This window comes from Flavobacterium sp. ALD4 (assembly GCF_002836475.1).
GTDB lineage: Bacteria > Bacteroidota > Bacteroidia > Flavobacteriales > Flavobacteriaceae > Flavobacterium.
Genome location: NZ_PJBJ01000030.1, coordinates 634,385 through 692,055 on the forward strand (window position 1 = coordinate 634,385; position 57,671 = coordinate 692,055).

Genomic DNA, 57,671 nt, shown 5'->3' on the forward strand with positions numbered 1-57,671 from the left:
CGGTTCTCGATAGGACTCCCGATAACGGTTACAGACAATTTATAACTATGTCCGTGAACATTTTTACATTTGCCATCATACCCATACAGTGCATGACCAGTTTCGAAACTAAATTTTTTTGTAATTCTGATATTGCTCATTTCCGTTTTAATTTTGGTTGCAAATTTAGTGAAAAATTAACCGTTTTTGTGTCTTTTTTTCAGAGAAGCATACATCCAATAAGCAAATCCGATTAAAACAACAAACGGAACAAAGGAACAATAGTCACTCCTATCTAGCAACTGCTGTCGGTCGCATTTTTTAATTTTTCCGCAATATCTACTTGTTGTACAAGAGCATTACTTCTTATTCTCTATTATTTTTTAAATTGATTCAGAGCGTTTTTGGTGAAATCAGACAACACTAATTCTCCTGAAATAGCAGCTCTCTCCAGCAGTAATGTATCCCAGCCTTCTGTTCCTTCCCAAATTATCTTCTTCATTTGCACTAAGGCTTCCGGATTGTAAGAGGCTAACTTTTCAGTAAAATGGGCGATGTGAATATCTAATTCTACCTGGTTTTCCACTACTTTGGCGTAAAGTCCTTTATCATGTGCCCAGTCTGTATTTTTCCATTCGGTGGCTGCGAGCGTCATATCTGTCATTGCTGTTTTACCTATTTTTCGGCTTACCGCAGGTTCAATCACAAATGGACCAATCCCAATCGCAAGTTCCGAAAGTTTTATGGCGCTTTCAATGGTCGCAAAAGCATAATCGCAGGCCGCAGCAATTCCTACGCCACCTCCTACTGCTTTTCCGTGGATGCGCCCCACTATTATCTTAGAACACTTGCGCATGGCGTTTATTAAATTTGCAAATCCGGAGAAAAACTCCGTTCCTTCCTCCAGATCAGATACCGCTAAAAGTTCATCAAAAGACGCCCCAGCACAAAAAGCTCCTGTTCCTTCACTTCGTAAAATAATTACAGAAACAGCGGCATTTGCACTCAATTGGCTCAACTCTTCGGTTAATCCGTCTAACAGTTTCCTTGGAAAAGAATTACTTGCCGGATGACTGAATTGCACCGTAGCAACTGTGTTATTGATTGTCGTGGTTAATGAACCCATTGATTTTTTTTGTTCCATTTTAGCTGTTTTTATGTAAAGTTAAAAATATTCAGCTGAAACCACTCTTTTTAAAAATAATTGAAAGTTGTTTTTTATAAACGTGAATTGAAACCTTTATTATATTATATTTGCGGCTAGATTTGGGGGATTAGCTCATTTGGCTAGAGTACTTGCCTGGCAGGCAAGGGGTGACCGGTTCGAATCCGGTATTCTCCACAAAACAAAAACTCAAGTCAAACGGCTTGAGTTTTTTTTGTCCTAATTTTATTTGACCTGAGTGTTCATTAATTTTATACAAAGTCAATTTCCTTTTTAAAGCAGTAAAGAATATTCGATATCCAAGGCTATTGAAGCAAAAGGCAGCTGCTTTTTATAACATGATTAGTTACTTTAAAACTCTTAATAGACTACCTCCATAATTTCAAAAATCCGATCTTCGTTTGCCAATATTAGTACTGGTCTCTCTCCCACTTTTTTGTTTATCAATATTCTAGCAATTGGAGAAATGAATGAGATCTTCCCTTTTGAAATATCAGCCTCATCTACGCCTACTATTTGATATTGTTGAAGCTTTGTTTTACCCCCAATTTTTAGAGTTACCAAAGCACCAAATCGTATTTCATCATTTGGCTGTGTATTAAGATCGACTATTTTAGCAGTAGAGATTCGGTTATTCAACAATTGTAATTTTGCATTTATATGATTCAATGCAATTCGCCTTTCATTTTCATCCGCAATTTCCATATTCTCTTTTTCGTTAATCAATTCTTGCTTTTCGTTCAAAAGTTCGTCGATACCAGTTTGAGTAACATAGTTTACTATACCTTTCGGTAAGTCTGCCCTTGGTGGTACAATAGGAATTTCTTCCTGATCATCTTCTTTTACAAATCCTCTACTCATGGTTTACTTTCTTTTAATAGCCAATTTATTGATTTTTTATTGATTGGCGGTGTTTTAGATCAACAGGACCAACACGATTAAAAACGTATCTAACGATTTACTAAGATACGTAATCCAGCTATCCCTTAGTCTAAATCTACTTCGCCTTTTGGAATGTAATCTAAAAACACTAAGGCTTAAAATACTTTTTTAATGATAAAATACGATTAAAATCTTTAGTTAAGACTATTGATTAAAACAACAAAACCCCGGCATCACCGGGGTTTTGTAAACTGTATTTAAGTTTCAATTAAAAGAATCCAACTGGCTCTTTATCGTAAGAGATTAGCATGTTTTTTACAACACGATAATGATCTAATGCCATTTTATGGTTTTCACGACCAAAACCTGAATCTTTAACACCACCAAAAGGAGCGTGAGCAGGATACGTATTGTATTGGTTTACCCAAACTCTACCCGCTTGAATAGCACGTGGCACTTGGAATAATTCGTGAGCATCACGAGACCAAACACCTGCACCTAATCCGTAAGGCGTGTCGTTTGCGATAGCAATAGCTTCTTCAGTAGAACTAAATGTTGTTAAAGCTACAACCGGTCCAAAGATTTCTTCCTGGAACACGCGCATCTTGTTATTTCCTTTCAATACTGTTGGTTGGACATAGTATCCTCCAGAAAGATCACCCTCATGATTACCAGCTTCTCCACCAGCTAATACAACCGCACCTTCTTCTTTACCAATATTGATATAGTTAAGGATTTTATCGCATTGTTCCTTAGAAACTTGAGAACCAATCATTGTTTCTGGATCAAGTGGGTTTCCTGCTTTGATTAATTTTAAACGAGCCTGCATTCTTTCAATGAAAAGATCAGCGATATCTTCATGTACCAAAATACGTGATGGAGTTGTACAAATTTCTCCTTGATTAAGCGCGAACATTAACGCACCTTCTACAGCTTTGCTGAAGAATTTGTCATCTTGAGCTGCTACAGATGGGAAGAAAATGTTTGGCGATTTTCCACCTAATTCCATAGTTACAGGAATGATGTTTTCTGCTGCGTTGTGGTACACTTTACGACCTGTTTCTGTTGAACCAGTGAACGAAAGTTTAGCAATACGTTTTGAAGTAGCTAAAGCTTGTCCAGCTTCTGAACCAAAACCAGTTACAATATTTAATACTCCTGCAGGTAAAATATCACCTATCAGTTCCATCAACATAATAACACTTGTTGGAGTCTGTTCTGCTGGTTTAACAACTGCAGTACAACCTGTTGCTAAAGCTGGAGCAATTTTCCAAGCTAGCATTAACATTGGGAAGTTCCAAGGAATGATTTCTCCAACCACTCCAATAGGCTCGTGTAAAACGATGCTTAAGGTGTTTTTGTCATGCTCAGATATGCTTCCTTCATCTGCACGGATAACACCCGCAAAATAACGGAAGTGATCGATACAATAAGGGATATCTGCTGCTCTTGATTCACGGATTGGCTTACCGTTATCAATAGTTTCTAAAGTTGCTAAGTACTCTAAGTTGTCTTCCATTACTTGCGCAATTTTTAACAACATATTACTGCGTTCTGTCACTGAAGTTGTGCTCCAAGAGGGAAAAGCTTCGTGTGCTGCGTCTAGAGCAAGATCAATATCTTCTTGAGTTGAACGAGCAGCTTGAGTAAAAACTTTACCATCGACTGGTGAAGGATTGTCAAAATATTGCCCTTTAACTGGAGCAACAAATTTACCGCCAATAAAATTGTCGTATCTATCTTTAAAAACGGGTTTAGTTACATTTGCCATATCTTATTTATTTTTTTTTAAATTATATAAGTGTAATTACTTTTTCAAAAACGCTTTGTTTTAATTACACTGCAAAGATATGGCGAGAGTTCAATTATCAAGTTATTGATATGGGTCAAAAACTTATGAAAAAAGACCAGTGTTTGTTTGTTAAAAATAAAAACTGTATAAAAAAACACATAACTAACTTATAATTAGATGTTTGTTTTTATTTTTGTGTTTTAAATAATTTCTTTTGGACTTTTTCCGAATTTATTTTTAAAGGCTATACTGAAATTGGAAAGATTGTTATAGCCCATGTCTAAATAAATATCTGAGGGCTTCAGTTGACCTTCCTGCAGAATATCTTTTGCTCTTTGCAAGCGCTTGTCTTGCAGCCATTTACCTGGCGCCTCATTGTATTCTACTACAAAATGACGTTTAAAAGTAGATAAACTCATGTTGCATAAGAAGGCAATTTCTTCCAGTTTTAAGTTAGAATGGACATTGCTTTCGACGACATTTTTAAACGGCGAAACTTCTTTGGAGATTAAAGAATACAAATAGAACTCAAATTTTTGTTCGTATTTATATAGAAGGTACAGCATAATTTCTTCAAATTTTACCAAAAGCAACCTCTCGGAATAATCAGATGAGGCGGTATTTAAAACCGATAGTGAATTTAAGAAGGTTATAATATAATCGTCATTTTCAATCACGAAATAAGGAATCTCGTCTTTATGAGGGAGACTATTTTTGGTATGCTTTTGTAGAAATTCAGTAAGTTTTTTTTCAGAAAAAAAGAAGAGTTTACAATAATAAATAGCTTCGGTGTCTAGTAATTCTGTCCAAAGCCAATTTCCTTTTTTAAGAAGTAAAGATTGTTTGCTATTCACGGCTATTGAAGTATCTGCAAAATGCACCTGTTTTTTACCCACCTGCAAAAAACTAAACATATTCATACTTAAATTGACCTTGCTTTTTACAACATCATTGGTCATTTTAAAATCATATACTAGCAGACCTTCATTAACTTCCTTGTCTTTACTATAAATTTCCGGTATGTTTTCTATTGGCATTTCACGCTTCTTAAGAGGATTATTATACTAAACTCGCTTGACTTCTATGTTGCAAAATTAACTGAAATATATCCCGTTTACAGTATCACGACGTTATTTCAATAAATAGGAAACCAATATGGACCCATAAAAATACCCCGTATTGATATTATTGTGCAATTCTTTACTTCTGTACACAAAGGCGTAGGATAAATTAAGATTACTTTTTCGGTATTTGAAACCGGCCTCTCCATTAAAACGAACAGGAATTAAATCAAAAGTCACAAGGCTATTACTGTTAAAAAGACTTCCTTCTATTGTGGCGTCATACACTTGGTACTTTATACTTGGGGCAATATAAAAATAAAACTCGCTTTCTGATTTCCAAAGCTCTCTGGTAACCGACGCTCCATATAAATTAGAATCATAAACTGGAACTAATTTTTTGAATCCAATCCGCGTTATAAAACCAACGGATACGTCCGTGAAAATCGTCCCTAAATTAGCCTCTGATTGAAAATGAAAATCCATTTTATCATTATTTAGTGCCGGAAGTAGTTTATTTGAATATAAAAAATGACTTTGTATCGCTACTGCCTCTGTAACTTGGGTCTCCCAACCGTAGACTGATTTATACCTGAGGAATTTATGTAATCTTTTTTGTGTTTCTTCAGCAAAGGAATTAGACCCCAAAAAACCCAGTTCAACACCAACCTTAAAGACTGATTCATTTTGAAGAAAAAAGCTTTTCTCTACCGCCCCAAAAAGATAACCTGCAAAAGGACGGTCAATTACCGCTATAGCTCCCTTATTTATGAATTGCGGATTATAGATATATTGGCCAATTCTAAACTCGACAATTTTTTTATTTACTTTCTCGTTGTCATTTTTTGCTAAAAATCGGTAAAAAATTTTCAGACCATTTGTATAATACTTGTCGTTCTTAGAGGAAGTATACAGATCATTATCTGTTATCAGTCCTATTTCTTTTGTCCTACTTTGTCCTAAAAAAAAAGTAGTTGTCATAAACAGAAGTATAATATAGGTCTTTTTTACCACATTTTAATATTTAATTTTTCCAACGGTTCGCATCACCCGCATAATTTTTCTTTTCCTATTATTGATATACGACGACGAACTGGTTGCAGTGAATCTTCTGGGATTGGGCAAAATTGCAGCTATTCCAGCAGCTTGAATGGGCGTAAGATCCTTAGCACCTTTTCTATACCAATGTTCTGCCGCTGCTTGAGCGCCATACACGCCATTCCCCATTTCGATACTGTTCAGGTACACTTCCATGATGCGCTCCTTGCCCCAGACGAATTCTATAAGAACCGTGAAATAGGCTTCTAACCCTTTCCGGAAGTAACTGCGTCCCTGCCATAGAAATACATTTTTGGCCGTTTGTTGCGATATGGTACTTCCCCCTTTTATTTTTCGCCCTCTTTCATTGCTCTTGTATGCTTTTTGCATTGCTTTGAAATCAAATCCGTTATGAATAAGAAAGCTTCCGTCTTCACTGGCGATAACAGCTTTCTGTAAATTGACAGAAATATTCTCGATAGGCTCCCAATCGTGACCGAATGAGTTTTCTTCTCCGTCACCGCTATTTTCAATACCCCGTATCACCATCAAAGGAGTAAACGGAACGGGAACAAATTTATACAGCACTACAAAAAACAAGGAGACCCCAAAGAACCATAATACCATTTTAAACAAAAACCGACTTAGTGTACTCATAAAACTTTTCGATTCTTTTTTTACCGATTTCTTGATCGGTTTCTTTTGCGTTATTTTTGTCGCCATTATACTAAATCTGCTAATTCTGTTCCTATTAAACTTCCAATTGCTACTCCCATTCCGCCAAGCCTTACGCCACAATAAACATTTTCAGACAATTGCGAAACGATAGGGTTCTTGCTGTTACCAATACCCATGATTCCGCTCCAGCGATGAGCAATCTCATATTTTTGATTGGGCAATATTACTTCTTTTAATAATTGCTCCAATTTATTTTGCACAATTTCTGTTTGTGCAAACTCCGTTGTGTTTTCGGCATCAAAATCTAAATTCCTACCACCACCTAATAATATTCGGTCTCCAATATTTCTAAAATAATAATAGCCTCGATCCAGATGAAAAGTCCCCTTGACATCAAGATTTTCGATTGGTTCTGTGATTAATACCTGTGCTCTGGCCGGTTTTACTGCGCTCCCGGTCAATCCATTTGCAAAACCATTGGTGGCAAACAATACTTTCTTTGACCTGAAACTAAAATCATTCAATACAACTTCAACATCTGCTCCTTTATCTACAAAAGAAGTTACTGTCTGCTGATTTAAAATCAATATATTACTGGACACCGCTTGTTTCAGCAACTCCTGCATCATATTTCCAGTGTCAATTTGAGCTTCAAACGGATTGAAAACTAAATGTTCCCGAATCCCATTAAAACCAAAACGATCTATTTCTTTGACAAACACATCCGATCGAAAAAGAGGTTTTAGAATCTCATTTATGAACGGTAATTTATTCATACATTCTGTATAGCAGCTTTCATCTTCCTTTAAAAACAATTCATAACCTCCATAAGGCTTGAAATCTATGGCTTCATCTCCAAGGCGTTTCCGCAACATCCGCAGCCCTTCCCATCGTTTTGTAACCAGTTGAAAAACTTCCTCCTCTGAATGGGATTTTAAGTCATCAATAATTTCAGAAATACTTCCAAAGCATGCAAAACCAGCATTCTTAGTGCTCGCCCCATGTGGCAACATTCCTTTTTCCAGCACCAGTATTTTACTTTCCGGATGTTTTTCGCGCAAGCGCAAAGCAGCATGTAGCCCTACAATTCCGCTACCCACTACCGTAAAATCCACCTTTGTAAACCAATTTTTTAATTCCCAATAACTTAGCTGCATCTGCAAAATTTTTATAAAAATAATATTTTTAGTCTAGTAAACAGGTATGAAACACCCTTTTTTAATATAATGATTATTGAAAAGAGTTAACATAATCCTCTGATTTTTTTTAGAATATTGTCGTAATTTAGAAGCCTAAATAATCCCGTACTTTTTATGAAAAAAATCCTTCTTACAACCCTAACAATGATAAGTTTAACCGCAATGGCCCAAAACGTAATGTCACCAGAAACCCTATGGAAACTTGGACGCGTGAGTGCCTTAGGTCTTTCTAAGGATGCTAAAAACGTAGTTTACAAAGTAACTACACCTTCTATTGAAGAAAACAAATCCGATTCAAAATTCTATGTTATTCCTGTAAACGGCGGAATTCCAACCGAAGTTAAGGAAACAAAGGATTTGCTAAAAGACAAAAACATTTCGCCTGACGGAAAGTACCTTGTCTATAATGAAGAGGTAAAGATCAACAATGTTCTTGGAAAAGATTTCTATCCTGACTTGGAAAAATCTGAAGTCCAAATTTACGATGGTTTAGACTACCGCCATTGGGACACTTGGAACGAAGGTAAATTCAACCATGTTCTTTACAAAGAAAATACAGAAGGGTCTGTGGGAACTGACATCATGGGCAACGAAAAGTTTGACAGTCCACAAAAGCCTTTCGGTGGAGATGAAGATTACATATGGTCTCCAGACAGTAAAAAAATTCTTTATGTAAGTAAAAAAAAGACGGGTACTCAGTATGCTATTTCTACAAATACCAATATTTATGAATATAGCTTAGAGACTGGATTGACAACAAACAGAACGGAAGACAATCCTGGTTATGATGTAGCTCCCCAATTTTCTCCGTCTGGAAACTTGACTTGGTTGCAAATGAAACGCGAAGGCTACGAAGCCGATAAAAATGACATCATTGTTGATTTTAAAGGTATAGAAATGAATCTTACCGCTAATTGGGACGGTACAGTTGATAGCTTTCTTTGGAGCAAAGATGGTAAAAAAGTCTATTTTACTGCTGCAATTGATGGAACAAAACAACTATTTGAAGTGAATTTTCCTGGTATGACTAGAATTGCAATAAATGTGCAACAGATCACAAAAGGAGATTTTGATGTAAATGACCTCGTTGGATTTGCGGGCAACAGTATTATTGTTACCAGAGGAGATATGAACCATGCTTCGGAGATTTTTTCTTTCGATCTAAAGAAAAACACTTGGAAACAAATCACCAATGTAAATACAGCTACCTACGACTCATTGGCGTTAAGCAAGACCGAAAGAAGATATGTAACCACAACTGACGGTAAGAAAATGTTAGTATGGGTAATTTTACCCCCAAATTTTGATGCTACAAAAAAATACCCAACACTATTATATTGCCAAGGAGGGCCACAAAGTGCCCTTACACAATTCTATTCTTTCCGTTGGAATTTTCAGCTAATGGCTGCAAATGGCTATATTGTTGTGGCACCAAATCGTCGCGGAATGCCAGGACATGGAGTGGAATGGAATGAGCAGATCAGTAAAGACTGGGGCGGACAGGTAATGGACGATTACCTTTCGGCTATAGATGACGTATCTAAAGAAAGTTATGTTGACAAAACTCGTTTAGGTTGCGTTGGCGCGAGTTATGGTGGATATTCGGCATTCTATTTGGCCGGAATACACAACAATCGTTTTAAAACTTTCATTGCTCATGATGGCGTTTTCAACACGCAAAGCATGTTTGGAACAACAGAAGAAGTTTTCTTCAGCAACTGGGATTTTGGTGGCCCGTATTGGGAAAAAGACAATGCTACAGCTCAAAAAACCTATACTACATTCAACCCTATTAATTTAGTGGAAAAATGGAACACGCCAATCCTGATCATCCAAGGAGGAAAAGATTTTAGAGTTCCAATAGGACAAGGTCAAGAAGCTTTTCAAGCCGCACAACTGCGTGGAATAAAAAGTAGATTTTTATATTTCCCAGAAGAAAATCATTGGGTTTTAAAACCACAAAATGCCCAAGTTTGGCAAAAAGAATTCTTCAAATGGCTGAAAGAAACCTTATAGATTTACAAGCGGACATAAAAAAACCTCACTTTTCAGTGAGGTTTTTTGCTTTTATATATGCTTTTTATTCTGGAGCGATCATCTTGAACGTATCCATAAAAGCAGTAGTATAATCCCCTGCAATATAACGAGGATCATCCATTAATTGTCTGTGAAAAGGTATTGTAGTTTTAATTCCTTCAATTACAAATTCATCCAAAGCTCTTCTCATTTTGCTAATTGCTTCCTCGCGAGATTGGGCAGTAGTGATCAGTTTTGCAATCATAGAATCATAATTTGGCGGAATCGTATACCCTGAATAAACATGAGTATCTAATCGAACTCCGTGTCCTCCTGGCATATGAAGTGTCGTTATTTTTCCTGGAGACGGTCTAAAATCATTATAAGGGTCTTCAGCATTAATACGACATTCGATAGCGTGCAACTGAGGTAAATAGTTTTTACCTGAAATAGGCACTCCTGCAGCTACTAAAATTTGTTCGCGGATCAAGTCATAATCAATAACCTGCTCCGTAATAGGATGTTCCACCTGAATACGAGTATTCATTTCCATGAAATAGAAATTACGGTGCTTATCTACCAGAAACTCTACCGTTCCAGCACCTTCATATTTTATGTATTCAGCTGCTTTCACTGCTGCTTCACCCATTTTCAAACGCAATTCGTCAGTCATAAATGGAGAAGGAGTCTCTTCAGTCAATTTTTGATGACGTCTTTGTACTGAACAGTCTCTTTCAGAAAGGTGACATGCTTTTCCGTATGAATCACCAATAACTTGGATTTCGATATGACGAGGCTCTTCGATTAGTTTTTCAAGATACATTCCGTCATTCCCAAAAGCAGCGGCAGATTCCTGACGGGCACTGTCCCACGCTTTAAGTAAATCCTCTTCTTTCCAAACGGCACGCATTCCCTTTCCACCACCACCAGCAGTAGCTTTGAGCATTACTGGGTAACCAAAAGATTGCGCTAACTCCTGCGCTTGTTCGAATGACTCCAGAATCCCTACTGAACCAGGAACAACAGGTACTCCTGCTTCAATCATCGTGGCTTTTGCAGATGCTTTATCGCCCATTCTGTCAATCATTTCTGGAGAAGCTCCAATAAATTTAATTCCGTGTTCCTGACATATTTTTGAAAATTTTGAATTTTCAGAAAGAAACCCGTATCCCGGATGTATTGCATCTGCATTTGTAATTTCTGCAGCAGCAATAATATTTGACATTTTCAAATAGGATAAGTTGCTTGGAGGCGGTCCTATGCAAACAGCTTCATCAGCAAACCTTACGTGCAAACTTTCTACATCAGCAGTAGAGTAAACGGCCACAGTCTTAATGCCCATTTCTTTACAAGTTCTAATTACACGAAGTGCAATTTCTCCTCTATTTGCAATTAATATTTTTTTAAACATCTATTTTAAATTTAAAATTCAAATAACAAATTCGAAATTCCAAATCTCATCAGTTGAAATTTGGAATTTAGAATATCGTAATTTAAAATGTTATGATGGATCTACTAAGAATAAAGGTTGGTCAAATTCTACCGGTGACATATCGTCAACCAATATTTTCACAATTTTACCAGAAACTTCAGATTCAATTTCGTTAAACAATTTCATTGCTTCAATTACACAAAGAACATCTCCTTTTCCAATGGTAGTTCCTACCTCTACAAACATAGGCTTGTCTGGAGATGGTTTTCTATAAAAAGTTCCAATAATTGGAGATTTTATAGTTATGTATTTATTTTCTTCCACGACAGGTGCCTCTACAGCAGCTGCAACTGGCGCAGCATTTTGAACAGGCATTGTTTGTTGAAGTTGATTGTGAGCAGGCATTTGTTGCACATACGTAGTCTCTGATGCAGTTCCTTCTATAGTTGTTCTAATGGTGATTTTAATATCATCCATTTCCAATTTAACTTCTGCAACTCCCGAATTTGCTACAAATTTGATTAAGTTCTGAATTTCTTTTAAATCCATAGTTATTTGTTTTTAGTTTAAATTTATTTTTTGTCGTATGCCCATTTTAGATATACAGACCCCCACGTGAAACCTCCTCCAAAAGCAGCCAAAATAATTGTGTCCCCTTTTTTAAATAGGTGTTCAAAATCATAAAGCACTAGAGGCAATGTTGCAGAGGTAGTATTTCCATACTTTTCTATATTCATTAAAACCTTAGAATCTTCTAAATTCATTCTGCTGGCGGTAGCATCAATTATACGCTTATTCGCCTGATGAGGAACTAACCAATCAACATCTGCATTAGTTAAATTATTCCTTTTCATAATTAGCTCACTAGCGTCAGCCATATTTGTCACTGCATATTTAAAAACAGTTTTTCCGTCTTGAACAATATTATGTCGGTTCTCTTCCACTGTCTTAAAAGAAGTGGGATGAAGAGATCCTCCAGCGTCAATCTTTAAAAAATCACGGCCTACACCGTCACTTCTTAAATACTCATCCTGTAATCCTAATCCTTCATCGTTAGGTTCGAATAATACGGCACCTGCACCGTCTCCAAAAATTATACAAGTAGATCGGTCCGTATAATCTACAATAGAAGACATTTTATCAGCTCCTATGAGTAGCACTTTTTTATATTTTCCAGATTGAATGTAGGCTGAGGCAACAGACATTCCATATAAAAAACTGGAACAAGCTGCCTGCAAATCAAAAGAGAAAGCATTTGTAGCTCCTATTTCTGTAGCCACGTAAACTCCAGTCGAAGCAACCGGCATGTCAGGCGTGGCCGTTGCCATTATTATCAAATCAATATCTAAAGGATTAATATCTCCTTTAGCTAATAAATTCTGTGCTGCTTTTATAGCTAAGTACGACGTTCCTTTGTCTGCGTCTTTAAGAATCCTTCTTTCTTTAATTCCTGTTCGAGAAGTGATCCACTCGTCATTTGTATCGACCATTGTTTCTAGAACTTTGTTTGAAAGTACAAAGTCCGGAACATAGGCTCCAACAGCGGTTATTGCGGCTGTGATTGTATTCATGGTATTTGAATATTTTTTTTCAAATAATGACATTTGAAAAAACGATTAAAAGAATTGAAAATTACAAAAAAATATCTAAACCTCTTGTTTTAGAACTTCTTATTTAATTAAAATCATAAACAACAAAAAAACTCTCACGATGTGAGAGTTCCAAATATCATTTAAAAAAAAATGCATTAAGCAACAGCTACAGACTTATCTACAACAACTTGCCCTCTATAATACATTTTCCCTTCATGCCAATAGGCTCTGTGATATAAATGCGCTTCACCCGTAATTGGGCAAGTAGCGATTTGTGCTACAGTAGCTTTATAATGTGTTCTTCTCTTATCTCTTCTTGTTTTGGAGATTTTTCTCTTAGGATGTGCCATTTTACTATATTATTTATCCGTTAATAGTTGCTTTAATTTGTCCCAACGCGGGTCAATATTCTCTTCTTTATCTTGTATTTTTTCTTCTTCAATTTTTTCTTCAACCTCTTCCTTATGCTCTTCCAGTATTAGTTCCTTTAGTCGCTCAAGAGCTTCCGTTTTTAAACTTCCGTCTTGCACACCTGGATGAACTCGTCTTAAAGGCACAGAAAGCGCAATCATTTCATATATATACTGAGCAACATCTATTTCAAATTCTCCAAATGGCAGAACTAGTAATTCCTCATTCTCATTATTATATACGTCACCAAAACGAACTATCAATTTCATTTCCCCTTGTACCGGCAAATCAAAATCTTCACTCGTTAAATCACAAGGTACATTAACCGTCCCTTCGTGCTTGAAAATCAATTCCAGAATCGTGCTTTTCTTCTCTAAAACTACATTTACTTTGATGTCTGAATTTTCAAATTCATCATAATCAAAGGCTTCAAAGAACGCATTACTTATTTGATATTCAAAATGATGTTTTCCTAGCTTTAATCCCACAAACGGAATCAAATATTGTTTAGTCTTATTCATTTCAACAAAATTTTGCCCCAAACTTCGGGAGTGCAAAGATATAAAATTATTACAAATCTAATAACGTTATTTATCTTTTTTTATTTAGTGTTGTTTTTCCCTAACCTTTAAAGGTTTTTGACTGATTTCTATATATTGAATTCGGGAACGATAAATATCTAAAGCGAGATAAACCGCTTCCTTAAAAGAGTTATAATCCGCAATCCCTTTTCCTGCAATATCATAAGCGGTGCCGTGATCTGGAGACGTCCTGATCTTATTCAAACCTGCCGTATAATTCACCCCGTTACCAAAAGACAGTGTTTTAAAAGGCACTAAACCTTGATCATGATATGCAGCGATTACCGCATCATATTTTTCATATTGCCCACTTCCAAAAAACCCATCTGCCGCAAAAGGACCAAACACCAACGTTCCTTTTTCGAATATTTTTTTTAATGTTGGCTTTAATATCACATCATCTTCTTTACCTATCACACCACCATCGCCGCAATGCGGGTTTATGCCTAAAACAGCAATCCTAGGCTTATTGATGCTGAAATCCTGAATCAATGCCTTCCTTATCGTTTCAATTTTTTCTTTAATCAATTCTTCTGTAAGTCTAGAGGCTATTTCACTTACCGGGACATGGTCTGTCAACAAACCTACTCTTAAATTACCCTGCACCATCAACATTAACGCATTCCCTTCCAGCTCCTGGCTTAAATAATCCGTATGCCCTGGGAACTTAAATTCATCTGATTGAATGTTGTATTTATTTATCGGCGCCGTCACTAAAACGTCTACCAATCCTTCTTTTAAAGCATCTGTAGCCGCAATAAATGATTTTACCGCATACTGCCCCACTTTATCATCGTTAACTCCAAGATTCAAATCGACCCCTTCTCTCCAAAGATTCAGAACGTTAATCTTTCCGGGCAGAATCTGGTCCAGTTTATCAATTCCGTGCAGAGCAACCGTAGAATCTAAATTCTTTTTTATAAATGACATTATTTTCACATTGGCAAAAATAACAGGCGTACAAAGCTCTAGCATCCGTGAATCCTCGAAAGTTTTCAGCACCACTTCGCTTCCAATACCGTTTAAATCTCCTATTGAAATTCCAACTATTATATTTTCTGCTTTTTTCATCATTACCTCTAGTTATTTATTACTAATTTTGAAGTGCAAATTTAGTAAAATAAAACAAGAAATGTTTACAGGAATCATAGAAACCCTTGGTACCATCCAAGAAATACAAAAAGAGAAAGACAACGTTCACATCACAGTGGAATCGTCAATAACCGCCGAACTCCAAATCGACCAAAGTGTCGCTCACAACGGAGTTTGCCTGACCGTGGTCGCCATAAAAGACAGCTCCTATACGATAACAGCTATCAACGAAACAATCAAAAAAACGAATCTGGGAAATTGGCAGGTCGGCGATAGTGTCAATCTTGAAAGAGCGATGAAACTAGGCGATCGACTCGACGGTCATATGGTACAGGGCCATGTCGACCAAGTTGGAACCTGCATTGTCGCAAAAGAAACTGGAGGAAGCTGGCTTTATACTTTTGAGTATGACGAAGCACTGAGCAACATCACCATCGAAAAAGGCTCAATTACCGTAAACGGCGTAAGCCTCACGGTCGTGGATTCGAAAAAAAATCAATTTAGCGTAGCTATTATCCCATACACTTACGAACACACTAATTTCAACACCTTTAAAGTAGGCACAAAAATAAATCTTGAATTTGATGTAATAGGTAAGTACGTGTCTCGATTATACGCAAACAAATAAAACCGTCAAGCCTTATAAAAACAAAAAACCCAATTTAGATTGGGCTTTTTGTTTTTAAGTTATTCCTGTGAATGATATAAATCCCGCCTAAAAGCGCAATTACCACTAGTATCATAATACTTTCATCAATTGGAACAGGACAAGGAAGACATTCCCCAGGAAGGATAGGAGGACCGGGGTTTCCACTATCACCACCGTCAGTAGACCTGCCACACTCACATTCCCCAGTACCACCATCTCCGGGGTCCTGTGAGAAAACTGCCACCCAGCACAACACCAGTAAAAGCGTTAATAAAAATCTTTTCGATACAATTTTCATAATTTTCAAAAATAGGGAATCAATTTTTATAAAAAAAAATCTAAACTATTTATTAAGATTCATTTAGTTCAACATCAAACTTAACATCATATTTTGTAAAAAACAAAACTTTTACTAAAGTTATGAATTTTGGACCAGTTTCACCTTTAATATGATTAAAAAAACCCTTAAAATCTATAATTTTAAGGGTTATACCGTGGTCCCACCTGGGCTCGAACCAGGGACCACCTGATTATGAGTCAGGTGCTCTAACCAGCTGAGCTATAGGACCGGTTAGGAGTTTGCAATATTACTACTATTTTTCGTTTACTCCAAATATTTTTACCTCAGATTTTCAGTTAACGGCTATTTTACAGTTCCTGCAATCGAAAACGACTGATTATTAGATTTGTAAACTTTTCAACTTGGCAAAATTATTTTATTTCCTGACACAACTCAATTAAAACACCATTAGTACTGTTAGGATGCAAGAAGGCCACCAACTTATTATCAGCTCCTTTTTTAGGGGTTTCGTTCAACACAACAAAGCCCTCTTTTTTCAATCGGACAATTTCTTCCTCTATATTTTCTACATCAAAGGCAATATGATGAATGCCTTCTCCTTTTTTTTCCAAAAATTTCGCAATAGGACTCTCTGGATTTGTCGCCGCTAAAAGTTCAATCTTATTTGGCCCGTTTTTAAAAAAAGAAGTCGTCACACCTTCACTTTCGACTTCCTCAAATTTATAAGCTGGAGCGCCAAAAAGCTTTTCGAACAATAAATTTGAAACTTCTAAATCCTTAACAGCTATTCCTATGTGTTCTATTTTTCTCATTGTATAAATATTCTACGGATTATTACTTACAAAATCAAACGCTCAAGCATAAATGATCTACAGTTGTAAAATTAAAGTGTATGTAAAATTAAACATTAAAAACTAAAAAGCATGAAAGGAGGAGCAAAAGTAAGCCGAATTGCAAACCCGTAATAAATTTATAAAAAATTTCAATTCCATTAATTATAATTGTTATTTTGTAACTTCTAATCCTAATTTGATATGTTGAAAAACAATTTAAAATATATTCCCCTTCTATTGCTAATAGCTATAGTAAGTTGCGCAAAAAGAGGAACTATTACAGGTGGCTTGAAAGATAGTATCGCACCTATATTAAAAGTGAGCTTCCCTGAAAATTACAGCACGAACTTTAAAGGAAATGAGATTAAATTAGTCTTTGACGAAAACATCAAACTCAAAAATCTAAACAAGCAATTAGTTATTTCACCCCCCATGAAGTACGAACCAATAATATCTCCTACCTCTGCAACTAAAACGCTGTCGATAAAAATAAAAGACACCTTACTGCCCAACACAACCTATAGCTTCAACTTCGGCCAAAGCATAGCAGACAATAATGAAGGAAATCCTTTTAATCAATTCAAATATGTCTTTTCAACTGGTGACTATATTGATTCACTGGCTTTGGGCGGAAAAATAAAAGATGCGTACAACAAAGAAGCGGAACCATTCGTTTCCGTTATGCTTTACGAGGCCAATGACTACTTTAACGATTCCATTGTTTATAAAGAAAACCCACGGTATATTACAAATACGCTTGACAGTCTGAAAACTTTCAAATTAGAAAATTTAAAAGCAGGTAAATATCTATTAGTAGCTATGAAAGATAAAAACAGCAACAATAAATTCAATCCTAAAGAAGACAAAATTGCATTCATCAAAGGCTTTATCACGGTTCCTAACGACACTATATATGAATTGAGCCTATTCAAGGAAACATCGACTTTTAAAGCGGATAAACCTGTCCAGGCATCCGGGAACCGTCTTCTGATGGGCTATGAAGGAAATATGAAATTGGCAAACTCGAGACCGAAGGTAACTTTGAAAAACGATACCGAAACCGTATCTACTATTATAACCCAATTCCCCAAAAAAGATTCGCTTCAAATATGGTACAAGCCCATGAAGGCAGATTCCCTGGCCTTGAAAGTGATGAAAAACAAATATGTAGATGATTTCGTGTTTAAAATTAAAGAACAAAGAAAAGACACACTAAACATCTCTGCTTTATACGGTGGAACTTTAAATTTCAGGGACCGCTTTACTTTAGAAACAACAACTCCGCTGGTTCGCTTTGACAATTCAAAAATAAAGCTCACCATTAAAGATTCTGCAACAGTATCATTCACGACCGAGTACGACGAATTCAACCAGAAATTATTTTTTGACTTCAAGAAAAATCCTTCCGAGAAATACACCTTCACCATTTTACCTGGCGCTTTAACTGATTTTTTTGAACAATCAAATGACACTTTGATTTATAAAGTAAATACAAAAAGCACTGCAGAATACGGAAATCTAAGAGTGATGTTGCAAAACGTAAAAAACTTCCCTGTCATTGTTGAATTGACAAATGCAAAAGGAGACCTTATTGCCAGCGAATATTCCGAAAGCAATACTGCAGTTGACTTCAGCTTACTAGAACCTGCCTTATTTTCACTCAGCCTTATCTATGACGAAAATAAAAACAAAGTCTATGATTCAGGCAATTATTTGGAGAAAAGATATGCTGAAGAAGTGGTTTATTACTCAAAAGAAATAGATGTACGGGCAAACTGGGATGTGGAACAAGTTTTTGACGTCAGCATTCCTTATATTCCAGAACAGAAAAAGAAAGCGGCAAAGAAGTAAGGCTTTCAGAGTGATGATTGGCGATTTTTGATTTTTGGTTTCTACAAGATTTGAAGTCAAAAATCGCATTTGTATTATCCTTGTATTTCAAAGTTATCTCCGTCACTCAAAAAATCCAATTTTAATCGGGTTTCTATCATTTTTTCTTTACTCAAATCAACTAAGAAAACACCCTCCGCTTGTTGTGGCTCAAGAATATATTCTCCAAGAAAATCGACTACTTGCGAATGCCCTACATAAGCATATCCGTTTTTGTCCTCTCCGGTCCTATTGACACCAACCGCATAACTCATGTTTTCAATTGCGCGTGCCCTAATCAATATGTCCCAAGCATTTATTCTTGTCTTTGGCCAACTCGCGACATAAATCAACAAATCGTAATTCTCAATATTGCGTGAGAAAACCGGGAACCGCAAGTCATAACACACAAAAGGACATATCTTCCAACCTAAGTACTCTACAATCAATTTCTGAGCGCCCTTGGAGTACACTTTGTCTTCACCTGCTAGTGTAAACAAATGCCTTTTATCATAATGTTGTATTTCTCCGGAAGGAAAGACAAATAGCATGCGGTTATAATAATTAGCGTTTTCTTCAATCACGACGCTTCCTGTTATTGCCGCATTTTTGGCTTTCGCCAAAGATTGCATCCACAATACCGTTTCGCCTTGCATCGTCTCGGCAATAGTGCTTGGATTCATCGTAAAACCGGTAGTAAACATTTCTGGAAGAACGATTAAATCAACAGCGCTAGAAATAGTATTTATTTCAGCTTCAAAATAGGTTCTATTTGCCTGTGGGTCTTCCCAAACTAAGGAAGATTGAATTAAGACTACTCGCATAATTTTTAATTTTGATAAAGATAAAAAAACGTCTATTTTTAAAGTATGTAACTTTCAAATTTTGTAAAGCCAAAATATGTAAACGCTACAGTTCTACGCTCAGGGATAGCAGTGGAAATCCTTTTATGCAACACAATGGAATAACAGATTGCAGAGGGTAGCCTAATAAAAAAACGCATCCAAATAAATGAATGCGTTTTTTTATATATAAGAAAATTTTAATCTAAAATTATCCTTTTAAGCTTGCGCTTAAGTACTCTCTGTTCATACGAGCAATGTTCTCTAAAGAAATTCCCTTAGGACATTCTACTTCACAAGCCCCTGTATTTGTACAGTTACCAAAACCTTCTGCATCCATTTGACTAACCATGTTTAACACCCGATCGGTCGCTTCAATTCTACCTTGAGGTAACAAAGCGTACTGGGATACTTTTGCCGCCACAAACAACATCGCTGAAGAGTTCTTACAAGTAGCCACACAAGCACCACAACCAATACAAGTCGCTGCATCAAAAGCAGAGTCAGCATCCTTTTTGTTAATTGGAATTGAGTTTGCATCAACAGGATTACCTGAAGTATTTACCGATATAAATCCTCCTGCATGTTGAATTCTATCAAATGCGCTTCTATCAACAACTAAATCTTTTACCACTGGAAATGCACCTGCACGGAAAGGCTCGATCGTAATCGTATCTCCATCGTTAAACATACGCATATGTAATTGACAAGTCGTCACACCTCTATCCGGTCCGTGTGCTTCCCCATTAATATATAAAGAGCACATACCGCAAATTCCTTCGCGGCAGTCATGATCAAATGAAACTGGCTGTCCTCCTTTGTTACTTAGATCCTCATTAAATACGTCAAGCATTTCAAGAAATGACATATCCGGCTCAATACCGTCGATTTGATAATCGACCATTGCTCCTTTATCTTGGGCGTTTTTCTGACGCCATATTTTTAATTTAAGTTTCATATTTTTTAGTTTTGAAATTAGCAAATCTAATGCATCCGATTCTGAGACCGTCCAGCATTCTTAATTTAACTAATTACTATTTATAACTACGAGTTACCAATTTAACATTATCGAAAACCAACGCCTCTTTATGTAAAACAGCATCACTTGGCTTCCCTTTGTACTCCCATGCAGCTACGTAAGCAAAATTTTCATCGTCACGCGTTGCTTCTCCATCTGCCGTTTGGTATTCTTCACGAAAGTGACCACCACAAGACTCATTACGATGTAGTGCATCCTTAGCAAATAACTCTCCCAATTCAAGGAAATCAGCAACACGGGCTGCTTTTTCTAACTCTTGGTTGAACCCTTTATCAGTACCCGGTACTTTTACGTCTTTATAAAACTCTTCACGTAAAGCAGCGATTTCTACAATAGCTTCATTTAATCCTTCAGCATTCCTAGCCATTCCAACTTTGTCCCACATTATTTTTCCTAATTTTCTGTGGAAATAGTCAACAGAATGTGTTCCGTTATTGTTCATGAATTTTTCAATCTGATCTTTAACTCCTTTCTCTGCCGCCTCAAACTCTGGAGAATTCGTAGATATAGGTCCCATTTTAATGTCTGGTGATAAATAATCTCCTATAGTATAAGGAAGAACAAAATAACCATCTGCCAAACCTTGCATCAAAGCTGAAGCGCCTAATCTATTTGCTCCGTGATCTGAGAAGTTTGATTCTCCAATAGAGAAACAACCTGGTATCGTAGTTTGTAAATTATAATCAACCCAAGTTCCACCCATAGTATAATGCACCGCGGGATAAATCATCATTGGAGTTTTGTATGGATCTTCATCTACAATCTTGTAATACATTTGGAAAAGGTTACCATATTTGTTAGCAACTACTGCAGCTCCCAATTTAATAATAAGCTTTTCATCATTAGCATCTAATCCTTTTATGTATGCTTGTTCTTTTCCGTAACGCTGTATTGCAGCAGCAAAATCTAAATAAACTGCTTCTCCTGTTTTATTAACTCCAAAACCAGCATCACTTCTTTCTTTTGCAGCACGAGAAGCAACATCACGAGGAACGAGGTTCCCAAAAGAAGGATATCTTCTCTCTAAGTAATAATCTCTATCTTCTTCAGCTAATTCCGTTGGTTTTTTCTTCCCATCTCGAATCGCCTGTGCATCTTCTAGTTTTGCAGGAACCCAGATACGACCGTCATTACGCAATGATTCTGACATCAAAGTCAGTTTCGATTGGTGGTCTCCTGAAACAGGAATACATGTTGGGTGAATTTGTGTGTAACAAGGATTTGCGAAGAACGCCCCTTTCTTGTGTATTTTCCAAGCTGCCGTAGCGTTAGATCCCATTGCGTTAGTTGATAAGAAAAATACGTTTCCGTATCCTCCTGAAGCTATTACTACTGCATGAGCAGAATGTCTTTCGATTTCACCAGTAACCAAGTTACGTGCGATAATACCTCTAGCCTTTCCATCTACAATAACTAGATCAAGCATTTCGTGACGGTGGTGCATTTTTATTTTTCCACGACCTATCTGACGGTTCATTGCTGAGTAAGCTCCTAATAGCAATTGTTGTCCTGTTTGCCCTTTTGCATAAAAAGTTCTAGAGACAAGTGTACCTCCAAAAGAACGATTATCCAATAACCCTCCATACTCACGTGCCAAAGGAACTCCCTGAGAAACGCACTGATCAATGATGTTAGCAGAAACTTCAGCGAGACGATGTACGTTTGATTCACGTGCACGATAATCTCCTCCTTTTACGGTCTCATAAAACAATCTGAAAACGGAATCTCCGTCACCTTGATAGTTTTTTGCTGCGTTGATTCCACCTTGTGCTGCAATAGAGTGCGCGCGACGTGGCGAATCTTGGAAACAAAAAGATTTTACGTTATATCCTAGTTCTGCTAATGTTGCAGAAGCAGAACCCCCAGCTAATCCAGTCCCAACAACGATAACATCAAGGTTTCGTTTGTTAGCAGGATTAACAAGATTAATGTGATTTTTATAATTTGTCCATTTGTCCGAAATCGGACCATTTGGAATTTTTGAGTCTAATGCCATTATAATTGAATATTAATGATTGAAATGATGAAATAATGCAATGAAAATGAACCCAACTGGAATCACAATTGCATAAGCATATCCTAATTTGTGTAGTGCTTTCGAATATTTATTATTGAAACCAACTGACTGCATTGAAGAATTGAAACCATGCAACAAGTGTAATGACAAAAGAACAAATGACACACAGTAAATTGCGGTACGGACTGGACTTTCAAATTTCTCCGCTAGTTCGTGGAAGTATCTTGTAGAGTCCAGTGGATTTACTTCTACGTATTTATAAACCATTTCTGGCACCCAGAAGTCATAAAAATGCAGTCCTAAAAAGGCTAAAATAACTGAACCTGACAGAATCATATTTCTTGAAAACCAAGATGAATTAGCTCCTCCATTGTTTTTAACATACGCTATCGGTCGCGCTTTTCTGTTGATATAGTCTAAAACAAAACCCATTATAAAGTGAAAAATAACACCTACAATTAAAATTGGCTGAATGACATATTGAACTAAGGGATTGTTACCCATAAAATGGGAAAGTAAATTAAAAGTATCAGGACTAAATACCGAAGTAATATTAATGAAAAAATGCTGTGCTAAGAACAGCATTAAAAAAATTCCTGAAAGCGCCATAGCCACTTTTTTAGCTATCGACGACTTCAATAATGCAGATTGTGCCATAAGATTTAATAATTTGTTTTACGAATAGCACAAAATTACGGCAAATTGAGTGCAACTACAACCTTTTAGTCCTTATTTATAATGATTTTAAAGTATTTTTAAAAAAAATTAAAACGCCCATAAAGCTGTTTAACCTCTCGCTTACAATACGTTAAAATATTTCACTTTCTTTCTAAATTGTTTTAAAAATAGCAGAGCACAATAAAAATATAATTATTGTAATTATTACCGAACATCACACACATAAATCCATCAAAAATGAAAGCTGCGTACCTACCGCTACTAAAATAACAACACTTATCCGCAGCACTTAACTAAATTTAGTCATGTATTTTTGAACAATAAGATCCGTATTTTCATTTCGGGTTTTGAGTTCCAATTGAATTGGAGCCGAAGCTCTTTCTTCACAGTTCTTTACAGCACAGGTTTCGCAAGTCACTCCGACGATTTGTTTTTTGATAGACTTATTATCGATAAATTTGAATTTCTTCTTCATACTTGACGTAATCAAAATCCCCACGGATATACTTCTCAAACAGTCTTTTTTGAAAGGGTCTTCCGTAGCCGATGAGAAAACCAAAAACTCATTGCCACTGTTTTCATAACGCGAAATCTGCGCATCAAAAAAGTGACTGCTATTATGCTCTATAGATTGCACAATTGTTTTGACAGAAACCCACCTACGACAATAATGCTCATTCATTTCGTTGGCATGTGGCTCCTGTTGATTGGTAATATGCAGCTCTTTTTTAATCTGATAAGTATCCGCTCCTCTTTTATGAGACAATCGAAGAAAAAAGATGTTTTTCAACTGGAAGTCTTTCGGCAAAATATTGGTTAATCGTTGGTAAAACGATTCCGGAGACACATTAAACTTACTCATCAATTCAATCATTTCCTGTGGCTTAGGATCTGTTTTTACCAAGAATAAATTTAATTCACTGACCAGTTGTTTTCTTGGAATTAACAGCGCACCGGCAAAATAGGAAGCATAGAAATTATTTAAAACCTGATCAAAATTATCAAATTTAATCCAACTAAACGTGTACAATCTTTCAGTTATTTCCAAATAATTATAAGCAATCTCTTTGGCCAGAATAAATGCTTTTTGCTGTTCATCGATATCCATTGAAAGCAATAAGGTTTTACTTTTGGGAACATATATGGATCTCAAGTCCCCCAGCTCCTCTTGTTCTGAAAAAACAATTTCCTGAATTTTATAACCATATTCTTCCGTCAATACAGCAGTCAAGTCTTCTATGGAAATTTTAGTGTTGATATTTATCTGAAAGGCTTTGGAGAAGTCCAACACTTTCTGTTCCAAATCCTCAAAATAATTATTATGCGCCTCTTGATACGAGCGCAAAGCGGCCAGGAAAAAACTCTCCCGCGTTAAATTATAGTGCTGCGCTATCTCAATAATCGTACTAATAAAGGCATTTACTTTTGCCGGAGCATTGGCAATAATATCAATAAGGTCATTTTCCTCTATTCCGAAAATATCCAAAGGTATTTCTTTTAGGATCCCCGATTTTAAGATCTCACCAATCGGAGCCAAATTATTATCCAACTTCAAAGAAACCATCTGATCGTACGAAATCTCCAGCTTTTCTGATAAAAGAATAATCTTATCCGTTTTCGGATATTTTTTGCCTTTTTCAATTTCGTTCAAATACGATTTTGAAAGATTGGTAATTTTGGCCAAGCCAAATAACGATAAATTCTTATTAGTACGGGCTTGTTTTAACTTAAGCCCAAAAATCAACTTTATATATTCTTTTCCTACAGTCATATAAACATACTATTTGTCTTTGTAAACAAGCATTTATTTCGAAAAAAAAAAGATCCGTAACCACATTGCTTTTCCGTTCCGTTCCTTTCGTTTTTTCAAAGATACGCTAAAAGACATGAAAAAGGTTTCTGCTACTTTCTCGAACGTTCGCTTGTTTTGCAAAAAACGTTTCGTGCAATTTTAATGCAAAACGAATTAACTCGGGAGGAACTTAATAAAATAACCGAAGAATATACATAACTGGCCCCGTCGAAAAAACACGATTTCAAAGCTGTTAAGCATCAAAGTTTCTAAGGAACATACTATTTTTACCCAGTTTAAAATACCGTTACCGCCGGAACGTCGTCTACAACCATAGGAGATTCTACGGAAGCAGCTCATTTTTAAATAGTATTGACTTAAGCTATATCAATTATAATTCTTATAATATCGAATACATAATCGGTATTACGAGCGAAGCGCATCAGTTTAAAAGTGGAATTTTAAACCGTCGCGCTTCGTGTATTTTATATAAAATTGTCAAAATCATAACTCGAACCAATTAAATCTTAGTATTTTTGAATACTTATAAAGATTAAATCGAAATAACATGAAATACCATCAAATTGACCGTGACTTATTTATAAAAAACAGAGGTAAATTTATGGCTCAAATGAAGCCAAAAAGTGTTGCCGTTTTTAACTCTAATGATATTTATCCAATAGGTGCTGACAGCACGATGCCATTTGAGCAACACCGCGATATCTTTTACTTAAGCGGCGTAGATCAGGAAGAAAGCGTCTTATTATTATTTCCGGACGCTCCTTATGAACACCAAAGAGAAATATTATTTCTGAAAGAAACAAACGACCATATAGCCGTTTGGGAAGGCGAAAAACTAACCAAAGAACGCGCATTGGCAGTTACCGGAATCAAAACAGTACATTGGCTAAAAGATTTTGAAAAGATATTGTTCGAAATGATGACGCATGCTGACACTATTTACATCAATACGAATGAACATTACAGAGCGGCAGTAGAAACTGAAACACGCGAAGCCCGCTTTGTAAAATGGTGGAAAGAGAAGTATCCAGCACACACCGTGGCAAAAAGTAACCCAATTTTACAACGTCTTCGTTCTGTAAAAGAAAGCGAAGAGCTAGACTTAATCCAACAGGCCTGTACGATTACAGAAAAAGGATTTCGCAGAGTTCTGTCTTTTGTGAAACCCAATGTAATGGAGTACGAAATCGAAGCTGAATTTATTCATGAATTCACTCGCAACCGTTCCAAAGGTTTTGCATACACACCAATTATTGGCTCAGGAAACAATGCGAACGTGTTGCATTATATCGAAAACAACCAACAGTGCAAATCCGGTGATTTAATCCTAATTGATGCTGGCGCAGAGTATGCAAATTACTCCAGTGATATGACCCGTACCATTCCTGTTTCAGGAAAGTACAATGATCGACAAAAAGCCGTTTACAATGCCGTTTTACGCGTTAAAAATGAAGCCACTAAAATGCTTATTCCAGGAACACTTTGGAAACAATACCATATCGAAGTGGGTAAATTAATGACCTCGGAACTACTTGGTCTAGGACTGCTCGACAAGGCCGACGTGCAAAACGAAAACCAGGACTGGCCTGCTTACAAAAAATATTTTATGCACGGCACGTCGCACCACATGGGCCTAGACACACATGATTATGGAATTTTGACTGAACCAATGCAAGCCAATATGGTTTTCACTGTAGAGCCTGGAATTTATATTCCTGCAGAAGGTTTCGGAATTCGTCTGGAAGACGATCTCGTGATTAAAGAAAGTGGCGAACCATTCAACCTAATGCGCAACATTCCTATTGAAGTGGATGAAATTGAAAGTTTGATGAACTCATAAAAGCTTTTATTGTTTAAAAATGGCAGTCTAGAACGATCTAGGCTGCTTTTTTTTTGGAGCAGAAATTTCTATTTTTTATCTACGTCTCCTCCTGCTGTCCGTTATATCTCTTGTTTCGTCATCACTGCACAAGAGGATACCACTGCCATCAGGGCTAGCCATAACGTCTATTTTTCATAAGAACTCAAAATGTTAAATCAATTATAAAATCAAAAAAAGCTGTAACATTTAGTCCTTAAATTCAACCTATTAATTCAATCAAAAAACTAAAAATCATGCAAGCACACGAAATAGATTACCACATATTTGGCGAAGAAATGCAATATGTAGAAATCGAATTAGATCCACAGGAAATCGTCATTGCCGAAGCGGGGAGTTTTATGATGATGGACAATAACATTCAGATGGAAACGATATTTGGAGATGGTTCAGAACAAAAATCTGGAATCTTTGGCCAACTTTTAAATGCTGGTAAAAGAGTCCTTACAGGCGAAAGCTTATTCATGACTGCATTTATCAATCAAGCTAATTCCAAAGGAAAAGTTTCTTTTGCCTCACCTTATCCCGGAAAAATACTCCCGATTGACTTAACCGAATTTCAAGGAAAATTCATCTGTCAAAAAAGCTCTTTTCTTTGCGCTGCTAAAGGTGTATCTGTTGGAATTGAATTCTCTAGAAAACTAGGCCGTGGATTCTTTGGCGGAGAAGGCTTCATCATGCAAAAAATAGAAGGCGACGGAATGGCATTTGTACATTCTGGAGGAACTTTGGCCAAAAAAGAATTAAGAGCAGGCGAAGTCCTAAAAGTAGATACGGGTTGCATCGTAGGATTCACAAAAGATGTCGATTACGATATAGAATTCATTGGCGGAATCAAGAACTCCATTTTTGGCGGAGAAGGTCTGTTTTACGCCACCCTTAGAGGCCCCGGAACCGTGTATGTGCAATCGTTACCATTCAGCAGACTCGCTGACAGAATTATTGCTTCAGCACCTAAATCAGGTGGAACTAGCCGCGGTGAAGGAAGTGTATTAGGCGGATTAGGAAATTTACTGGATGGAGATAATCGTTATTAAATTTTTATAACCTTCATAGATAAACGGCCTTCAAAAATGGAGGCCAGTGTCTATTTAAAAGGAAGCTTAATTTGCGGTAAAGGTTGACATAGCGTCTTATTTACAATTTTCTCCCTCATTAATTTTTTCTTATTAAAGTGCCTTGAAATATTCTGAACTATTTCAGTATAATTATCCCCCACAACTTCATCTTTATCATTTTTAAATTGATAATAAAAAGGCTTAATCGATCTGCAATTATTATGTTCAAAAATAGTATTCAATAATGTTCTATCAGACAAACCACAAGAATGCCCCATAATTAAAACTTGAAATCTTTTACTATCCACAAATCGCAGTAAATCGTTATAATTTGAATTTTGTAAGTATTGGAAAGACTTAAAATTCTTTAAATATTCATTATTACCTAAGTTTTCTATCACTTTGTAATCGTCATCCATTTCATCTCCAAAACCGAAATTAATTTTATTATCTGAAACGTTACCTAAACTTCCATGAATAAAATTAATATTACTTTGTATTTTAGCATCACTATTTAGCAGCTCACTATAAATGCTTGAAATTGGAGTGTAATTAAAATATATAAATTATTAACAACTTCTTCCCGACCTTCTTCTTCAAAGCGCTCTTTTATATATTTGATATCTTCTTCATTAATAAATTCTTTTAGAATATTATTTTCGTTACTAAATAAAGAAATAGGTTTTAGCACACTATAAAAACTATTCCACTCGCTAGATTTCTTTTTTATAAAATCTAAATCATATTGATTTATTGCTTTTTCGTTTAAATATCTTGCGAGTAAATTTTTGACTTGTTCAAATTCTTCGTTTAATTTAGAAATACCCCTTATCAAACTCTTACCCTCTATTTCGTCTTTTGCTATCTCTTTTAAATTATTATAATAGATATTCTCAATATCTACCCAATTCTTAATCGAATTTTGATTTAATGATTTAAAAAAATAATTTTTATAATCTATTATTTGAATTCTATTATTTGCAAATACAATTGGATTATCCGCAAGTTTATATATACTTATACCATCCTTTTTATATTTTACATCTATAGGGTAAATGATATCGATTAAATCATTTAAATTATTATGCCCATTAAACTCTGCGTAACTACCAATCTTAAATGCAACTAATTCATCATGATTAGAATCTTTTATGTTTTTCCAATAATCATCCATAAAATCTTTATACGAAGTGGGCAATCCATGTGCTAAATCAAATCCATTTCCAATAATAACAAGTCTGTTCATATTTAAAAAGTTGCTCTTTTCAAAGATAGTTATTTTTCTTACATGAGCTTATATGTCCTCTACGAATGAAAAAATTCGGCTATTCAAAAAAAATCTATAACTTAAATGGTTCAAGAAAATTAAAGCACTAATTTTGAAGTCGCTCAAAAACGAAACAAAACGGTGAAACAAATTCAGTTCAAAAATACCAGCATCTCTTATTCTGATACCGGAAAAGGTACCGCTATTGTCCTGCTTCATGGTTTCTTGGAAAACCAAAGCATGTGGGATAACTACATCCAGACTTTTTCCAAAAAAAACAGAGTCATCACAATTGATTTACTGGGTCACGGAGAAACAGAGTGTTACGGTTATGTCCATTCCATGGAAGACAATGCAGATGCCGTACATTCGGTTTTAGCCGAGTTGCGCATCCGCAAAGCAATTCTCGTTGGTCATTCGATGGGCGGTTACGTGGCTTTGGCTTTCGCCGAGCTGTATCCTGAATATCTAAAAGGCTTGGTTTTGTTGAATTCAACAGCCAGAGCAGACAGCGAAGAACGAAAACTGAATCGGGATCGTGCGATTAAAGCCGTCAAACATTCTTTTATAAATTTCATATCGCTCTCCATTGCCAATTTATTTAGCGAAGGAAACCGAGAAAGACTAGTTAACGAAATTGAAAGTGTAAAAAACAAAGCGCTGAAAACACCACTGCAAGGTATCGTCGCTTCGCTGGAAGGAATGAAAATCAGAAATGATCGTGAAGCGTTATTGCATCTCACGGCTTTTCCAAAATTACTTATTCTTGGCGAGAAAGATCCCGTTTTACCACATGAAGAAACAAAACAACAGGTAGAAAACACAGAAGTGCAGTTGATTGTTTTTCCGGACGGACATATGACTCATATTGAAAACGAGGAGGATTTAACAGCAGTATTACTAAAGTTTTTTAAAAATATTTAAAAAACTTCAGGATTTAAATACCCTTTATCGACTAGCTCCTCTTTACTTTTAAGATGATATGCTTTACCGTCTCTCATTAGCATCAATTTTGTCGAAATCGAAATTACATTTTCGTAATTATGATCTGTAATTACAATCGCTTTTCGTGTAGCGTTTTCTTTTATTAGTGCATTTACTTTTTCAATCATAAGAGGCGACAACCCATTATAAGGCTCGTCTAAAAGAACAAATTTAGAAGGATTACAAAGTACCAACTTGATTTCTAAATAACGTAATTCCCCACCTGATAACTCCGAAATTTTTCTGTTGCTAATCGATTGGATCATTTCCTCATTATAAAAATCATCCGCTTGTTCGCTATTTATGGAGAGCGAAATGGCTTTCTTGACCGATAATTGATTCGGAATAAAATTGTCTTGAGAGAGATAACTTATTTCATTAAATAGATCTCTGGTTTTAGTTTTTACCACTCCATCAATTCGCACAAACTTAAAATCAGCATTTTCAATTCCGAAGATGATTTTCAATAAAGTAGATTTTCCGGAACCATTCCGACCTAACAAACCTATAATGTCATTAGTTTCGCATTTTAAATATACATCTGAAAGAATGGATTGAATATCATATCTTTTCTGTACACTATCTACTTCTAAAATATGCTTTTTCAAAATAGTGTAGCTATAAAGTTAAGGGCAAAACTTAGTACAATTAGAGATACAAACGTACAGCACCAAGCATACAACCAAAGTTCAGTTTTTGAAATAGCATTGTTGTAGTAAAATAAATATTCGTTTTTAGAATTGAATTCCTTAACCGCTATACTAGCAGCAAAACCAACGGTCAAAAAAGTGTATTTAAACGCAAATAACCCTAAAAAGAGAATTGGTACCACACAAACAGCCAAGTTAATGACTAAGTTACTTTTAAAGAACTCAAATATGTTATTTGCTTTTTGTAAAGTCATACTATTTTATGTTGCTACACTTTCTCCTCAAATGGAATACTGACATCTAAGATTTCATTCAACAACAAAACAATCTGCTCCAGGTAATTAGTCATCACCACTTCATTTATGATCATATTCCCTTCTTTTTCTTCTTTGAAATTAAACGGTAAAAACCCAGATTTTAGATTCTTAAAAGAGATAATCCCTGCCTCAATGGGTTTTGATTTAGCTTCAGTTTCATACATGTAGACATAAGCCAAAACCTGAATAATTTTGTCGTTTTTAATCTCCTGGGTTAATCCTTTCCATGTCTTCAGCGTCACACTGGACTTCTCTACTTTACCAGTTTTATAGTCAATAATCCGAATTACTCCGTTGCGTTCTTCGATTCTATCTACATTCCCTTTTATCAATACCGGAAATGGTAAAGTTGGATGATTTAAAATACGTTCAAATGTTTGTTCTAATGCTAAAATCTTTATTGCATCTCCTGCTTTTATACTTTCCAACTCTACCTTTAGAAAATTGGATACATTTCGTTTCGCAACTTCAAAAGCGAGTAAATTACGACCTTTCTTGATTTCCCCTTCTTTATAAACCACTTTGAACTGTTTCAGCACTTCGGCATCGATTTGTTTGAAGCAGTTTTGAATGTCTAATTCTGAAATAAATCTCCCAACAAACGGATCATACAGTGATTTTAATGTCTCATGAATAATGGTTCCCAAAGTGTTCAAAGCTATATTCTCTTCTACTTCTTCGACTTCTCTGATTCGCAATATCTTTTGAAAATAAAACTGAATCGGATTCCTGATATAGCTCGTCAACGCAGATGGCGAAAAACCAACATCGGCAATTTCCTTTAAACGTAGCATCACAGATTCTGATTTCTCAATAACCATCGGCGTATAAGCTGTTTCCGGTAATACAGCATTATAAATTTCGTGTGTTATGGTATGCTTTGCCTGCTTTTCTACTTCTAACTGCGTGATGAATCTACTCTTCTCACCTGCATCTAATCCTTCACTTTCAGTGTTATAAAGCAAATAGATGTTTTTAGCACGTTGCAGTAAATGATAAAAATGATAGGTATAAATGGCGTCTTTCTCCTTGAATGTAGGCAATCCTAATTCCCGTTTCACATCATACGGAATAAACGAATTCTGGGATTTTCCAGCAGGGAACTTTCCTTCATTCATGGAAGTCACAATAACAGTATCAAAATCAAGCACACGGCTTTCTAAAACACCCATAATTTGCAGACCGTTCAGCGGCTCTCCTTCAAAAGAAACTTCGGCAAGGTCAATTACTTGTTTATATATGGCATAAAGCGTCTCAATCTTATCAATGTGTTCGTGTTGCGAATAATAGTTAATCAGCTTGTTAATCACTTTAAAAATGGAAAAAACAAAGGCCTTTGTGATCTTTTCCTCTTTATTGTCATTGCTTAAATTATTTTTAATGGTAAGTAACAACTTAGAAACAGTTTCCAAGACCGCAATCGAACCATTTTCCCATTTTTGGAATAGCAACAGAAATAAATCAGTGGGATAGGCATTCAATTCCATTAATTTATGATGAGTAATAAAAGTGTAGTTGTTTTTATTAATAAGATTAACTAATGTGCTTGTTTGCGCATAAGGCTCCACCAATGGATGTGTTAAAATATCCAGCACATCTTTATAATACAGCACATAATTTTTTGCATTTCTAGCCAATGCGTTAGTATGCATCTTGAATAACTTCGCGATCAAAATTTGGGCAGGATTATTTTTACTTGGATAGCCCATTGTGATATTCAAAGCGCCAACAGAGGAGGGTAACGAATAAAGAAGTGGAACCAAAAGATTTTCTTCACCAAGAACTATAGCCACTTTATCCAGCGTTGTAGTGGGATTTTCATTAATTATATTCTCAATGATACCGCCCGCAATTTTTGCTTGACCTATCGTTTTCGGAGTACCAATAACTTTAATGTTTTTTGTTTGCGAAAAATCATCTACAATCCATTCAAAGGAATTTGACTTGTACTCTTTCCAACTTTTTTTAAATCGCCTTACAAATAAGCCCGCATCATGATAGGGGTCATTTAGGAAGGTTTGGTCAGCATCCCAGTATATTTTTGCCTGGTCAGCAGCTATAAGATGTTGAATGATCTTTTCTTCGGAGGCATTTAAGGCATTAAACCCCGCAAAAACATAATTCTTATTAGTAATTGACTTCGAAAAGTGCTTCAGGTTCCCTACCGCTTCTCGATAGATTAATCCCTGATAACCAATTTTTTTTTTGAGTAGGTGGCTATATAATGTTTGGTAGTAATTGGGCAATAATTTCCAAAAGTCGATATAATTCTCGAGTAGTTGTGTTTTATTTTCGACTTCGATTCCCCATTTCTTGATGTCTTCAATGTCTTTTAAGTAAGACAAAACATAAGATGGGTCTAACAGATAACGATCGATTTCATTAAAATCCTGCAAGAGTGTTTTGGCCCAATTGGCAAACAATTCAAATGACTGTTGGTTAGTTTTCTCAGTAACTGACAAATACACATCATAAAATTCAAACAACAATTCTATGGGATCCGCAGTACGAATTCCTGCGATGTCTTGAATAAAATCCTCGATACTAATAATTTCAGGAGAAAGGATATTAACATCGACTTGCCTTTTCAGGGCTTCAATAAGAAAAATTTTAGCTCTCTTATTTGGTAAAACCACTATCGTATCGGATAGTTTATCGGAATAATTTTCTACTAAAACCTGCGCGATTTTATCTAAAAAGGAAGTATTTTTCATTTTATAAAAATAAAAAAAACGCCCCGATAAATCGAGGCGTTTGCAATAAATATTTTACGAAATTTATTTTATAAAAACAACTTCAGTTCTTCTGTTTTGAGCTTTACCAGCAGCAGTTTTGTTTGTAGCTACAGGTTTAGTTTCACCATAACCAATAGTAGTCAAATTATCTACCTTAGTACCTCTTTGAACTAATGCGTCTTTAACAGCGTTTGCTCTGTCTTCAGAAAGCTTTTGATTAAAAGCATCTGAACCGTCGCTATCTGTGTGTCCTTCTATAGTAAATTTAGCATTAGGATATTCTTTAAGAATATTTGAAATAGCATCCAATCTTACTGGAACATCAGTAGATTTAAAAGTCGCCTTACCGGAATTAAAGAAAACTGATCTTGCTTCCATATTAATGCTGTTTATCGCTTCAGCAGTTACTTCTGGACAACCTTTATTACTTGCAGGCCCAGCAACTTTAGGACAATCGTCATCTTTATCTAAAACACTATCCCCGTCTGTATCAGGCCAAGGACAACCAGCGTTTTCTTTTGCTCCTGCAACAGTAGGACATTTATCGTCTTTATCAGCTACTCCATCTTTATCAGTATCTGGACAACCTTTCAATGCAGCTAAACCAAATACATCTGGACAAGCATCATCTTTATCAGCAATACCATCACCGTCAGTGTCAGGACAACCGTTTAATGCAGCTAAACCAAATACGTCTGGACAAGCATCAGCACTATCTTGAATTCCGTCTCCATCAGTATCAGGACAACCGTTGAATTCTTTTAGACCAGCAACTTCTGGACATGCATCATCTTTATCGTATATTCCATCACCATCAGTATCTTTCCCTCCAAATTTGAAAGTAAGACCAGCAGTATGTTGAAAATGAGATGGAGCATCAGGAGTTCCATTAGCATCCTCTCTATCTCCAAAAGATTTTTTATAAGAAGTCTCAAGAGAAAAACCAACTTGCTCTGTGAACCAAAAAGTCAAACCAGCACCTGGGTTAAGAGTACCATAGCTACTGTCTCCAAGAAAAGTATAACCTCCACCAACATGTAGAGAAGGATCAATCACTTTAGAGTTGATAAGATTCATGAAGCTATATTTAACGCTAGCATCAACACCATAATACATCAAATCACCAGGGTTAGAAACTTTCATTCCTCTTGAATCATATCCTGTTCCAGTTGGATCAAATTTCACATACTTATCAATTTTGTTTACAGAACCTTGAACTCCAAAAGAGAAATTATCTCCTATGTATTTCGACACACTAATATAGGAGACAGACGGAAGAACATTCCAATTGTCTTTAACAGCGAAGGGTTGAGAAAAATGTTGGTCTAACCAACCATTCCCACCATCTGCACTAGTTCTAGTGTCTACGGCATTTACTCCAAAAGAGATAGCCCATGTATTGTTACTGTCTTGCGCGTGAGAGCTTAAACCCATCACCATCATTACAGTAACTAAAATTTTGCTAAGATGTTTCATACTTATTTTTTTTTAAAATAATTTAGTTAATTATATACAAAAGTAACACGTAAAAATTAAACTACAAAAAAAAATGTTAAATAAAAAAAACGCCCCGATAAATCGGAGCGTTTTTCATAACTATTTTAGAAAAATTTATTCTTTAATTAAAGAAATTTCAACTCTTCTGTTGTGTGCTTTTCCTGCAGCTGTTTTATTAGTATCCATTGGTTTTGTTTCACCATAACCTGTATGTTCTAATCTATCCGCCTTGATACCGTTTTCAATCAAATAATTTTTAACCGCATGAGCTCTGTTCATAGATAAATCTTGGTTCAACTCATTACTTCCATCACTATCAGTATGACCTTCAATTAAGAATCTTGAATAAGGATATTCTTTTAAGATTTCAGTGATTGACACTAAAGTTGAGTAAGTTTGTTTTTTGAAAGAAGATTTTCCAGAATCAAACAAGATAGTTTTACTATACTCATTCAATTTCATCATAACAGCTTCTGAAACTTCAGGACAACCATTATTAGCAACAGTACCTTTTACTTCTGGACATTTGTCATCTTTGTCTAAAACTCCGTCACCGTCAGTATCAGGCCAAGGACAACCAGCGTTTTCTTTTGGTCCTGCAACAGTAGGACATTTATCATCTTTATCAGCTATTCCATCTTTATCAGTATCTGGACAACCTTTCAATGCAGCTAAACCAAATACATCTGGACAAGCATCATCTTTATCAGCAATACCATCACCGTCAGTGTCAGGACAACCGTTTAATGCAGCTAAACCAAATACGTCTGGACAAGCATCAGCACTATCTTGAATTCCGTCTCCATCAGTATCAGGACAACCGTTGAATTCTTTTAGACCAGCAACTTCTGGACATGCATCATCTTTATCGTATATTCCATCACCATCAGTATCTTTCCCTCCAAATTTGAAAGTAAGACCAGCAGTATGTTGAAAATGAGATGGAGCATCAGGAGTTCCATTAGCATCCTCTCTATCTCCAAAAGATTTTTTATAAGAAGTCTCAAGAGAAAAACCAACTCGCTCTGTGAACCAAAAAGTTAAACCAGCACCTGGGTTAAGAGTACCATAACTACTGTCGCCAAAGAAAGTATAACCTCCACCAACATGTATCGAAGGATCAATCACTTTCGAGTTAATAAGACTCATGAAACTGTATTTAACGCTAGCATCAACACCATAATACATCAAATCACCAGGGTTAGAAACTTTCATTCCTCTTGAATCATATCCTGTTCCAGTTGGATCAAATTTTATATACTTATCAATTTTGTTTACAGAACCTTGTACTCCAAAAGAGATATTATCCCCTAAGTACCTCGATACACTGATGTAAGATACTGACGGAAGAACATTCCAATTGTCTTTTACAGCGAAAGGTTGAGAAAAATGTTGGTCTAACCAACCATTCCCACCATCTGCACTAGTTCTTGTGTCTACGGCATTTACTCCAAAAGAGATGGCCCATGGGTTGTTACTGTCTTGTGCGTGAGAGCTTAAGCCCATCACCATCATTACAGCAACTAAAATTTTGCTAAGATGTTTCATACTTATTTTTTTTTAAAATAATTTAGTTAATTACAAACAAAAGTAACACCTAAATGTTAAACTACAAAAGGATATGTTAAAAAAACCCCATTAAAACACGAAAAAATGGCAATTATATAACTTTAGATTATAATTATACAACATTTAAAGCCCTACCTACCTCAACAAATGCATTTATTGCTGTGTCTAAATGTTGTTTTGTATGTGCAGCAGACAGTTGGACTCTAATCCTTGCTTTATCCTTAGGCACCACTGGAAAAAAGAATCCAATGACATAAATCCCCTTCTTCAACAATTCATCTGCCATAGTTTGAGATAATTTGGCATCATAGAGCATAACCGGTACAATCGCAGAATCACCTTCAACAATATCAAATCCGGCTTTTTTCATTCCTGCTTTGAAATAATTGGTATTCCATTCTAATTTGTCTCTTAAGCTCGTGTCTTTTTCCAATAATTCAAAAACTTTAATTGACGCTCCAACAATTGCGGGCGCTAAAGAATTAGAAAACAAATAAGGCCTAGAACGTTGGCGTAGTAATTCAATAACTTCTTTTTTAGCAGTGGTATATCCACCCATAGCTCCTCCCAAAGCTTTCCCAAGAGTCCCTGTGATGATATCTACTCTACCCATTACTCCTTTAGCCTCAAGCGTACCTTTTCCTGTCGCTCCAATGAAACCAGTAGCATGACATTCATCTATCATTACCATAGCATCATATTTATCCGCTAAATCACAAATTTTATCTAAAGGCGCAACAACACCATCCATAGAAAAAACACCATCAGTAACGATTATTTTAAAACGACTGCCCGCTTCGCTTGCTTTGATCAATTGTTGCTCTAAATCTTCCATGTCACAATTTGCATAACGGTAACGTGCCGCTTTACACAAACGAACTCCGTCAATGATGGAAGCATGATTTAAACTATCTGAAATTATAGCATCCCCTTCGCCAAATACAGGCTCAAAAAAACCTCCGTTTGCATCAAAAGCTGCTGCATATAAAATAGTGTCTTCAGTACCATAAAAATCAGAAATCTTTTTCTCTAAGGTCTTGTGAATATCTTGTGTTCCACAAATAAAACGGACAGATGACATTCCAAATCCATGGGTATCTAAGGCATCTTTTGCCGCTTGAACGACCTCTGGATGTGATGATAATCCCAAGTAATTATTGGAACAAAAATTCAAAACAGTTTCTCCTGTTGAAATTGTAATCTCTGCCCCCTGTGGAGAAGTAATGATTCTTTCTTTTTTAAAAATCCCATTATCCTCTATCGTTTGCAATTCGTTCTGTAAATACTCTTTAATTTTTCCGTACATTTTTTATCTTTTTATAAATTTACTTTTTTTGCGAATAATTCATTTTAACGCTACAAATTTACTACATGGATTTCTTTTCCGATATAAATCAACGCTTTTTTTACGACTTTATACCCCATTAATTCAATTGCCGATTGGTAATTCTCTAATTGTTTTTGATATTTCGTATCGTGAGCTCCCGTTTTATAATCCAATAAAAAAACTTCTTTGTCTTTAGTCACGACCATTCTGTCTGGCTTTATTGTTTTTCCTTCCTTTTGAATTATGGTTTGCTCATTCAATACCAGATGTTGTTCAGAAAAATAAGAATCCAACGCTGTATGATTCACAATATCCTGAATCGTCTGGCGCACCACTTTCTTTTGATTGAAAGTAATCAATCCGCTTTCAATGGATTTAGTAACAGCAAGATCAATGTCTTTTTTAGTTTTTACAAAAGATAGTATTTCGTGCACTACATTCCCGTATTCGATAGACTCTTGCTGATGTGTTCCCCACATCAATGCCTCCCGCTGTGCTATTTTTATGTTTTTTGGATTCAAAACTTCAGCAACTACCCGGATTGCTTTTGAAGTATCAATATGCATTGCCTTGTTCGATAATTTCGTAGCACTTCCAAATTCATAATCCAATTTATTCTCGTCAAAAACCGCTTTACTCATCAAATAATTAATAAAAAAAGTACACATATTGTTTTTAGGAACTTCCCCTTTACTGGACAAATTCATATTTGAAATAACATACAGCTGCTCCTCCGCACGAGTTAATGCTACATACAGCACATTAACATTATCCAATAATTCTTCTTGCTTCTTTTGATCATAGACGGATTTTGCTTCAACACCGAAGCCTTCTACCGCACTACTGTTGTCCACAAGCACCTTTGGCAGACCAAAATCCATTTCTTCACCGTCAAGCCATAATTTATCTTTAGGCTTTCGACTATAATCTTCTTCAGCGAAAGGCATAATTACCACCGGAAATTCCAATCCTTTGGATTTGTGTATCGTCATAATACGAACCGCATTATTTCCTTCAGGTGATGGGATACTGAACTTCTCGGCATTTTTATCCCAAAAATTTAAGAAGTCTGATATTCCTGCTTGGTTTCTGACATCGCGTTCGAGCACGATATCAAGGAAATATTGAACATACGCTCCGCCGCCTTTGGCGAGATTTGGCGATAGAAATTTCGTGATTACGACTTCCACCGCTTCATACAATGATTTTTTTCGAATGTTTTGAAAGGATAGTGAAATATCATAACTCATTAGCCATTTCTCAAAATCGACTTCTAGTTTTTGCTCCATTCCCTTCGCGATGAAATCATGAACCGGCAACTGATCCTGAATATTTTCGGCTACATAATGCAGAAAATGTGCTTTCGCCTCTAAATCGGCATTGTTTTTCAGGTATTTTAAAAGGTGAATAATCAGTCTGACTTCGGTTGCGTTCTGAATCATCAATGTTTCTGAAGACAACAGCGGAATATTCTGTTCTGTCAAATAATTAGCAATTGCAATTCCCTGACTTCTTTTACGAGTCAAAATCACAATGTCCTTGTATTCAAATCCTTCTTGAACTACTTTTTGAATCGTATTCAAAGTGGCTAAAACAAACAACTCCGTTTTGTCTAAGCCTTCGTCGTCCACTTCAGTCGTTTCCACTTTTGGGATAAAGGAAATATTAACGTAGCCACCAGTTTTATCATTGGTTTTCTGATGGCTGTGATTTTCATATAAATCTTTGTAATCAGGCTGTTCAAACTCTGATGACAACAACTTGAAAAATTCATTATTAAAATCAATCACCTGCGAATAAGAACGGTAGTTTTTATCTAAATGCTCTAACTTCTTGTCAGGATTAGCGAAGGGGTTGTTGTCTTTGCTGAGTTCGATAAACTGCTCTGCCTTTCCACCACGCCAGCGGTAAATGGATTGTTTGGGATCGCCCACAATCATCAAAGTTCCTTTCTCTCCATAATCATCCTGACCAGCAAGCGCATTATCAATTAATGGAATTAGGTTTTGCCATTGCATCTCTGAGGTATCCTGAAATTCGTCAATAAAAAAATGGCGGTAACGCTCCCCTAATCTTTCGTAAATAAATGGCGCAGGTTGATTTTGGATTTCGCGATGAATAATCGCATTAAATTCTGAAATGGAAAGCACATTTTGCTCTTCCTGAATCTTCGCCAATTCATTGCTCACTGTATTTAGTAAAGACAACGGCGTTATGTTTCTAAGAAAGGCTTTATAAAAATCTCTTTTTTCGAAATTTTTATAAACTGTTCCCAAAATCTCAATCAACTCCGGAATTATATTTTCTATTAATGCACGGTCTTTGGCCGTTTTGTTAATTGCAATGTCATCAAACAAATGAAAAGTTTTGTTTTTAGGGTTGTATTTTCCTTCTCGAATACTAATTAAGTGATTTGGAAACGTTCCTCTGGAAAACGATTTCAAGTCTATTCCGTTATTTTCTATGAGAGTTAAGGCAGCTTGAGCAAATTCGGCATTGTCTTTTTCCAAAACTTTGCAAGACTCAATCAGCTTCTTTTTAATTTCGACAAAATCGGCTATGGTTTTATCGTGAAAATGAGTAATTTCATTTCGGTGGTTTTCATTAAGAACTAAACGCCCCGTGTCCAGAATCTCGCGCGAAATATCCCAGGATTTATCATCATCCGTTTTCTCCATTGTGAAATCGATGAGTAATTTGGTCAGAGTTTCGTCTTCCCCAGCTTGTGCGATGATTGCATCAACCGCCTCGATCAACAAATTCTCCGTGTCCAAGGTCACCTCAAAAGTCATGGGCAACTTTAAATCATGCGCAAAAGCACGGATGACTTTGTGCGTAAATTTATCGATAGTAGAAATATCAAAAGCAGCATAGTTATGAATAATATGCTTAATGATTTGTTGTGATTTGCTTTTAATTTGAATAATCGAAAGCGCTGTATCCATCGCCAAATCCTTCATCAAATCCTGCGCTTTTTGAGTAGGTTCGTCTTTAGCAAATTCAGACAAACTTCCCACAATACGGCTTTTCATCTCGTGTACCGCTTTATTGGTGAACGTAATGGCGAGAATGTTACGATACGCATCATTTTTAGGGGCTACTAAAATGATCTTCAGATATTCTTTTACAAGTGCATACGTTTTACCGGAACCTGCGGATGCATCATATATGGCGAATGATGGTCTGACCAACCTTCCCGAAGGAGACGGAGTCGAAACTGGATTTACTTTATGTTCCAAATTAGCTTAAATTTTTTTATTTGTATTTTTATACGGCAGGATTATTATACTCTGTGACGATGACTACTAGAACTAGCCCTGATAGAAGTGAAAATCCTTTTTCTAAATCTTCCAGATTTAGAAAAAAATTGCAACGTATAGCAGGAAAAAGCTCCTAAAAACAGAACTATTGCTAGGTTGCTTTTAAAAACTGCTCGTTTATTGCTTAAAAGTACTATTTTTGCACTATGGAAACAAATAGACAGAAAAAAATAGGCGGGGTAATCCAAAAAGATTTAGTGGATATCCTACAAGGTGAGGTGAGAAAAAACGGAGTAAGTAATTTAATTATTTCGGTATCCAAAGTTGTTGTAACTTCAGATTTATCTGTGGCAACGGTTCATTTAAGTGTTTTTCCTCAGGATAAAGCAAAAGAGATTTTAGAGGCAGTTAAGTCGAATTCTAAAACAATAAAACATGATTTATCACAAAGAGTACGTTTGCAATTAAGAAAAGTACCTAATTTGGTTTTCTTTATTGATGACTCATTAGACTACATAGAAAAAATTGATACTGCTTTAGCCAATAAAGATAACCCTATCGAAAACAGAGATCTTTTAGAGAAACGCAAGCTGATATAATTTGACTTTCCCCCTTTACATCGCCAAACGTTACATTCTGAGTAACAGTAAAAACAATGCTATAAACATCATCAATCGCATTGCGAGTATGGGAATCATAGTTGGCGCCATGGCTTTGTTTGTGGTATTATCTGTTTTTAGCGGATTGAAAGTGTTTAGTCTTTCGTTCACTAACGACATTGACCCAGATCTAAAAATAAGCAGTATTTTAGGAAAATCATTTCTCGTTTCTCCATCACAAGAAGAACAAATAAATAAAATAGACGGCATAGCTTCCTATAGCAAAATTATAGAAGAACGCGTTTTATTTGTTTTTGAAGACAAGCAAGTCGTAACATATTTAAAGGGGGTTGATCCCACCTTCAGTAAAGTAAACGATATTAAAAAAACGTTGTACAATGGACAATGGTTTGAGCCTGATACTTACCAGGTTGTCGTAGGTTATGGAATTGCACAGAAATTCTCGATGGGATTACTGGACTTCAACAAACAACTGGAAGTCTTAGTTCCTAAGCCCGGAAGAGGGGCCATTACAAACCCCGCGCAAGCTTTTAATAAAACCGATGTTTTTCCCGTGGGCATTTATGCCATCAGTGAAGATCTTGATTCTAAATACGTTTTTGCGGATTTGGGACTGGCGCAGGAATTATTAGAATACAAAACAAATCAAATTTCGGGAATTGAGATTAAAGAAAAAAAGGATGCAGATGAAGCGGCAATCATCGAAAAACTACAAACCATTTTCAACAATAAAATCACGATAAAAAATAGGGCCCAACTCAACGAAGCCTTGTATAAAATGCTGAATACAGAGAATATCGCTGTGTATTTAATTTTTACTTTGGTTATCGTGGTGGCACTTTTCAACCTTATTGGCGCACTAATTATGATGATTCTCGACAAAAAAGGAAATTTAAAAACACTTTTTAATCTGGGAACAGAAATCAAGGATTTACGTAAAATATTTTTACTTCAAGGAACGCTACTAAGTGTTTTTGGTGGAGTTATTGGACTCCTTTTAGGAATTGCAATTGTATTGTTACAACAACATTTTCAGCTCGTGATGATTACCCCAACACTGGCGTACCCAGTGGTTTTTACACTTGAAAACGTATTGATTGTTATGGGGACGATTGTAACCTTGGGTTTTATCGCTTCACTAATTGCAAGTAGTCGAGTAAGTAAGAAGTTGCTAGATTAGGATTTTTAACCCGAGCGATAGCGAAGTTTTTAAGATTTAAAAAAAATACGAATTCGACGAATTAATTTAATGCAAATTCGTGGAATTCATATTTAAAATAGCTAGTTATACAAACTCGTATCCTGCATACGACTCTTCAATCTCATTCAACGCAGCGAATAATTCCTCAGGATGATCTAAGGTTACCAATTTTTGTTTGTACGGCTTAAACGAATGAATTCCTTTAAAATAATTTGTATAATGCGGTCTCGTTTCTACAATCCCGAGGCGCTCTCCCTTCCATTCCATTGCCCAAGTAAGGTGATTGCGTACTGCTTCGACTCTATCGACAACAGTGGGTTTAGCCAAATGTTCTCCAGTATTAAAATAATGTTTGATTTCATTAAAAATCCAAGGATAACCAATTGCAGCACGACCAATCATAATGCCATCGATACCGTATTCGTTTTTATATTGTAGTGCCTTTTCAGGACTGTTAATATCTCCATTACCAAAAATAGGCATCGTAATTCTTGGGTTGTTTTTTACACGAGCAATATGTGACCAATCTGAATGTCCTTTGTACATTTGGGCACGTGTTCGAGCATGAATACTCAATGCAGCAACTCCAATGTCTTGAAGACGCTCCGCTACCTCATCGATATTAATAGAATTATCATCCCATCCTAAACGGGTTTTTACCGTCACCGGTAAATGGGTACTATCGATCACGGCTTGCGTTAGGCGAATCATTAAATCAATGTCTTTTAATACTCCCGCACCAGCGCCTTTACAAACCACTTTTTTTACCGGACAACCAAAGTTAATATCTATAATATCCGGATTTACAGTAGAAACAATTTTAGAAGACATAGCCATTGCCTCTTCGTCTCCTCCAAAAATCTGAATACCCACGGGTCTTTCATAATCGAAGATATCTAATTTCATGCGGCTTTTGATGGCGTCACGAATTAGCCCTTCGGAAGAAATAAATTCTGAGTACATCATATCGGCTCCGTGCATCTTACACAACCTACGAAAAGGTGGGTCGCTCACGTCCTCCATAGGAGCGAGAAGTAAAGGGAAATCCGGTAATTCTATGTTGCCAATCTTAATCATCTGCTTAAATTTTGTGCAAAATTACGCTTTTTTGATCAAAGCATGAAATAGCACCGATGAAAGACTTATTACTTAACTCATTAGTTTGCGATTTGGGACTTTGAAACTGTTGAATTTAAACTATCTTTGCAGATTAATGGTCGCACTTTAGCAGATTGCGTCAGGGGTTGCGGCAAAACACTTGTAGTTGTGAGATTACAGTAATTAAGATTACGATAAAAAGCCCGTTCGCCGCGGAGAACAAGCCCTTAATAAAATTGACACAAACAGGATATGAAACACATACGAAATTTTTGCATTATTGCACATATTGATCACGGTAAAAGCACACTTGCCGACCGTTTACTTGCCGCTACCCAAACCGTTACGGCACGTGAAGAGAAAGCACAATTGCTTGACAGCATGGACTTGGAACGCGAACGTGGTATCACGATAAAAAGTCATGCGATCCAGATGGAGTATACGTACAAAGGCGAAGAATACATCTTGAATCTGATTGATACTCCCGGACACGTAGATTTTTCTTATGAAGTTTCCCGATCTATTGCGGCCTGTGAAGGGGCGCTTCTGATTGTAGATGCAGCGCAAAGCATACAAGCTCAAACCATTTCAAATCTATACTTAGCTTTAGAAAATGACTTGGAAATTATTCCTATTCTGAATAAAGTAGATTTACCAAGTGCCAATCCCGAAGAAGTAAGTGATGATATTGTTGATTTATTGGGCTGTAGACTCGAAGAAATCATTCACGCCTCTGGAAAAACCGGTTTAGGAGTAGAAAACATCTTGGCTGCTATTATCGAAAGAATTCCACCTCCAAAAGGAAATGTTGATGAGCCGTTACAAGCTTTGATTTTTGACTCTCATTACAATCCATTTCGTGGAATTGAAGTTATTTTCCGTGTTATAAATGGAGAAATTAAAAAGGGTCAGAAGATTAAATTCATGGCTACTGGAAATGAATATTTCGCAGACGAAATTGGAACATTAAAACTGAACCAAGTTCCGAAAAAAGTTATTTCCACTGGTGATGTTGGTTATTTAATTTCAGGAATTAAAGAGGCAAAAGAAGTAAAAGTTGGAGATACAGTGACAGACGCAAAAACACCAACGACCAAGATGGTTAAAGGTTTTGAAGATGTTAAACCAATGGTATTTGCAGGGATATACCCTGTTGACACCGAAGATTATGAAGACCTTAGAAACTCTATGGAAAAACTGCAATTGAACGATGCTTCACTTGTCTTTTTACCTGAAAGTTCCGCCGCTTTAGGATTTGGTTTCCGTTGTGGATTCTTAGGGATGTTACACATGGAAATTATCCAGGAACGTTTAGAACGTGAGTTCAACATGACTGTAATTACTACAGTCCCCAACGTTTCGTATTTTGCTTACACCAAAAAAAATCCTGAAACTGCATTAGTAGTAAACAATCCAACTGATTTACCGGAGCCTTCTAAATTGGATCACGTAGAAGAACCTTTCATAAAAGCAACCATTATTACGAAATCTGATTTTGTAGGGAACGTAATGTCATTATGTATCGAAAAAAGAGGCTTGATTACGAATCAAACCTATTTAACTACGGATCGTGTTGAATTGACTTTTGATATGCCACTCGCTGAGATTGTATTTGATTTTTATGACCGTTTAAAAACCGTTTCTAAAGGATATGCTTCTTTTGATTATGCTCCTATTGGAATGCGAACATCAAACTTAGTGAAAGTAGATATATTATTGAATGCTACTGTCGTAGATGCTTTATCACTGCTGATTCACGTAGATAACGCCTACCACATAGGTAAAAAAATGTGTGAGAAACTAAAAGAATTAATCCCGCGTCAACAATTTGATATTCCTATTCAGGCAGCGATTGGTGTGAAAGTGATTTCCCGTGAAACCATTAAAGCGTTACGTAAAGACGTTACCGCAAAATGTTATGGTGGTGATATTTCCCGTAAACGCAAATTATTGGAAAAACAGAAAAAAGGAAAGAAACGTATGCGACAAGTTGGAAATGTAGAGATCCCTCAAGAAGCTTTTATGGCTGTTTTGAAGTTGAACGACTAACCCCCCCTTGCCCCCGACGGGAGAAATATAATATTGAGAAACCTGACGATGTAAAAATTGTCAGGTTTTTTTATGCTTTTCCATTTTATTCCCCGGCGGCGCTAAAGGATTTTATTTATCCTTCAACCATTCAAATAATCTTTTGGCCTCTTCTAATTTAAATAGCTGAGTGCCTTCATTCATCGTTGCTGCTGATCCGCAAGCCACTCCCCAGCGAATAACCTCTTTAAGACTTTTATTCTGAGACAATGCCCAGACCATTCCGCCCACCATACTGTCTCCAGCTCCAACGGTGCTTTTTTTAGCAACATTGGGTGCCGGAACATAGTCATAGGAATCTTTTGTAACTAATACCGCACCTTGAGGCCCAAGGGAAACAACCACAACTTCGGCACCGCCCTTCCTAATTATTTCTTTTGCCGCTTCATTAACTTCCTCCACCTCCAAGTATTCCACACCAATTAATTTTGCCAATTCACCCACGTTAGGTTTAATCATGTAAACCCCTGTTTCTAATACTTTTCTTAATGGGTCACCACTGGTATCTATAATCAGTTTTGAATTTGATGTTTTAGCCATTTCGGCTATTTCTTGATAAAAATCTACCGACAACCCCTCACTCAAACCACCGCTTAAAACCAAATAATTAAAGTCTAATTCTTGAATAGTTGAAATAATTTTATCTTTTTCCGTAATTGTAAGCGGCGGTGCTGGAAAAACAAACCGAAACTGAGAATTGGTGTTATCATCAACTGCGACGAAATTTTCCCGTGTCCAACTTTGAGTCTCGATAGCTTCAAAAGGCACTGATTCCTCTTTTAAAAGCTTTTTTAGCATCTCTCCTGTCGATCCCCCCGAAGTCATTACAGCCAGCGAGGTTCCTTCCAGTCTGGATATTGCCTTAGACACATTGATTCCTCCCCCTCCTGCATCAAACAAAGGCGTTTGGCAACGAATTTTTTGTTCAGGAACTAATCCCGAAAAATGAGCACTTTTATCTAAAGCAGGGCTCACTGTCAGAGTTACGATGTCGAATGATTTCATTTTATTTGATTTTGCTACCCTAAAGATGCAAAAAAATATTTAAACCTCATAAAATGCTATTTAACTAGTTTCTTTCGGGTGATTAATCCACTTCGTATTAGACAAAACCTTTGTACCTTTGCAACTCTGTACCGCCCGCTTTAAAACCCCGTACAGAAAAACAAACTTAAAAAATATGATTGAAGATAAAACCCCACAACGTACCAGTATTGCTCAATTAGGAGAATTTGCATTGATTGATCACTTAACAAAAAACTTTGAAATCACTCAAGCTTCGACTTTAAAAGGAATTGGTGATGACGCTGCAGTGCTGGACTTTAAGGACAAAAAAGTCGTTATTTCTACAGATATATTGGTTGAAGGCGTCCATTTTGACTTGGCCTATATGCCTTTGAAACATCTAGGTTATAAAGCGGTCACTACCAATATTTCTGATATTTGTGCGATGAATGCAAAAGCTACACAAATTACAGTTTCCGTTGCAGTTTCTAATCGTTTTCCACTGGAAGCATTAGACGAATTATTTGCTGGAATTACACATGCTGCAAATGAATATAAAGTAGATGTTATCGGTGGAGACACTACTTCGTCACAAAAAGGATTAATCATCAGCATAACTGCGATTGGTGAAGCAGATGAAGAGGAGATTGTTTACAGAAATGGCGCTAAACAAACTGACTTATTAGTGCTTACCGGCGACATTGGTGCGGCTTATATGGGACTGCAAGTATTAGAGCGGGAGAAGCAGGTATTTCAGGTAAACCCAAATTCACAACCTGATTTAGACGCCTATACTTATTTAATAGAGCGTCAACTGAAACCTGAAGCTCGAAAAGACGTTCGTACCTTATTGCATGCCTTGGAAATTAAACCAACATCAATGATTGACATTTCTGATGGGTTATCATCTGAAATCATGCATTTATGCAAGCAGTCAAAAGTAGGCTGTAATTTGTATGAAGATAAATTACCACTTGACCCGCAGTTGATTAATGTATGTGAGGAATTTGACATCGATTCTACAACGGTGGCTATAAACGGTGGTGAAGATTATGAATTACTTTTTACTATTGCCATGGAGGATTTTGAAAAAATTAAAGGAAACCCTAATTTCTCCATCATAGGCCATATGACCCAAGAAAGTGAAGGACTACATCTGATCACTCGCGCAGACACTAAAATTCCGCTAAAAGCACGTGGTTGGGATGCTGTGACTGAATAAAAAATAAAAAAACGGCATTTATAAATTTATAAATGCCGTTTTTTTTATCCTTAGTGGACCGTTAAAATAACAATCCTATATTTCTTGCTTCACGAACCAAGTCGATATCAGTTCCGTCAATTACTTTCAACAAATCCTTAAGATTTAACTTTCGTACTTCGATTGCATTTAACGATATGGGAATGTATTGTGTTATGTCTTTGCTTGTAGTCCCTTTTGATAAATGAAATAAAATTTGCTTATCAAACAAGTCAATTTCAATACTATGCTCTTGTGATTCTAACATTTTAATAACCGATTGACTGTAATACGTTTCATTATTTATCACCTTATCGAAGGCGAATAATAATTCGTCAAATGTCAAATCATTTTTTATAACCAATCCATTGGGATTTATATTTTTTATGATGGTTTTTATCTTTAGAAACTCCGTAAACATCGTCAGCAAAATGATTTTGCAATTCGGCATGAATTCTAAAAGCAATTTCGCCAAGTCTTCACCGGAATAAATACCCTTATCCTCATAGGGCGGCATACTTATGTCTAAAAAAGCGATATCAAAAACTACAGATTCAGGATCTGTAATTAAATTATATGCTGATTCACAATCTTTGGCTTCCATTATAGAAAACTCATGATTCTTTGGGTTGTACCTTGTAATTGCGTTCTTATACCCTTGTATAATAAAAGGGTGATCATCCACAATTAGTATATTGTTTTTTATCGTTGTTGAGGCAGCAGATTCAAATGTCATTTCTATGTATATATTAGTTTTTGTTCTATTGGAACGATAATGGTGATAGTTGTACCTTCTCCTTTTTTTGAATTAATCTGAAATTCGCCATTGCATTCTTTTGTTCGAGAAAGCATATTTTGAATACCTATACCCTTCTTTTTTACTTTTGCATTAAATCCGATGCCGTCATCAATAATGACAAGAACCAGATTATCACCCTTCCTTCTCAATTCTATTTTGACAGTATTTGCATTGGCATATTTATTAATGTTTTGAAGCGATTCTTGCATGATTCGGTACAAATTGATTTTCACGGAATTCACTAACAACTCCCATTTTATAGTACTGTCAATACTTGAAATCAATTTAGTTTGAAACGTCTTCCTTTGCTCTTCAAATAGATTGTCGACGATAGCGACGAAGTTATTAATTAATTCCGATTTTTCCCTATTTAAATCATGTGAAATTTCACGAATATCCTGCTCTATATTCTTTAATTCCGACAAATAACTAATTCTTTGACTTACAGCTATATCATCCTGAAACCCATTTAAGCCATCCAAATTCATACGAACACCAAACATTCTCCCTAAAACGCCATCATGCAGTTCTTGAGCTACCCTTTTTTTCTCCTTTAGCCTTATGGTATCCATAGTAGTTTGTTGGGAAATCATTAAATTATAAATATCCTCATTGGCTTTTTGCTGCTGCTGCTTGTATAAAAGCACCCTGTTTTTAGTTTTCTGGGCTTTAATGATATAAATAAATAATCCTAAGATTGTTACAAAACTTAAAACATATACTAAATTCCTGTTTTGAGTTGTTAAATCTGAATTCTCTCCTTTAATTTGATCTGTCTCATATTCAATACGAGCGAATTTATCGCCCATACTGCGTTCTTCTTTTTGCAACTCTTCATTAATTTGAATGTATTCCTTATTGTATACTGCCGCCCTCTCCGGTTCAATAATTGATAATTGCTTTAAAGCGACTAAAACATCTCGAGAAACATCAGTCGATTCAGCTAACAACAAAGCTTCATTTGAATATTTTAAGGCATTTAAAGTATCCCTTTTTGACGCAAAATATTCTGATAAATGTATTTTGTTAACAAATACACCACTGGTTAATTTTAAACTATCTTTAAACTTAAGAGATTTAAAAAATAATTCCGGAAGGTCATTTGATTCATTCAGTTTGTACTTTGAATACGCTAAATTATCTAATAATAAGCCATAAACAAAAGGCTTCTGTGTACTTAATTTTTTTTGTTCCAGTCCTTTTTGAAAATAACTTTTGGCCAATGCATATTTTTTAGCATTTAAATATAAAAATCCTATGTTATTATATGAAGTGGCTCTGGATTGATACTCTTCAGGGATTACGTTATCGTCAATTACTGCAAGTGCTTTATTGTGATAAATAATTCCATTTTCAAATTCTCCTTGCTCGCAATATGTAGTCCCTAAAATATTATATGCATCATAGTAAATAGCATTATTCCGCTTTTCATCTTTAATAATCCGCAATAGATCAAATACTATTTTTTCGGTTTCTGCAAAATCTCCTACGCGAAACTGTAAATCTGCTTTATTAATTAAAATTCTACTCTGATTGAATTTATCTCCAAGCTCCTTATATGCTTTTTCAGCCCTGTCATAAAACAGAAACGCACTATCCTGCACAGATTTAGAAATATAATAATCTCCAAGATAAGTGTAAGCCTTAGCTTCACTAGAGGAGTCCTTAGCTATTTGTGATTTTTCTAAAACCAAATAAACAGTTTTACTGTATTTTCTCCAGTCATTAATATTATAAAATCTATTCGCAACTCTAAAAAGATTCACTCGATTTATGGAATCATTATCATTATTAACTACAATATCATAAGCTTTTTGAGTATACTGTAATCTTTTTTCTCTAGGTAAAGCTAAATCATTAGCTAAAGTAAAATAGTTTGACAAACTGTCTTGTGAAAATTCTAGGTTGCCTTTCCGCTCGTTTTTCTTGGCACAACCAAAAAAAACAGACAGAAGTAGTAATCCTAGGTATATATAATATCTATCTTTCAATTATTGATTGAGAATTTTATCAAAAATAGTAAAATAAAACTATTGTCATAAAAAAAGGCTATCAAATAATTGATAGCCTAAATAATTTTATGGATTCTAATTTAATAATCAGTCTAGTTTCATGTTTCCACCTGTAGCATTACCACCGATAATATCCAATTTCATATTTCCACCAGTTGCATTTCCACCAATAATATCCAATTTCATATTTCCACCAGTTGCATTTCCACCAATAATATCCAATTTCATGTTTCCACCAGTTGCATTTCCACCGATAATATCCAATTTCATATTTCCACCAGTTGCATTTCCACCGATAATATCCAATTTCATATTTCCACCAGTTGCATTTCCACCGATAATACTATTAGTTTCTGGTGTAGTAAAAGAAGTTAAAAACATTACTAAAGAGAAAATTCCGATTGTTAAGATTGCTTTTTTCATAATAGGGGATTTTTATGTTATATGTTTATGTTCACATTATATATGACATGCTATTGTAGCGTCATTACAATGTAAATGTAGATAGCATCTCTCTTTTTTTCTTACAAAAAAAAGGTTAAATGGTGGAATACAATCATCTGATAGTGAATGGGGCCCAAATCTTGGTAGATGGGTATTTTTTTAGATCTCTAAGTAATTCCCGTTCGAAATTTCGGAAATTATAAGATCGATATTAACTTTATAAGACTTAGAAAAAGGAATTTTCACCGTAGTGTTTTTGATATAACAGACTGCATTTCCGGTGTGGATCCTTGAAATGTAACGCGAGTTAACAATATAACTGTTATGAATCCTTACAAAGGGATACGACAACACGCCCTCAAAATGTTTCAAGGTTTTGAAAGCAGTAATCATTTCGCCACCATTTAAGTGTATATCTGTAGAGTTGTTATCTGCTTGCAAGTAACAAATATCCCTAGCATCAATATACCTGTGATCACCATACGATTTTATACACAACACGAGAGGATCCTCGATAGCGGGAGTTGCATGTTGTACTACAACCGTTGACTTCTCCTCAAGAACATGGGGATGCGCTAAAACACCAGCACTGTCAAAATCCGATTTTTTCAACTTTAAGATTGACTTTATAAAATCGATACGTGCCAAAGGCTTTAAAATATAATCTGTAACCTCATATTGGATTGCTTCGTAGGCCAAATCCTTTTTGGAAGTAGTAACAATAATTTTAGGTATCACTTTCAGATAACGGTGCAACTCGTTGATAAGCATCAATGACAGCTTGCTTTTTTTATCTGAAGGGTCAATCTCGAGAAAAATTAATTGGGGAATATGTTCTAATATAAGGTTTAGACCTTCTTCATAATTATTTGCCGAAGCTACGAAGGCAAGCTCCGAAAAACTATCAGCCATGGCTTTTGTTTTCAAAACACTTTCTTGATCGTCGTCAATAATAATGTACGAATAGTTCATCTATAGCTCTTCCTAAATTGTTCGGCATATTATTAAGCGTTTAAAGCAGTATATGCTTCAAAAAAATTAAAACCGATGGTAGTTTTGGGAAACTCATTAAATAAAAAACAAATTATTTATCGTTATTTAACAAACTAAAAATACATGTTTCGTTGAGTATTAAAGTCAGATGTTCATATGTTGTTAACAAATGTTCATAGATTAAGACGAAATGCACATAAATCCGATTAAATACATTATCACTATAGGTACAAAAGACCTCGTTTTAAACACCATACGGATTTAATAGCCCAAAAAAACAAAAGGCCTTCCAATTTGGAAAGCCTTTTAATGTACTATAAGTAAGTTATTACATTTTCATCAACCAGTTTTTCATCGCCACTTCATTTTCGATAATAGCATTCAAGTCCGCAATTTTAACTCGGTCTTGTTTCATCGTATCGCGATGACGAATCGTTACGGTTTGATCTTCTATAGTTTGATGATCCACAGTAATACAAAATGGGGTTCCTAATGCATCTTGCCTTCTATAACGACGACCTACCGCATCTTTCTCATCATATCCCACATTGAAATCCCATTTTAAGTCTTCAACTATTTTATGGGCTATTTCAGGTAAACCATCTTTTTTAACCAATGGTAAAACTACTGCTTTCGTAGGAGCTAATACCGAAGGTAATTTCAAGACTGTTCTTGTTGATCCATCTTCTAAAGTTTCTTCTTTTAAAGAAGTTGCAAAAACAGCCAAGAACATTCTGTCTAATCCAACGGATGTTTCCACTACATAAGGAACATAATTCTGATTCAATTCAGCATCAAAATATTGTAATTTTCTACCTGAGAATTTCTCGTGTGCTTTTAGATCAAAATCAGTACGAGAGTGAATCCCCTCTAATTCTTTGAACCCAAACGGAAAATTAAATTCTATATCAGCAGCTGCATTAGCATAATGCGCTAGTTTTTCGTGGTCGTGAAAACGGTAATTTTCCTTCCCTAAACCTAGAGACAAATGCCATTTCAATCTCGCTTCTTTCCAAAATTCATAATGTTTCATTTCATCCCCCGGACGAACAAAAAACTGCATTTCCATTTGTTCAAATTCACGCATACGGAAGATAAACTGTCTCGCTACAATTTCATTTCTAAATGCTTTCCCGGTTTGAGCTATTCCAAAAGGAACTTTCATTCTTCCGGATTTTTGCACATTCAGAAAATTCACAAAAATACCTTGCGCAGTTTCAGGACGCAAATACAAATCCATTGCGGTATCTGCTGACGCACCTAATTTTGTTCCAAACATTAAGTTAAACTGTCTTACCTCTGTCCAATTTCGGGATCCAGTTTCAGGACAAGCTATTTCAAGTTCTTCTATCAACGCTTTTACATCTTCTAAATCTTCATTTCCTAAAGAACGCCCTAAACGCTCTAGGATTTCTCTTTCTCTAGATTTGTATTCCATCACCCTAGGATTTGTGGTTACAAATTCCTGTTCGTTGAAAGCATCACCAAAACGAGTCCTTGCTTTTTCGACTTCTTTGATTGCTTTAATATTAAGCTTTTCAGCATAATCTTCAATCAGAACATCGGCTCTATATCTTCTTTTAGAATCTTTATTGTCAATTAATGGGTCATTAAAAGCATCTACGTGGCCAGAAGCCTTCCAAGTGGTCGGATGCATTAATATTGAGGCATCAAGACCTACAATATTATCATTCAACTGAACCATTGCTTTCCACCAATATTCACGGATGTTCTTTTTTAACTCTACTCCGTTTTGCGCATAATCATAAACTGCACTTAAACCATCGTATATTTCGCTTGACGGAAAAATAAATCCGTACTCTTTTGCATGCGAAATTACATTCTTAAATATGTCTTCTTGTTTTGCCATAGTGCAAAAATATAAAAAGCGAACTTAAAAAAAGAGAAATAACGGATGTTTGAACCATTCATTTTCATATTTTTATAAATAAATCAGTAATTAAATGTTAAAATACATTTTAAACCTATTCTTCCCTCCTGTCTGCATTGGCTGTAACTCATTTTTACTGACAAATGAAAAAGTTATATGTACGCTATGCAGACACCATATTCCTTTAACAAATCATCATTTAAATCCAGAAAATGAAGCTTTTAAGAAATTTTATGGCAGAATTCCACTGGAATATGCCTCTGCGTTTCTTTATTTTCACAAAAAAGGAATCGTACAAGAAATTATTCATAAATTAAAATATAAAGGGCATCAAGAAATAGGATCTGTTTTAGGCAACTGGTATGCTGAAGATTTAAAAGAAAAAACCACCGTAAAAACAGCCGATATAATTATTCCGGTTCCTTTGCATAAAAAAAAATTAAGAGAACGAGGGTATAATCAGGTAACTACTTTTGGATTGGCGCTTTCAAAGGAACTCGATATACCGTATAATGATTCTCTTTTGTTTCGAACAACTTATTCAAAAACACAATCCAAGAAAAATAGACTAGACCGAAGCGAAGGAATCGATGCTGTTTTTGATGTTTATTTTAATGACAGAGACCATGACAAACATTATCTCCTAGTTGACGACGTCATCACGACAGGGGCTACATTGGAGGCCTGTTCCAGAGCTTTGTTGAAAATTCCGGGCGCGAGAGTTAGTATAGTATGCATGGCCATGGCACAATCATGAGATTTTTTATTTAGTCAGAACACTGTTTTTTAAATTATTACATATTTTAAAAAATCGCCTTATTTCAGCGAGACTAAAGGTGGGTAATCATAAGAAAAAATGAGACTATCAATTAAATTAATGTTATAATAACTAAATAGAATTTCCAATTCCAAAGTTAAATGTTTAAATTTGAATAAATTTTATAAATCTTTAAACAATTATATCATGGCTTTTGAATTACCTCAATTACCTTATGCGTATGACGCATTAGAACCTCATATTGATGCACGCACGATGGAAATTCATCATTCGAAGCACCATAACGCCTATACAACTAACCTTAATGCAGCAGCGGCAGGTACTGATATGGAAGGCAAGACAATCGAAAATATTTTGATTAACCTTGACATGAAAAACACTGCTGTTCGTAACAACGGTGGAGGATTTTACAATCATAATCTTTTTTGGAATGTAATGACTCCTAATGGAGGCGGACCTCCAACAGGAGATTTACTAACTGCAATTGAAAGTGCTTTTGGAACTTTTGAAGAATTTAAAGCAAAATTCAGCAAAGCTGGAGCAACACAGTTTGGTTCAGGTTGGGCTTGGCTTTGTGTTCACAAAGGTGGAAAACTAGATGTTTGCGGAACTCCTAATCAAGACAATCCATTAATGCCAGGAGTAGGATGTGGCGGAACTCCAATCTTAGGAATGGACGTTTGGGAACATGCTTATTATTTGCATTACCAAAATAGAAGACCTGATTACATTGAAGCTTTTTTTAACGTAATTAACTGGACAGAAGTATCTCGAAGATTTGCTTCTGAAAAATAATAAAAAAGGTTAGAAATTAGACTTGGGAAATACGAATCGTGTAACCGACTTTAATGAACTTTAGGAATAAAAAAGTCGTATGAGCTATATAGTTGATACGACTTTTTTTATGGTTTTTTTACTGCTGCTCTCTAACTTCATATCTCTTCACTTTATTCCAATAAAAAAGGTGGAATTGCTTCCACCTTTTTTGCCCCAAATCTACCATAAACTTAACCTACTAATTTTATGGTGATATAAACTTAAGTCAAATAAACATTGTCTACAACTATTTAAGACGAACAACCTATAAAGTCGATAACCTACTGAAAAATAAATTATTCCCGTGATAATTAAGAGACTCAACATAGTAAAAAGATATGTTATGAATTTGGATAAACAAAAAACTAGTCCTCTTTTACAGCAATTAAAAAAAAGCAGTGCATTTCAATTTATGAAACTCACTGCTTTTTCTACCTCAATTTTACTCCAATAAAAAAGGTGGAATTACTTCCACCTTTTTTGCCCCAAATCTACCATAAACTTAACCTACTAATTTTATGGTGAGCCAAAACTAAATTAAATCAAGGGTTTTGGCAAAAATTTTAGATGAACAACCAATATAAACGTTTAAATGCGCTTCGCGGACGATTAATACGCTCTAGCGTCTTTTCCTTCATAGAAATTCATAAAGGCTTTATTCACTACTCTGTTACCACCCGGTGTAGGATAGTCTCCTGTAAAATACCAATCTCCTAAGTTTTTTGGACAGGCAATATGTAAATCTTCAACTGTTTGAAATATAATTTTTACTTCAGCCTTAATCTCAGATGAGCTCAACATTTCTGCAATTTTATCTGAAACCTCTTGCGGCTGGAATTGCTCATAAATGGCCGTAACATAATTTACCACATCATGATCCTTATAGTTTTCCTGCGCTTTACATTTTAAATAAACTTCATCAACAATATGATATAAGTTTCTTTCTTTAAGCAATTCTAAAGCTGCTCTAAAAGCTACCAAACCTTCCAGCTTAGCCATATCTATACCATAACAATCAGGATACCTTATTTGTGGTGCAGATGAAACAACAACAATCCTTTTCGGATTCAAACGGTCCATCATTTTGATGATACTCATTTTCAATGTTGTCCCTCTTACAATGCTATCATCAATAATCACTAAATTATCCGTTGGTTTAATAACACCGTATGTCACATCATAAA

General features: G+C 35.7%; 50 protein-coding genes and 2 tRNA genes (2 of these 52 running past the window's edge). 13 read left to right on the forward strand and 39 right to left on the reverse strand.

The features are described 5' to 3' along the window. Positions 1-140, reverse strand: partial view of a 6-carboxytetrahydropterin synthase gene (locus tag CXF59_RS11440; RefSeq protein WP_016990127.1) — the beginning only. Its footprint begins 313 nt before the window's first position; only the first 140 of its 453 coding nucleotides appear in the window; the start codon lies at positions 138-140; the stop codon falls past the left edge of the window. A gap of 215 nt (positions 141-355) precedes the next feature. Then, positions 356-1,123, reverse strand: a complete 768-nt coding sequence (locus CXF59_RS11445; RefSeq protein WP_101137901.1) for an enoyl-CoA hydratase/isomerase family protein — start codon at positions 1,121-1,123, stop codon at positions 356-358. Positions 1,124-1,247: 124 nt separating this feature from the next. On the opposite strand from CXF59_RS11445, the gene CXF59_RS11450 reads away from it, so the two are divergent. Next, positions 1,248-1,321, forward strand: a tRNA-Ala gene (locus CXF59_RS11450). A 183-nt stretch (positions 1,322-1,504) separates the two neighbouring features. Here CXF59_RS11450 and CXF59_RS11455 read toward each other — a convergent pair. The 6 genes from CXF59_RS11455 to CXF59_RS11480 all read right to left on the reverse strand — a co-directional run bounded on the left by CXF59_RS11455 (position 1,505) and on the right by CXF59_RS11480 (position 7,752). Continuing rightward, positions 1,505-2,005 carry a GreA/GreB family elongation factor gene (locus tag CXF59_RS11455; protein ID WP_101137902.1) on the reverse strand — a complete coding sequence of 167 codons (501 nt, stop codon included), beginning with the start codon at positions 2,003-2,005 and terminating at the stop codon, positions 1,505-1,507. 289 nt (positions 2,006-2,294) lie between these two features. Continuing rightward, entirely contained in the window at positions 2,295-3,797 is a 1,503-nt protein-coding gene (locus tag CXF59_RS11460) for an aldehyde dehydrogenase family protein (RefSeq protein WP_101137903.1), read from the reverse strand. A gap of 221 nt (positions 3,798-4,018) precedes the next feature. Next, on the reverse strand, positions 4,019-4,855 hold the full coding sequence (locus CXF59_RS11465) for an AraC family transcriptional regulator (protein ID WP_101137904.1): 837 nt from the start codon (positions 4,853-4,855) through the stop codon (positions 4,019-4,021). A gap of 93 nt (positions 4,856-4,948) precedes the next feature. Then, entirely contained in the window at positions 4,949-5,860 is a 912-nt protein-coding gene (locus CXF59_RS11470) for a lipid A deacylase LpxR family protein (RefSeq protein WP_101137905.1), read from the reverse strand. 36 nt (positions 5,861-5,896) lie between these two features. After that, positions 5,897-6,640 carry a monofunctional biosynthetic peptidoglycan transglycosylase gene (gene mtgA, locus CXF59_RS11475; protein ID WP_101137906.1) on the reverse strand — a complete coding sequence of 248 codons (744 nt, stop codon included), beginning with the start codon at positions 6,638-6,640 and terminating at the stop codon, positions 5,897-5,899. After that, positions 6,640-7,752: an FAD-binding oxidoreductase gene (locus CXF59_RS11480; protein WP_101137907.1), complete on the reverse strand. Its 1,113-nt coding sequence runs from the start codon at positions 7,750-7,752 to the stop codon at positions 6,640-6,642. Before CXF59_RS11480 ends, mtgA begins: the two co-directional genes overlap by 1 nt. 156 nt (positions 7,753-7,908) lie before the next feature. Here CXF59_RS11480 and CXF59_RS11485 point away from each other — a divergent pair, with 156 nt between their 5' ends. Further along, entirely contained in the window at positions 7,909-9,810 is a 1,902-nt protein-coding gene (locus tag CXF59_RS11485) for a S9 family peptidase (RefSeq protein ID WP_101137908.1), read from the forward strand. 64 nt (positions 9,811-9,874) lie between these two features. Here CXF59_RS11485 and accC read toward each other — a convergent pair whose 3' ends face one another. The 6 genes from accC to pdxA form a co-directional block, all read right to left on the reverse strand. Further along, complete coding sequence (gene accC / locus CXF59_RS11490; protein ID WP_101137909.1) at positions 9,875-11,221, reverse strand: acetyl-CoA carboxylase biotin carboxylase subunit; 1,347 nt, start codon at positions 11,219-11,221, stop codon at positions 9,875-9,877. Between the two features lie 90 nt (positions 11,222-11,311). Beyond that, positions 11,312-11,791, reverse strand: a complete 480-nt coding sequence (accB, locus tag CXF59_RS11495; RefSeq protein WP_101137910.1) for an acetyl-CoA carboxylase biotin carboxyl carrier protein — start codon at positions 11,789-11,791, stop codon at positions 11,312-11,314. Positions 11,792-11,814: 23 nt separating this feature from the next. Beyond that, positions 11,815-12,813, reverse strand: a complete 999-nt coding sequence (locus CXF59_RS11500) for a beta-ketoacyl-ACP synthase III (protein ID WP_101138533.1) — start codon at positions 12,811-12,813, stop codon at positions 11,815-11,817. Between the two features lie 176 nt (positions 12,814-12,989). Next, positions 12,990-13,184 (reverse strand): 50S ribosomal protein L32, encoded by a 195-nt coding sequence (rpmF, locus tag CXF59_RS11505; RefSeq protein WP_016990142.1) that lies wholly within the window; start codon positions 13,182-13,184, stop codon positions 12,990-12,992. A 9-nt stretch (positions 13,185-13,193) separates the two neighbouring features. Then, positions 13,194-13,766: a DUF177 domain-containing protein gene (locus CXF59_RS11510; protein ID WP_101138534.1), complete on the reverse strand. Its 573-nt coding sequence runs from the start codon at positions 13,764-13,766 to the stop codon at positions 13,194-13,196. Positions 13,767-13,850: 84 nt separating this feature from the next. Next, entirely contained in the window at positions 13,851-14,900 is a 1,050-nt protein-coding gene (pdxA, locus tag CXF59_RS11515) for a 4-hydroxythreonine-4-phosphate dehydrogenase PdxA (RefSeq protein ID WP_101137911.1), read from the reverse strand. A 58-nt stretch (positions 14,901-14,958) separates the two neighbouring features. Here pdxA and CXF59_RS11520 point away from each other — a divergent pair, with 58 nt between their 5' ends. Then, entirely contained in the window at positions 14,959-15,546 is a 588-nt protein-coding gene (locus tag CXF59_RS11520) for a riboflavin synthase (RefSeq protein ID WP_101137912.1), read from the forward strand. Positions 15,547-15,580: 34 nt separating this feature from the next. Here the strand turns inward: CXF59_RS11520 and CXF59_RS11525 are convergent, their stop codons facing one another. The 3 genes from CXF59_RS11525 to mce form a co-directional block, all read right to left on the reverse strand. Further along, the gene (locus tag CXF59_RS11525; RefSeq protein WP_101137913.1) at positions 15,581-15,865 is read right to left on the reverse strand and encodes a hypothetical protein; all 285 of its coding nucleotides are present in this window, start codon (positions 15,863-15,865) and stop codon (positions 15,581-15,583) included. Between the two features lie 197 nt (positions 15,866-16,062). Then, positions 16,063-16,136 (reverse strand) — tRNA-Ile (locus CXF59_RS11530). A gap of 142 nt (positions 16,137-16,278) precedes the next feature. Beyond that, the gene (mce, locus tag CXF59_RS11535; protein ID WP_101137914.1) at positions 16,279-16,680 is read right to left on the reverse strand and encodes a methylmalonyl-CoA epimerase; all 402 of its coding nucleotides are present in this window, start codon (positions 16,678-16,680) and stop codon (positions 16,279-16,281) included. Between the two features lie 222 nt (positions 16,681-16,902). Here mce and CXF59_RS11540 point away from each other — a divergent pair, with 222 nt between their 5' ends. Further along, positions 16,903-18,552: an Ig-like domain-containing protein gene (locus CXF59_RS11540; protein WP_101137915.1), complete on the forward strand. Its 1,650-nt coding sequence runs from the start codon at positions 16,903-16,905 to the stop codon at positions 18,550-18,552. Positions 18,553-18,626: 74 nt separating this feature from the next. Here the strand turns inward: CXF59_RS11540 and CXF59_RS11545 are convergent, their stop codons facing one another. The 5 genes from CXF59_RS11545 to CXF59_RS11565 all read right to left on the reverse strand — a co-directional run bounded on the left by CXF59_RS11545 (position 18,627) and on the right by CXF59_RS11565 (position 24,917). Further along, positions 18,627-19,394, reverse strand: coding sequence for an amidohydrolase (locus CXF59_RS11545; RefSeq protein ID WP_101137916.1), 768 nt, complete (start codon positions 19,392-19,394; stop codon positions 18,627-18,629). A gap of 229 nt (positions 19,395-19,623) precedes the next feature. Continuing rightward, the gene (locus tag CXF59_RS11550; RefSeq protein ID WP_101137917.1) at positions 19,624-20,370 is read right to left on the reverse strand and encodes a succinate dehydrogenase/fumarate reductase iron-sulfur subunit; all 747 of its coding nucleotides are present in this window, start codon (positions 20,368-20,370) and stop codon (positions 19,624-19,626) included. A gap of 76 nt (positions 20,371-20,446) precedes the next feature. Continuing rightward, the gene (locus tag CXF59_RS11555; protein WP_101137918.1) at positions 20,447-22,447 is read right to left on the reverse strand and encodes a fumarate reductase/succinate dehydrogenase flavoprotein subunit; all 2,001 of its coding nucleotides are present in this window, start codon (positions 22,445-22,447) and stop codon (positions 20,447-20,449) included. Positions 22,448-22,459: 12 nt separating this feature from the next. Further along, the gene (locus CXF59_RS11560; protein ID WP_101137919.1) at positions 22,460-23,125 is read right to left on the reverse strand and encodes a succinate dehydrogenase cytochrome b subunit; all 666 of its coding nucleotides are present in this window, start codon (positions 23,123-23,125) and stop codon (positions 22,460-22,462) included. Between the two features lie 310 nt (positions 23,126-23,435). Further along, positions 23,436-24,917, reverse strand: a complete 1,482-nt coding sequence (locus tag CXF59_RS11565; protein WP_101137920.1) for a helix-turn-helix domain-containing protein — start codon at positions 24,915-24,917, stop codon at positions 23,436-23,438. Between the two features lie 589 nt (positions 24,918-25,506). On the opposite strand from CXF59_RS11565, the gene CXF59_RS11570 reads away from it, so the two are divergent. Together CXF59_RS11570 and CXF59_RS11575 are read left to right on the forward strand one after the other, a co-directional pair. Further along, complete coding sequence (locus CXF59_RS11570) at positions 25,507-26,799, forward strand: aminopeptidase P family protein (RefSeq protein ID WP_101137921.1); 1,293 nt, start codon at positions 25,507-25,509, stop codon at positions 26,797-26,799. Between the two features lie 275 nt (positions 26,800-27,074). Beyond that, positions 27,075-27,875, forward strand: coding sequence for a TIGR00266 family protein (locus CXF59_RS11575; RefSeq protein WP_101137922.1), 801 nt, complete (start codon positions 27,075-27,077; stop codon positions 27,873-27,875). Positions 27,876-27,925: 50 nt separating this feature from the next. On the opposite strand, the gene CXF59_RS15590 is transcribed toward CXF59_RS11575, so the two are convergent. Both CXF59_RS15590 and CXF59_RS15595 read right to left on the reverse strand, forming a co-directional pair. After that, positions 27,926-28,459 (reverse strand): AbiH family protein, encoded by a 534-nt coding sequence (locus tag CXF59_RS15590; protein WP_101137923.1) that lies wholly within the window; start codon positions 28,457-28,459, stop codon positions 27,926-27,928. Continuing rightward, the gene (locus CXF59_RS15595; protein WP_101137924.1) at positions 28,411-29,142 is read right to left on the reverse strand and encodes an AbiH family protein; all 732 of its coding nucleotides are present in this window, start codon (positions 29,140-29,142) and stop codon (positions 28,411-28,413) included. Before CXF59_RS15595 ends, CXF59_RS15590 begins: the two co-directional genes overlap by 49 nt. A 162-nt stretch (positions 29,143-29,304) precedes the next feature. Here CXF59_RS15595 and CXF59_RS11590 point away from each other — a divergent pair, with 162 nt between their 5' ends. After that, a complete protein-coding gene (locus tag CXF59_RS11590) occupies positions 29,305-30,087 on the forward strand; it encodes an alpha/beta fold hydrolase (RefSeq protein ID WP_101137925.1) in 783 nt (260 codons plus the stop codon). Here CXF59_RS11590 and CXF59_RS11595 read toward each other — a convergent pair. The 7 genes from CXF59_RS11595 to CXF59_RS11625 all read right to left on the reverse strand — a co-directional run bounded on the left by CXF59_RS11595 (position 30,084) and on the right by CXF59_RS11625 (position 41,433). Continuing rightward, positions 30,084-30,755 (reverse strand): ATP-binding cassette domain-containing protein, encoded by a 672-nt coding sequence (locus CXF59_RS11595; protein ID WP_101137926.1) that lies wholly within the window; start codon positions 30,753-30,755, stop codon positions 30,084-30,086. The two genes, CXF59_RS11590 and CXF59_RS11595, sit on opposite strands and share 4 nt — an antisense overlap. Next, complete coding sequence (locus CXF59_RS11600) at positions 30,752-31,051, reverse strand: hypothetical protein (RefSeq protein ID WP_101137927.1); 300 nt, start codon at positions 31,049-31,051, stop codon at positions 30,752-30,754. Before CXF59_RS11600 ends, CXF59_RS11595 begins: the two co-directional genes overlap by 4 nt. A 14-nt stretch (positions 31,052-31,065) precedes the next feature. Beyond that, positions 31,066-33,828: a PD-(D/E)XK nuclease family protein gene (locus CXF59_RS11605; RefSeq protein WP_101137928.1), complete on the reverse strand. Its 2,763-nt coding sequence runs from the start codon at positions 33,826-33,828 to the stop codon at positions 31,066-31,068. A gap of 63 nt (positions 33,829-33,891) precedes the next feature. Beyond that, a complete protein-coding gene (locus CXF59_RS11610) occupies positions 33,892-35,325 on the reverse strand; it encodes an OmpA family protein (protein ID WP_101137929.1) in 1,434 nt (477 codons plus the stop codon). 135 nt (positions 35,326-35,460) lie between these two features. Next, the gene (locus tag CXF59_RS11615) at positions 35,461-36,894 is read right to left on the reverse strand and encodes an OmpA family protein (protein ID WP_101137930.1); all 1,434 of its coding nucleotides are present in this window, start codon (positions 36,892-36,894) and stop codon (positions 35,461-35,463) included. Between the two features lie 133 nt (positions 36,895-37,027). Next, positions 37,028-38,221, reverse strand: coding sequence for a glycine C-acetyltransferase (kbl, locus tag CXF59_RS11620; protein ID WP_101137931.1), 1,194 nt, complete (start codon positions 38,219-38,221; stop codon positions 37,028-37,030). Positions 38,222-38,271: 50 nt separating this feature from the next. Further along, entirely contained in the window at positions 38,272-41,433 is a 3,162-nt protein-coding gene (locus CXF59_RS11625; protein WP_101138535.1) for an exodeoxyribonuclease V subunit beta, read from the reverse strand. A gap of 275 nt (positions 41,434-41,708) precedes the next feature. On the opposite strand from CXF59_RS11625, the gene rbfA reads away from it, so the two are divergent. Both rbfA and CXF59_RS11635 read left to right on the forward strand, forming a co-directional pair. Continuing rightward, a complete protein-coding gene (gene rbfA, locus CXF59_RS11630) occupies positions 41,709-42,101 on the forward strand; it encodes a 30S ribosome-binding factor RbfA (protein WP_101137932.1) in 393 nt (130 codons plus the stop codon). Position 42,102: 1 nt separating this feature from the next. Then, positions 42,103-43,302 (forward strand): FtsX-like permease family protein, encoded by a 1,200-nt coding sequence (locus CXF59_RS11635; protein ID WP_101137933.1) that lies wholly within the window; start codon positions 42,103-42,105, stop codon positions 43,300-43,302. 105 nt (positions 43,303-43,407) lie between these two features. On the opposite strand, the gene dusB is transcribed toward CXF59_RS11635, so the two are convergent. Beyond that, on the reverse strand, positions 43,408-44,400 hold the full coding sequence (gene dusB, locus CXF59_RS11640; RefSeq protein ID WP_101137934.1) for a tRNA dihydrouridine synthase DusB: 993 nt from the start codon (positions 44,398-44,400) through the stop codon (positions 43,408-43,410). A 273-nt stretch (positions 44,401-44,673) separates the two neighbouring features. Here dusB and lepA point away from each other — a divergent pair, with 273 nt between their 5' ends. Beyond that, positions 44,674-46,470 (forward strand): translation elongation factor 4, encoded by a 1,797-nt coding sequence (gene lepA, locus CXF59_RS11645; RefSeq protein WP_101137935.1) that lies wholly within the window; start codon positions 44,674-44,676, stop codon positions 46,468-46,470. A gap of 111 nt (positions 46,471-46,581) precedes the next feature. Here the strand turns inward: lepA and CXF59_RS11650 are convergent, their stop codons facing one another. After that, positions 46,582-47,514, reverse strand: a complete 933-nt coding sequence (locus CXF59_RS11650) for a 1-phosphofructokinase family hexose kinase (protein ID WP_101137936.1) — start codon at positions 47,512-47,514, stop codon at positions 46,582-46,584. A gap of 175 nt (positions 47,515-47,689) precedes the next feature. Here CXF59_RS11650 and thiL point away from each other — a divergent pair, with 175 nt between their 5' ends. Then, complete coding sequence (gene thiL / locus CXF59_RS11655) at positions 47,690-48,736, forward strand: thiamine-phosphate kinase (RefSeq protein ID WP_101137937.1); 1,047 nt, start codon at positions 47,690-47,692, stop codon at positions 48,734-48,736. Positions 48,737-48,797: 61 nt separating this feature from the next. Here thiL and CXF59_RS11660 read toward each other — a convergent pair whose 3' ends face one another. The 5 genes from CXF59_RS11660 to CXF59_RS11680 form a co-directional block, all read right to left on the reverse strand. After that, entirely contained in the window at positions 48,798-49,490 is a 693-nt protein-coding gene (locus CXF59_RS11660) for a response regulator (RefSeq protein ID WP_101137938.1), read from the reverse strand. A 2-nt stretch (positions 49,491-49,492) separates the two neighbouring features. After that, positions 49,493-51,544 (reverse strand): tetratricopeptide repeat-containing sensor histidine kinase, encoded by a 2,052-nt coding sequence (locus CXF59_RS11665; protein ID WP_101137939.1) that lies wholly within the window; start codon positions 51,542-51,544, stop codon positions 49,493-49,495. 108 nt (positions 51,545-51,652) lie between these two features. Further along, positions 51,653-51,988 carry a 3-oxoacyl-ACP reductase gene (locus tag CXF59_RS11670; protein WP_101137940.1) on the reverse strand — a complete coding sequence of 112 codons (336 nt, stop codon included), beginning with the start codon at positions 51,986-51,988 and terminating at the stop codon, positions 51,653-51,655. Between the two features lie 180 nt (positions 51,989-52,168). Then, a complete protein-coding gene (locus CXF59_RS11675; protein WP_101137941.1) occupies positions 52,169-52,981 on the reverse strand; it encodes a LytTR family DNA-binding domain-containing protein in 813 nt (270 codons plus the stop codon). A gap of 349 nt (positions 52,982-53,330) precedes the next feature. Continuing rightward, entirely contained in the window at positions 53,331-54,872 is a 1,542-nt protein-coding gene (locus CXF59_RS11680) for a glycine--tRNA ligase (protein ID WP_101137942.1), read from the reverse strand. A gap of 94 nt (positions 54,873-54,966) precedes the next feature. On the opposite strand from CXF59_RS11680, the gene CXF59_RS11685 reads away from it, so the two are divergent. Beyond that, positions 54,967-55,650 carry a ComF family protein gene (locus CXF59_RS11685; protein ID WP_198554689.1) on the forward strand — a complete coding sequence of 228 codons (684 nt, stop codon included), beginning with the start codon at positions 54,967-54,969 and terminating at the stop codon, positions 55,648-55,650. A 207-nt stretch (positions 55,651-55,857) separates the two neighbouring features. Beyond that, positions 55,858-56,466 (forward strand): superoxide dismutase, encoded by a 609-nt coding sequence (locus CXF59_RS11690; protein ID WP_101137943.1) that lies wholly within the window; start codon positions 55,858-55,860, stop codon positions 56,464-56,466. Between the two features lie 630 nt (positions 56,467-57,096). On the opposite strand, the gene CXF59_RS11695 is transcribed toward CXF59_RS11690, so the two are convergent. Then, positions 57,097-57,671, reverse strand: partial view of an amidophosphoribosyltransferase gene (locus tag CXF59_RS11695; RefSeq protein WP_101137944.1) — the 3' end only. 1,324 nt of this gene lie beyond the right edge of the window; 575 of the gene's 1,899 nt are visible here — the last part of the coding sequence; the start codon falls outside the window, past its right edge; it ends in the stop codon at positions 57,097-57,099.

What these genes read in the sequence shown, in the direction of transcription:
- CXF59_RS11575 (WP_101137922.1), top strand. Translation starts at nt 27,075, where the DNA reads ATGCAAGCACACGAAATAGATTACCACATATTTGGCGAAGAAATGCAA.
- rbfA (WP_101137932.1), top strand. Translation starts at nt 41,709, where the DNA reads ATGGAAACAAATAGACAGAAAAAAATAGGCGGGGTAATCCAAAAAGAT.
- CXF59_RS15595 (WP_101137924.1), bottom strand. Translation starts at nt 29,142, where the DNA reads ATGAACAGACTTGTTATTATTGGAAATGGATTTGATTTAGCACATGGA.
- CXF59_RS11670 (WP_101137940.1), bottom strand. Translation starts at nt 51,988, where the DNA reads ATGAAAAAAGCAATCTTAACAATCGGAATTTTCTCTTTAGTAATGTTT.
- CXF59_RS11520 (WP_101137912.1), top strand. Translation starts at nt 14,959, where the DNA reads ATGTTTACAGGAATCATAGAAACCCTTGGTACCATCCAAGAAATACAA.
- CXF59_RS11565 (WP_101137920.1), bottom strand. Translation starts at nt 24,917, where the DNA reads ATGACTGTAGGAAAAGAATATATAAAGTTGATTTTTGGGCTTAAGTTA.
- pdxA (WP_101137911.1), bottom strand. Translation starts at nt 14,900, where the DNA reads ATGATGAAAAAAGCAGAAAATATAATAGTTGGAATTTCAATAGGAGAT.
- CXF59_RS11500 (WP_101138533.1), bottom strand. Translation starts at nt 12,813, where the DNA reads ATGAATACAATCACAGCCGCAATAACCGCTGTTGGAGCCTATGTTCCG.
- mtgA (WP_101137906.1), bottom strand. Translation starts at nt 6,640, where the DNA reads ATGGCGACAAAAATAACGCAAAAGAAACCGATCAAGAAATCGGTAAAA.
- thiL (WP_101137937.1), top strand. Translation starts at nt 47,690, where the DNA reads ATGATTGAAGATAAAACCCCACAACGTACCAGTATTGCTCAATTAGGA.
- CXF59_RS11600 (WP_101137927.1), bottom strand. Translation starts at nt 31,051, where the DNA reads ATGACTTTACAAAAAGCAAATAACATATTTGAGTTCTTTAAAAGTAAC.
- CXF59_RS11570 (WP_101137921.1), top strand. Translation starts at nt 25,507, where the DNA reads ATGAAATACCATCAAATTGACCGTGACTTATTTATAAAAAACAGAGGT.
- CXF59_RS11675 (WP_101137941.1), bottom strand. Translation starts at nt 52,981, where the DNA reads ATGAACTATTCGTACATTATTATTGACGACGATCAAGAAAGTGTTTTG.
- CXF59_RS11685 (WP_198554689.1), top strand. Translation starts at nt 54,967, where the DNA reads ATGTTAAAATACATTTTAAACCTATTCTTCCCTCCTGTCTGCATTGGC.
- CXF59_RS11485 (WP_101137908.1), top strand. Translation starts at nt 7,909, where the DNA reads ATGAAAAAAATCCTTCTTACAACCCTAACAATGATAAGTTTAACCGCA.
- kbl (WP_101137931.1), bottom strand. Translation starts at nt 38,221, where the DNA reads ATGTACGGAAAAATTAAAGAGTATTTACAGAACGAATTGCAAACGATA.
- CXF59_RS11445 (WP_101137901.1), bottom strand. Translation starts at nt 1,123, where the DNA reads ATGGAACAAAAAAAATCAATGGGTTCATTAACCACGACAATCAATAAC.
- lepA (WP_101137935.1), top strand. Translation starts at nt 44,674, where the DNA reads ATGAAACACATACGAAATTTTTGCATTATTGCACATATTGATCACGGT.
- CXF59_RS11660 (WP_101137938.1), bottom strand. Translation starts at nt 49,490, where the DNA reads ATGACATTTGAATCTGCTGCCTCAACAACGATAAAAAACAATATACTA.
- mce (WP_101137914.1), bottom strand. Translation starts at nt 16,680, where the DNA reads ATGAGAAAAATAGAACACATAGGAATAGCTGTTAAGGATTTAGAAGTT.
- CXF59_RS11545 (WP_101137916.1), bottom strand. Translation starts at nt 19,394, where the DNA reads ATGCGAGTAGTCTTAATTCAATCTTCCTTAGTTTGGGAAGACCCACAG.
- CXF59_RS11610 (WP_101137929.1), bottom strand. Translation starts at nt 35,325, where the DNA reads ATGAAACATCTTAGCAAAATTTTAGTTACTGTAATGATGGTGATGGGT.
- CXF59_RS11615 (WP_101137930.1), bottom strand. Translation starts at nt 36,894, where the DNA reads ATGAAACATCTTAGCAAAATTTTAGTTGCTGTAATGATGGTGATGGGC.
- CXF59_RS11550 (WP_101137917.1), bottom strand. Translation starts at nt 20,370, where the DNA reads ATGAAACTTAAATTAAAAATATGGCGTCAGAAAAACGCCCAAGATAAA.
- CXF59_RS11510 (WP_101138534.1), bottom strand. Translation starts at nt 13,766, where the DNA reads ATGAATAAGACTAAACAATATTTGATTCCGTTTGTGGGATTAAAGCTA.
- CXF59_RS11540 (WP_101137915.1), top strand. Translation starts at nt 16,903, where the DNA reads ATGTTGAAAAACAATTTAAAATATATTCCCCTTCTATTGCTAATAGCT.
- rpmF (WP_016990142.1), bottom strand. Translation starts at nt 13,184, where the DNA reads ATGGCACATCCTAAGAGAAAAATCTCCAAAACAAGAAGAGATAAGAGA.
- CXF59_RS11525 (WP_101137913.1), bottom strand. Translation starts at nt 15,865, where the DNA reads ATGAAAATTGTATCGAAAAGATTTTTATTAACGCTTTTACTGGTGTTG.
- CXF59_RS11470 (WP_101137905.1), bottom strand. Translation starts at nt 5,860, where the DNA reads ATGACAACTACTTTTTTTTTAGGACAAAGTAGGACAAAAGAAATAGGA.
- CXF59_RS11650 (WP_101137936.1), bottom strand. Translation starts at nt 47,514, where the DNA reads ATGAAATCATTCGACATCGTAACTCTGACAGTGAGCCCTGCTTTAGAT.
- CXF59_RS11560 (WP_101137919.1), bottom strand. Translation starts at nt 23,125, where the DNA reads ATGGCACAATCTGCATTATTGAAGTCGTCGATAGCTAAAAAAGTGGCT.
- accC (WP_101137909.1), bottom strand. Translation starts at nt 11,221, where the DNA reads ATGTTTAAAAAAATATTAATTGCAAATAGAGGAGAAATTGCACTTCGT.
- CXF59_RS11690 (WP_101137943.1), top strand. Translation starts at nt 55,858, where the DNA reads ATGGCTTTTGAATTACCTCAATTACCTTATGCGTATGACGCATTAGAA.
- CXF59_RS11605 (WP_101137928.1), bottom strand. Translation starts at nt 33,828, where the DNA reads ATGAAAAATACTTCCTTTTTAGATAAAATCGCGCAGGTTTTAGTAGAA.
- CXF59_RS11455 (WP_101137902.1), bottom strand. Translation starts at nt 2,005, where the DNA reads ATGAGTAGAGGATTTGTAAAAGAAGATGATCAGGAAGAAATTCCTATT.
- CXF59_RS11680 (WP_101137942.1), bottom strand. Translation starts at nt 54,872, where the DNA reads ATGGCAAAACAAGAAGACATATTTAAGAATGTAATTTCGCATGCAAAA.
- accB (WP_101137910.1), bottom strand. Translation starts at nt 11,791, where the DNA reads ATGGATTTAAAAGAAATTCAGAACTTAATCAAATTTGTAGCAAATTCG.
- CXF59_RS11465 (WP_101137904.1), bottom strand. Translation starts at nt 4,855, where the DNA reads ATGCCAATAGAAAACATACCGGAAATTTATAGTAAAGACAAGGAAGTT.
- CXF59_RS11460 (WP_101137903.1), bottom strand. Translation starts at nt 3,797, where the DNA reads ATGGCAAATGTAACTAAACCCGTTTTTAAAGATAGATACGACAATTTT.
- CXF59_RS11480 (WP_101137907.1), bottom strand. Translation starts at nt 7,752, where the DNA reads ATGCAGCTAAGTTATTGGGAATTAAAAAATTGGTTTACAAAGGTGGAT.
- dusB (WP_101137934.1), bottom strand. Translation starts at nt 44,400, where the DNA reads ATGATTAAGATTGGCAACATAGAATTACCGGATTTCCCTTTACTTCTC.
- CXF59_RS11555 (WP_101137918.1), bottom strand. Translation starts at nt 22,447, where the DNA reads ATGGCATTAGACTCAAAAATTCCAAATGGTCCGATTTCGGACAAATGG.